46 protein-coding genes (2 of these 46 only partly in view) are annotated in these 57,268 nt (G+C 69.5%); 25 read left to right on the forward strand and 21 right to left on the reverse strand.

Annotation, left to right across the window (positions count from 1 at the left end):
* The 3 genes from ICG51_RS06410 to rpmG all read left to right on the forward strand — a co-directional run.
* Positions 1-1,663: the 3' portion of a DUF885 family protein gene (locus ICG51_RS06410; protein WP_223809569.1), read on the forward strand. It extends 110 nt beyond the left edge of the window; 1,663 of the gene's 1,773 nt are visible here — the last part of the coding sequence; its start codon lies beyond the left edge, outside the window; the stop codon is at positions 1,661-1,663.
* A gap of 168 nt (positions 1,664-1,831) precedes the next feature.
* Entirely contained in the window at positions 1,832-2,068 is a 237-nt protein-coding gene (gene rpmB / locus ICG51_RS06415) for a 50S ribosomal protein L28 (RefSeq protein WP_138346623.1), read from the forward strand.
* Positions 2,069-2,081: 13 nt separating this feature from the next.
* Positions 2,082-2,246, forward strand: coding sequence for a 50S ribosomal protein L33 (gene rpmG, locus ICG51_RS06420; protein ID WP_028840080.1), 165 nt, complete (start codon positions 2,082-2,084; stop codon positions 2,244-2,246).
* A 74-nt stretch (positions 2,247-2,320) separates the two neighbouring features.
* Here the strand turns inward: rpmG and ICG51_RS06425 are convergent, their stop codons facing one another.
* Together ICG51_RS06425 and ICG51_RS06430 are read right to left on the reverse strand one after the other, a co-directional pair.
* Positions 2,321-2,899 (reverse strand): META domain-containing protein, encoded by a 579-nt coding sequence (locus ICG51_RS06425; RefSeq protein ID WP_190282153.1) that lies wholly within the window; start codon positions 2,897-2,899, stop codon positions 2,321-2,323.
* Between the two features lie 25 nt (positions 2,900-2,924).
* On the reverse strand, positions 2,925-3,815 hold the full coding sequence (locus ICG51_RS06430; protein ID WP_190282154.1) for an undecaprenyl-diphosphate phosphatase: 891 nt from the start codon (positions 3,813-3,815) through the stop codon (positions 2,925-2,927).
* Between the two features lie 247 nt (positions 3,816-4,062).
* Between ICG51_RS06430 and glnA the strand changes: the two genes are divergently transcribed.
* The 4 genes from glnA to ICG51_RS06450 all read left to right on the forward strand — a co-directional run bounded on the left by glnA (position 4,063) and on the right by ICG51_RS06450 (position 8,196).
* Positions 4,063-5,472: a type I glutamate--ammonia ligase gene (gene glnA, locus ICG51_RS06435; RefSeq protein ID WP_190282155.1), complete on the forward strand. Its 1,410-nt coding sequence runs from the start codon at positions 4,063-4,065 to the stop codon at positions 5,470-5,472.
* Between the two features lie 274 nt (positions 5,473-5,746).
* Positions 5,747-6,466, forward strand: a complete 720-nt coding sequence (locus ICG51_RS06440; RefSeq protein WP_190282156.1) for a TorF family putative porin — start codon at positions 5,747-5,749, stop codon at positions 6,464-6,466.
* Positions 6,467-6,485: 19 nt separating this feature from the next.
* The gene (locus ICG51_RS06445; protein WP_190282157.1) at positions 6,486-6,824 is read left to right on the forward strand and encodes a P-II family nitrogen regulator; all 339 of its coding nucleotides are present in this window, start codon (positions 6,486-6,488) and stop codon (positions 6,822-6,824) included.
* A 19-nt stretch (positions 6,825-6,843) separates the two neighbouring features.
* Positions 6,844-8,196, forward strand: a complete 1,353-nt coding sequence (locus ICG51_RS06450) for an ammonium transporter (RefSeq protein WP_190282158.1) — start codon at positions 6,844-6,846, stop codon at positions 8,194-8,196.
* A gap of 21 nt (positions 8,197-8,217) precedes the next feature.
* Here ICG51_RS06450 and ICG51_RS06455 read toward each other — a convergent pair whose 3' ends face one another.
* On the reverse strand, positions 8,218-10,095 hold the full coding sequence (locus ICG51_RS06455; protein WP_190282159.1) for an EAL domain-containing protein: 1,878 nt from the start codon (positions 10,093-10,095) through the stop codon (positions 8,218-8,220).
* A gap of 107 nt (positions 10,096-10,202) precedes the next feature.
* On the opposite strand from ICG51_RS06455, the gene ICG51_RS06460 reads away from it, so the two are divergent.
* Complete coding sequence (locus tag ICG51_RS06460) at positions 10,203-10,958, forward strand: N-acetylmuramoyl-L-alanine amidase (protein ID WP_190282160.1); 756 nt, start codon at positions 10,203-10,205, stop codon at positions 10,956-10,958.
* Here ICG51_RS06460 and ICG51_RS06465 read toward each other — a convergent pair whose 3' ends face one another.
* Positions 10,959-11,633: a M23 family metallopeptidase gene (locus ICG51_RS06465; protein ID WP_190282161.1), complete on the reverse strand. Its 675-nt coding sequence runs from the start codon at positions 11,631-11,633 to the stop codon at positions 10,959-10,961.
* Positions 11,630-12,808: a L,D-transpeptidase gene (locus tag ICG51_RS06470; RefSeq protein WP_190282162.1), complete on the reverse strand. Its 1,179-nt coding sequence runs from the start codon at positions 12,806-12,808 to the stop codon at positions 11,630-11,632. The genes ICG51_RS06465 and ICG51_RS06470 overlap by 4 nt, the downstream gene beginning before the upstream one ends.
* 94 nt (positions 12,809-12,902) lie before the next feature.
* Here ICG51_RS06470 and ICG51_RS06475 point away from each other — a divergent pair, with 94 nt between their 5' ends.
* The 3 genes from ICG51_RS06475 (at position 12,903) to ICG51_RS06485 (ending at position 16,009) form a co-directional block, all read left to right on the forward strand.
* The gene (locus ICG51_RS06475) at positions 12,903-13,937 is read left to right on the forward strand and encodes an ATP-binding protein (protein WP_190282391.1); all 1,035 of its coding nucleotides are present in this window, start codon (positions 12,903-12,905) and stop codon (positions 13,935-13,937) included.
* Entirely contained in the window at positions 13,930-15,339 is a 1,410-nt protein-coding gene (ntrC, locus tag ICG51_RS06480; RefSeq protein WP_190282163.1) for a nitrogen regulation protein NR(I), read from the forward strand. Before ICG51_RS06475 ends, ntrC begins: the two co-directional genes overlap by 8 nt.
* Positions 15,340-15,424: 85 nt before the next feature.
* Positions 15,425-16,009, forward strand: coding sequence for a superoxide dismutase family protein (locus tag ICG51_RS06485; RefSeq protein WP_190282164.1), 585 nt, complete (start codon positions 15,425-15,427; stop codon positions 16,007-16,009).
* 41 nt (positions 16,010-16,050) lie between these two features.
* On the opposite strand, the gene ICG51_RS06490 is transcribed toward ICG51_RS06485, so the two are convergent.
* Positions 16,051-16,938 carry a hypothetical protein gene (locus tag ICG51_RS06490; RefSeq protein ID WP_190282165.1) on the reverse strand — a complete coding sequence of 296 codons (888 nt, stop codon included), beginning with the start codon at positions 16,936-16,938 and terminating at the stop codon, positions 16,051-16,053.
* A gap of 79 nt (positions 16,939-17,017) precedes the next feature.
* On the opposite strand from ICG51_RS06490, the gene ICG51_RS06495 reads away from it, so the two are divergent.
* Complete coding sequence (locus ICG51_RS06495; protein WP_190282166.1) at positions 17,018-18,295, forward strand: acetyl-CoA C-acetyltransferase; 1,278 nt, start codon at positions 17,018-17,020, stop codon at positions 18,293-18,295.
* Positions 18,296-18,304: 9 nt separating this feature from the next.
* Here ICG51_RS06495 and ICG51_RS06500 read toward each other — a convergent pair whose 3' ends face one another.
* Both ICG51_RS06500 and ICG51_RS06505 read right to left on the reverse strand, forming a co-directional pair.
* The gene (locus ICG51_RS06500) at positions 18,305-19,948 is read right to left on the reverse strand and encodes an FAD-dependent protein (RefSeq protein WP_190282167.1); all 1,644 of its coding nucleotides are present in this window, start codon (positions 19,946-19,948) and stop codon (positions 18,305-18,307) included.
* A 15-nt stretch (positions 19,949-19,963) separates the two neighbouring features.
* Positions 19,964-22,297 carry a S9 family peptidase gene (locus ICG51_RS06505; protein ID WP_190282168.1) on the reverse strand — a complete coding sequence of 778 codons (2,334 nt, stop codon included), beginning with the start codon at positions 22,295-22,297 and terminating at the stop codon, positions 19,964-19,966.
* A gap of 147 nt (positions 22,298-22,444) precedes the next feature.
* On the opposite strand from ICG51_RS06505, the gene ICG51_RS06510 reads away from it, so the two are divergent.
* Complete coding sequence (locus ICG51_RS06510; RefSeq protein ID WP_190282169.1) at positions 22,445-22,714, forward strand: YcgL domain-containing protein; 270 nt, start codon at positions 22,445-22,447, stop codon at positions 22,712-22,714.
* Positions 22,707-26,042 (forward strand): ankyrin repeat domain-containing protein, encoded by a 3,336-nt coding sequence (locus ICG51_RS06515; RefSeq protein WP_190282170.1) that lies wholly within the window; start codon positions 22,707-22,709, stop codon positions 26,040-26,042. Before ICG51_RS06510 ends, ICG51_RS06515 begins: the two co-directional genes overlap by 8 nt.
* Before the next feature lie 179 nt (positions 26,043-26,221).
* Here ICG51_RS06515 and ICG51_RS06520 read toward each other — a convergent pair whose 3' ends face one another.
* The 10 genes from ICG51_RS06520 to ICG51_RS06565 form a co-directional block, all read right to left on the reverse strand.
* The gene (locus ICG51_RS06520) at positions 26,222-28,021 is read right to left on the reverse strand and encodes a monovalent cation:proton antiporter-2 (CPA2) family protein (protein WP_190282171.1); all 1,800 of its coding nucleotides are present in this window, start codon (positions 28,019-28,021) and stop codon (positions 26,222-26,224) included.
* Between the two features lie 30 nt (positions 28,022-28,051).
* Positions 28,052-28,699 (reverse strand): DUF4124 domain-containing protein, encoded by a 648-nt coding sequence (locus ICG51_RS06525; protein ID WP_190282172.1) that lies wholly within the window; start codon positions 28,697-28,699, stop codon positions 28,052-28,054.
* A gap of 1 nt (position 28,700) precedes the next feature.
* Complete coding sequence (locus ICG51_RS06530) at positions 28,701-29,369, reverse strand: DUF4124 domain-containing protein (protein ID WP_190282173.1); 669 nt, start codon at positions 29,367-29,369, stop codon at positions 28,701-28,703.
* A 54-nt stretch (positions 29,370-29,423) separates the two neighbouring features.
* A complete protein-coding gene (locus tag ICG51_RS06535; protein ID WP_190282174.1) occupies positions 29,424-30,899 on the reverse strand; it encodes an FAD-dependent oxidoreductase in 1,476 nt (491 codons plus the stop codon).
* Entirely contained in the window at positions 30,899-35,356 is a 4,458-nt protein-coding gene (gene gltB, locus ICG51_RS06540; protein ID WP_190282175.1) for a glutamate synthase large subunit, read from the reverse strand. Before gltB ends, ICG51_RS06535 begins: the two co-directional genes overlap by 1 nt.
* 173 nt (positions 35,357-35,529) lie before the next feature.
* Complete coding sequence (locus ICG51_RS06545; protein WP_190282176.1) at positions 35,530-36,090, reverse strand: Sua5/YciO/YrdC/YwlC family protein; 561 nt, start codon at positions 36,088-36,090, stop codon at positions 35,530-35,532.
* A 48-nt stretch (positions 36,091-36,138) separates the two neighbouring features.
* Positions 36,139-38,703: a DNA topoisomerase I gene (locus ICG51_RS06550; protein WP_190282177.1), complete on the reverse strand. Its 2,565-nt coding sequence runs from the start codon at positions 38,701-38,703 to the stop codon at positions 36,139-36,141.
* A 199-nt stretch (positions 38,704-38,902) separates the two neighbouring features.
* The gene (locus tag ICG51_RS06555; RefSeq protein ID WP_190282178.1) at positions 38,903-39,394 is read right to left on the reverse strand and encodes a DUF494 family protein; all 492 of its coding nucleotides are present in this window, start codon (positions 39,392-39,394) and stop codon (positions 38,903-38,905) included.
* Positions 39,395-39,448: 54 nt separating this feature from the next.
* Positions 39,449-40,579 (reverse strand): DNA-processing protein DprA, encoded by a 1,131-nt coding sequence (gene dprA / locus ICG51_RS06560; RefSeq protein WP_190282179.1) that lies wholly within the window; start codon positions 40,577-40,579, stop codon positions 39,449-39,451.
* Between the two features lie 75 nt (positions 40,580-40,654).
* The gene (locus tag ICG51_RS06565; RefSeq protein WP_223809571.1) at positions 40,655-41,788 is read right to left on the reverse strand and encodes a LysM peptidoglycan-binding domain-containing protein; all 1,134 of its coding nucleotides are present in this window, start codon (positions 41,786-41,788) and stop codon (positions 40,655-40,657) included.
* Between the two features lie 218 nt (positions 41,789-42,006).
* Here ICG51_RS06565 and def point away from each other — a divergent pair, with 218 nt between their 5' ends.
* From def to ICG51_RS06595, 6 genes are read left to right on the forward strand one after another with little or no spacing between them, the layout of a single operon-like run.
* The gene (def, locus tag ICG51_RS06570) at positions 42,007-42,516 is read left to right on the forward strand and encodes a peptide deformylase (protein WP_190282181.1); all 510 of its coding nucleotides are present in this window, start codon (positions 42,007-42,009) and stop codon (positions 42,514-42,516) included.
* A gap of 4 nt (positions 42,517-42,520) precedes the next feature.
* Positions 42,521-43,438, forward strand: coding sequence for a methionyl-tRNA formyltransferase (gene fmt, locus ICG51_RS06575; protein ID WP_190282182.1), 918 nt, complete (start codon positions 42,521-42,523; stop codon positions 43,436-43,438).
* Positions 43,435-44,721 carry a 16S rRNA (cytosine(967)-C(5))-methyltransferase RsmB gene (gene rsmB / locus ICG51_RS06580; protein ID WP_223809544.1) on the forward strand — a complete coding sequence of 429 codons (1,287 nt, stop codon included), beginning with the start codon at positions 43,435-43,437 and terminating at the stop codon, positions 44,719-44,721. The genes fmt and rsmB overlap by 4 nt, the downstream gene beginning before the upstream one ends.
* 23 nt (positions 44,722-44,744) lie before the next feature.
* Positions 44,745-46,397, forward strand: coding sequence for a glycosyltransferase family 39 protein (locus ICG51_RS06585; RefSeq protein ID WP_190282183.1), 1,653 nt, complete (start codon positions 44,745-44,747; stop codon positions 46,395-46,397).
* Positions 46,384-47,418: a glycosyltransferase family 2 protein gene (locus ICG51_RS06590; RefSeq protein WP_190282184.1), complete on the forward strand. Its 1,035-nt coding sequence runs from the start codon at positions 46,384-46,386 to the stop codon at positions 47,416-47,418. Before ICG51_RS06585 ends, ICG51_RS06590 begins: the two co-directional genes overlap by 14 nt.
* Entirely contained in the window at positions 47,415-48,527 is a 1,113-nt protein-coding gene (locus ICG51_RS06595) for a glycosyltransferase (RefSeq protein WP_223809545.1), read from the forward strand. Before ICG51_RS06590 ends, ICG51_RS06595 begins: the two co-directional genes overlap by 4 nt.
* Before the next feature lie 33 nt (positions 48,528-48,560).
* Here the strand turns inward: ICG51_RS06595 and galE are convergent, their stop codons facing one another.
* Both galE and ICG51_RS06605 read right to left on the reverse strand, forming a co-directional pair.
* Positions 48,561-49,544 carry a UDP-glucose 4-epimerase GalE gene (gene galE, locus ICG51_RS06600; protein ID WP_190282186.1) on the reverse strand — a complete coding sequence of 328 codons (984 nt, stop codon included), beginning with the start codon at positions 49,542-49,544 and terminating at the stop codon, positions 48,561-48,563.
* A gap of 51 nt (positions 49,545-49,595) precedes the next feature.
* Positions 49,596-50,516, reverse strand: a complete 921-nt coding sequence (locus ICG51_RS06605; protein ID WP_223809546.1) for a lauroyl acyltransferase — start codon at positions 50,514-50,516, stop codon at positions 49,596-49,598.
* 64 nt (positions 50,517-50,580) lie between these two features.
* Between ICG51_RS06605 and dtd the strand changes: the two genes are divergently transcribed.
* The 3 genes from dtd to ICG51_RS06620 all read left to right on the forward strand — a co-directional run bounded on the left by dtd (position 50,581) and on the right by ICG51_RS06620 (position 54,926).
* A complete protein-coding gene (gene dtd / locus ICG51_RS06610; protein WP_190282188.1) occupies positions 50,581-51,021 on the forward strand; it encodes a D-aminoacyl-tRNA deacylase in 441 nt (146 codons plus the stop codon).
* Between the two features lie 101 nt (positions 51,022-51,122).
* Positions 51,123-52,979, forward strand: a complete 1,857-nt coding sequence (gene rpoD, locus ICG51_RS06615; RefSeq protein ID WP_190282189.1) for an RNA polymerase sigma factor RpoD — start codon at positions 51,123-51,125, stop codon at positions 52,977-52,979.
* 750 nt (positions 52,980-53,729) lie between these two features.
* The gene (locus ICG51_RS06620; protein ID WP_190282190.1) at positions 53,730-54,926 is read left to right on the forward strand and encodes an integrase arm-type DNA-binding domain-containing protein; all 1,197 of its coding nucleotides are present in this window, start codon (positions 53,730-53,732) and stop codon (positions 54,924-54,926) included.
* 138 nt (positions 54,927-55,064) lie between these two features.
* Here the strand turns inward: ICG51_RS06620 and ICG51_RS06625 are convergent, their stop codons facing one another.
* Positions 55,065-56,000, reverse strand: a complete 936-nt coding sequence (locus ICG51_RS06625; RefSeq protein ID WP_190282191.1) for an SOS response-associated peptidase family protein — start codon at positions 55,998-56,000, stop codon at positions 55,065-55,067.
* Between the two features lie 522 nt (positions 56,001-56,522).
* Between ICG51_RS06625 and umuD the strand changes: the two genes are divergently transcribed.
* Both umuD and ICG51_RS06635 read left to right on the forward strand, forming a co-directional pair.
* The gene (gene umuD, locus ICG51_RS06630; RefSeq protein ID WP_190282192.1) at positions 56,523-56,999 is read left to right on the forward strand and encodes a translesion error-prone DNA polymerase V autoproteolytic subunit; all 477 of its coding nucleotides are present in this window, start codon (positions 56,523-56,525) and stop codon (positions 56,997-56,999) included.
* Positions 56,996-57,268 carry the 5' portion of a hypothetical protein gene (locus ICG51_RS06635; RefSeq protein WP_190282193.1) on the forward strand. It continues 126 nt past the right edge of the window, so the window shows 273 of its 399 coding nt (coding positions 1-273); it begins with the start codon at positions 56,996-56,998; its stop codon lies off the right edge, out of view. Before umuD ends, ICG51_RS06635 begins: the two co-directional genes overlap by 4 nt.

Consider the following 57,268-nt stretch of genomic DNA (forward strand, 5'->3'; position numbering starts at 1 on the left):
CCAAGACGAATGGAAATGGCGGATGCAGCTGGCCGGGGCGTGGACCGAGGACAGCGATGAAACCGGCCGCAAGCCCTCGCGCACCCTGCCCGACGTCAGCCCGAAGGCGCTGCAGAAGGAACTGGCCCATCTCGACGGCGTGCTGCGCCAGCTCGATGGCATCGACGTGGCCGCGCTGTCGCCGGGCGAGCAGGTGAACTACGCGATCTACCGCCCGCAGATCGAACACAAGGCGGCGGAGATCCGCCTGCGCGATCACGAGATGCCGTTCAATTCCGACAGCTCGTTCTGGTCCAACCTCGACTTCATGGCCCGCGCCAACCTGCGCAGCGCCGACGACTACCGCGCCTATGCGGCGCGCCTGCGCGACGTGCCGCGCTACTTCGACCAGCAGATCGCCAACATGCGCGCGGGGCTGGCGCGCGGCTTCTCGGTGCCGCGCGCCGTGCTGCCCGGTCGCGACCTTTCGATCGCGATGACCGCGGAGCTGAAAGACCCGGAAGCCGCGTCGCTGTGGGCGCCCTACAAGTCCATGCCGGCCGGCATCCCCGCCGCCGAGCAGGACGCACTGCGCGCCGAAGGCCGCGCCGCGATCCGCGATGCAGTGATTCCCGCGTTCGCCAAGCTGCTGGGGTTCTTCCGCAGCGAGTACATGCCGAACGCGCGCGCCACGCTGGCGGCGGAAGCGATGCCGAACGGTGAAGCCTGGTACCGCGAGCAGATCCGCAAGTACACCACCCTGGACCTGACCCCGGACCAGATCCACGCCATCGGCCTGCGGGAAGTGGCCGGCATCCGCGCGGAGATGGAGGCGATCATCGAGGGGCTGGGCTTCGCTGGACAGTCGAAGGCAACCCGCTTCAACGATTTCCTGACCTTCCTGCGGACCGACCCGCAGTTCTACGCCAAGACCCCGCAGGAGCTGCTCAACCACGCCGCCTGGATCAGCAAGCGCGTGGACGGGCAGATTGGCAGGATCATCGGCACCCTGCCGCGCGGCCGCTTCACCATCGTGCCGGTGCCGCCGGCGATCGCGCCGTTCTGGACCGCCGGCCGCGGCGGTGCGGGCACCTACTGGGTGAACACCTACGACCTGCCCAGCCGCCCGCTGTACAACCTGCCGGCGCTGACCCTGCACGAATCCGCCCCCGGCCATGCGCTGCAGGGCTCGCTGGTGCAGGAACAGGGCCAAGTGCCCGGCTTCCGCCGGGAGTACATCAGCGCCTATGGCGAAGGCTGGGGCCTGTACAGCGAGTGGCTGGGCAAGGAAATGGGCATCTACGAGACGCCCTACGACGATTTCGGCCGGCTGACCTACGCGATGTGGCGCGCCTGCCGGCTGGTCATCGACACCGGCGTCCACCACAAGGGCTGGACCCGCGAACAGGCGCTGGCCTACCTGCGCGACAACACCGCGCTGTCCGAGCACGAGGTGACCACCGAGGTCGACCGCTACATCAGCTGGCCGGGCCAGGCGCTGAGCTACAAGCTGGGCGAGTTGACCATCATGCGCCTGCGCCGCGACGCGGAAGCCGCGCTGGGGCCGAAGTTCGACGTGCGCGCCTTCCACGATGCCATCCTGTCGCAGGGCTCGGTGCCCCTGCCGGTGCTGGACGCGCAGATCCGCGCGTGGGTGGCCTCGGTCCAGGCCGCCGCGCCCTGATCCACGCGGTTCACCGCCCCCCCGCGACGCCAAGTGTTTGCACGCAAAGGGAAAAGCCCGCATAATGCGCGGCTCGCTGCTTCCTGCAGCGCTTCCCGTCGTGGATTCCACGCCGGGGCCGCCGTCACCCGGGCTACGGGCGACAACCACACACCATCGAGGTGCACAGTGTCCAAAGTCTGCCAAGTCACCGGCAAGCGCACGATCTCCGGCAACAATGTTTCGCATTCGAACCGGAAGACCCGTCGTCGCTTCATGCCCAACCTCCACGAGCGTCGCTTCTGGGTCGCTTCGGAGAACCGCTGGGTCAAGCTCCGCATTTCCAATGCCGCGCTGCGCACCATCGACAAGAACGGCATCGATGCCGTCCTGGCCGACCTGCGCAAGCAGGGCGAGAAGGTCTGAGGAGGACTGAATCATGGCTACCAAGCGCGATAAAATCCGTCTGATTTCCTCGGCCGGCACCGGTCATTTCTACACGACCGACAAGAACAAGAAGAACACCCCGAACAAGATGGAGGTCAGCAAGTACGACCCCGTCGTTCGCAAGCACGTGATGTACAAGGAAGGCAAGATCAAGTAAGTCGCGGCGCATTGCGCGCCTGCCTTGCCCTTCCGGAGAACCCGCCCCACGGCGGGTTTTCTTTTGCCTGCGGCTCAGCCGCCGGCCGGCGCCACCCGCGCATCGTCGACGCCATCGAAGGTGAAGACGTCACCGGCGGCATTGACCAGCACCAGTCGCGGCCTGTCGCCGGGTTCGAAGCGCATCGCCAGCCGTCCCTGCAGCCGCTTCGCCACCTCGCCATCCAGCCGGCCCAGCGCCGGGTCCGCGCAGGGCGTCATCGCCGCACTGAACGGCTCCACCGACAGGCTGTCCGCGGTCGGCGCATGGCGCGCGCTCATCACGTTGCAGGCATTGCCCACGCTGACCAGCGAGGCATTGAAGTCCAGCTGCAGCGGCAGCTCCGGGCGCACGAACAGCGCGTCGATGCGGCTGCCGCCCACGTCGACCGCGCTGGCCAGACGCCAGTGGTGGCGGGTCAGGGCCAGCACCGCGCGCAACGCGCCGGGAGGCGCCGGCGCTGCCTGCTGCAATTCCGGCGATGGCTCAGCGCGCGCAGGCGGAACCGCCTGCGCTTCCTGCCCCGACGGCGCGGGCACCGCGGCCGGCGCCACGGCTGGCTGGCACCCGGCCAGCAGCGCCACGCCCAGCACGATCAACGGCAGTTGATGCATGTCCATCCTCCCCAGGCCGCGCCCGTCACTGGCCTGCCGGCAACCACAGCAGCAGCGCCACCCCCAGCACCAGACGATAGATGGCGAAGGAAGTGAAACGGTGACCCTGGATGTAGCGCAACAGCCACTTCACCGCCACGAACGCGGTCACCGCCGAGGCGACGAAGGCCACTCCCAGCGCATTCCAATCGACGTTGGCGAAGCCGCCGCCGCTCCACACCGACAACAGCTCGTAGCCGGTGGCGGCGAACATGGTGGGAATGCCGACCAGGAACGCGAATTCGGTGGCGGCCGCGCGGCTGGTGGTACCGGCCAGCAGGGCCACGAAGATGGTGGCGGCGCTGCGCGACGTGCCGGGAAACACCCCCGCCAGCACCTGTGCCACGCCCACCAGTACAGCCGTGCGCCAGGCGATCTCGGTGCGCTCGCCCTCGCGCGCCGCGCGCCGTGCCGCCCACTGCTCCGCCAGCAACATCCACAGCGCACCGATGATCAACGCCCAGGCGATGGGCTGCACGGTGGCCGGCAGATGGAACGGGGTCCATTGCTGGCCGAACAGCGCGCCGATGCGGTCGGCCTTCTTGAGCGCCAGTCCCAGCACCGCCGTCACCAGGAACGCGCCCGCCAGCTTGAAGGCATAGTCCCGCGATTGCGCCGGAGTCGTGGGCACGCCCAGCGGGTCGTAGTCGGCCGGGGCATCACGGCCGGCGAATGCGATCAGCATGCCCCAGAGCCGCTTCCAGTAGATCAGCACCACCGCCAGGATCGCACCGGCCTGGATCGCGATGTTGAACAGGTCGCTGCGGGGTCCGAGCCAGTGCTGGGCAATCAGCAGATGGCCGGTGCTGGAAATCGGCAGGAATTCGGTGATGCCTTCGATGATGCCCAGCAGCAGGGCGGCAAGCAGTTCATGCATGGGGGAGCAGAGGCCGGGCAAGGCGTGCGCGGGCGCACGGGCAGTCGCGCAGCATACCTGATAGACAATTTGCGCAATATTTGTGCATTTGCCGTTTAAAAAGCACCATTCTTGTGCGCTCACTCCCGCACACAAAGAGCGGAGCTAATAGAATCAACGGGTTGCGACCGCTCCACCATTGGCACGCCGCATGCTTAATGGTGACTGTCGGCACCCTCGTGCCCCATTCCCAGCCCCGGAGCCAGCCATGTCCCTCGAACACGTCGAAAAGCTCATCAAGGACCACAAGGTCGAATTCGTCGACCTGCGCTTCGCCGACATGCGCGGCGTGCAGCACCACGTGACCTTCCCCAAGTCCATCGTCGACGCCAGCCTGTTCGAGGACGGCAAGATGTTCGACGGCAGCTCGATCAACGGCTGGCGCGGCATCCAGAACTCCGACATGGTGCTGCTGCCCGATCCGTCCACCGCGTTCCTGGATCCGTTCACCGCCGATCCGACCCTGGTGCTGACCTGCGACATCCTGGACCCCACCACCATGCAGGCCTACACCCGCGATCCGCGCGGCGTGGCCAAGCGCGCCGAGGCCTTCCTGAAGGCCAGCGGCATCGCCGAGCAGGGCTTCTTCGGGCCGGAGCCCGAGTTCTTCATCTTCGACTCGGTGCGCTTCGGCAACGAGATGGGCCACACCTTCTTCCACGTCGATTCGGAAGAGGCGCACTGGAACTCCAGCCGCGACTACGACGGCCGCAACAGCGGCTATCGCCCGATGGTGAAGGGCGGCTACTTCCCGGTGGCGCCGCTGGATTCGCTGCACGACCTGCGCGCCGAGATGTGCAAGACGCTGGAGTCGGTCGGCATCGAGACCGAGGTGCACCACCACGAGGTGGCGAACGCGGGCCAGTGCGAGATCGGCACCAAGTTCAACTCGCTGACCAAGAAGGCCGACGACCTGTTGACGATGAAGTACATCATCAAGAACGTCGCCCACCGCAACGGCAAGACCGCCACCTTCATGCCCAAGCCCATCGTCGGCGACAACGGCAGCGGTATGCACGTGCACATGTCGCTGGCGAAGGACGGCAAGAACCTGTTCTCCGGCGACGGCTACGGCGGCCTGTCGCAGATGGCGCTGTGGTACATCGGCGGCATCTTCAAGCACGCCCGCGCCATCAACGCCTTCTCCAATTCCACGACCAACAGCTACAAGCGCCTGGTGCCGGGCTTCGAGGCGCCGGTGATGCTGGCGTACTCGGCATCCAACCGCTCCGCGTCGTGCCGCATCCCGTACGTGGCCAACCCGAAGGCGCGCCGCATCGAGATGCGCTTCCCGGATCCGATGAACAGTGGCTACCTGACCTTCGCCGCGCTGCTGATGGCCGGCCTGGACGGCATCCGCAACCAGATCGACCCGGGCGCGCCCAGCGACAAGGACCTGTACGACCTGCCGCCGGAAGAAGAGAAGGGCATCCCGACCGTCTGCCATTCGCTGGACCAAGCGCTGGATGCGCTGGACAAGGACCGCGAGTTCCTAAAGGCCGGCGGCGTGTTCACCGACGACTTCATCGACGCCTACATCGGCCTGAAGATGAAGGAAGTCACCGCGTTCCGCGCGGCGACGCATCCCTTGGAATACCAGATGTACTACACGATCTGACGCAGGTCGGAGCGGAGCAGGCTGATCCTCGCTTCGCTCCCCTCCCCGGCGAGGATCGGAGGGCCGGGAGGGCGTGCCGACGGGTGCGTCCCTCCCGGGCCTTTCGGATGGGGCGGGAGCGGAGCGAGCCCTGCGCGGCGGGGCCGCGCAACACGGAGACCAGGAGGAGCATCGCGATCATCGATCGCGGCAGGCAGGACACGATGCGTCCCTGCGCTGCACGAGCACGAAAGCAATGACCGGGGAGGGCTGCCGCTTATGAGGAGCCTGCGTCATGTCGTCTCAGCACCGTTCCATCCGTTGCATCCGCGGCGCCGCGATGGCGCTCGCACTGGCGGGACTTCCCGCCGCCGCGCTAGCCGGCAAGACCAGCGGCAACGTGGCCGTCACCAGCGACTATCTTTTCCGGGGCGTCAGCCAGACCCAACGCAAGCCCGCGCTGCAGGCCGGGATCACCTGGACGGCCGACAACGGCGCCTACGCGGGCGCCTGGGGCAGCAGCATCAGCTGGCTGTCGGACAGCGATCCGGCGGTGTCCAGCCAAGTCGAACTGGACGGTTACGCCGGGTTCGCCGGCACGTTCGGCGATAGCGGCGTCGGCTACGACGTCGGCGCCAACTACTACTGGTATCCAGGCCGCTATCCCGCCGGATTCAACAGCGCCGACACGCTCGAGCTCTACGCCGGGCTGAGCTACGGGATCCTCAGCGCGAAGTACTACCACGCCACCACCGACCTGTTCGGCGTGCCGGGTTCGCGCGGCAGCGGCGACCTCGACGTGGCCGCCAACTGGGAACTCACGCCGGGCTGGACGCTCAACGCCGGCCTGGGCAAGCAGTGGGTCCGCCACCACGGCGACCTCGACTACGGCTACTGGAAGCTGGGCGCCACGAAGGCCTTCGGCAACGGCGTCAGTCTGGCCGCGTCCTGGAACGACACCGACCTCCACGGCCTGGACGACACCTTCCTGGTGTCGATCTCCAAGGCGTTCTGACCATGCAACGGGGAACCCCATGAAACTGATCACCGCCATCATCCGCCCGTTCAAGCTCGACGACGTGCGCGAAGCCCTGGGCGACGCCGGCGTGTCCGGCCTGACCGTCTCCGAGGTCAAGGGCTTCGGCCGCCAGAAGGGCCATACCGAGCTTTACCGCGGCGCCGAATACCAGGTCGATTTCCTGCCCAAGCTGAAGATCGAGGTCGCGGTCACCGACGCGCTGTTCGACGCCGCCCTCGACGCGATCTCCCGTTCCGCCGGCACCGGCAAGGTCGGCGACGGCAAGATTTTCGTGATCGAACTCGATCGCGTGGTGCGCATCCGCACCGGCGAACTCGACGCCGATGCCCTCTGACCACCCCACGGAGAACCCGATGAAAACCGTTTCCGCTTCCGGGTGGAGAGCCCGGCTGTCCGCAATGCTCGCGCTCGCCACCACCCTCGCCCTGGCCGCCGCGCCGGCACTCGCACAGGACGCAGCCCCGCCTGTGGTCGACAAGGGCGACGTGGCCTGGATGCTCGTCTCCACCCTGCTGGTGCTGATGATGGTGGTGCCCGGCCTGGCGCTGTTCTACGGCGGCATGGTGCGCGCCAAGAACGTGCTGTCGGTGCTGATCCAGGTCGCCGTGGTGTTCTCGCTGCTGGTGGTGCTGTGGGTCTGCTACGGCTACAGCCTGGCGTTCTCCGGCGAGGGCGCCTGGATCGGCGACTTCGGCAAGCTGTTCCTGAGGGGTGTCACCCCGGCATCGCTGGCCGCCACCTTCAGCGAAGGCGTGGCCCTGCCGGAATACGTGTTCGCCGCCTTCCAGGCGACCTTCGCCGGGATCACCGGGGCGCTGGTGGTGGGCGCTTTCGCCGAGCGCGTGAAGTTCGGCGCGGTGCTGCTGTTCTCGGTGATCTGGTTCAGCCTCGGCTACCTGCCGCTCGCGCACATGGTGTGGGCCAGCGGCGGCTTCCTGTTCGAGAAGGGCGCACTGGACTTCGCCGGCGGCACCGTGGTCCACATCAACGCCGGCGTGGCCGGGCTGGTGGGTGCGTGGTTCGTCGGCAAGCGCCTGGGGTACGGACAGGCGGCGATCAAGCCGCACAACCTCGTCCTGACCTACGCCGGCGCTGCGCTGCTGTGGGTGGGCTGGTTCGGCTTCAACGCCGGCTCCAACCTGGAGGCGAACGCGGGCGCGGGGCTGGCCTTCCTCAACACCCTGTTGGCGCCGGCGGCTGCGGTGCTCGGCTGGGCGCTGGTGGAGAAGCTGGCGAAGGGCAAGGCCTCGGCGCTGGGCGTGGCCTCGGGCATGGTCGCCGGGCTGGTGGCGATCACCCCGGCCTGCGGGACGGTGGGGCCGTTCGGCGCGATCGCACTGGGTCTCATCGCCGGCATGGCCTGCGTGTGGGGCGTGACCGGACTGAAGCGGCTGCTGGATGCCGACGACAGCCTCGACGTGTTCGGCGTGCACGGGCTGGGCGGGATCATCGGGGCCCTGCTGACCGGCGTGTTCTCCGCCGACAGTCTGGGCGGCACCCGGTCGGTGGCGGCGGGTTACGACATCCTTGCCCAGACCGGCGTGCAGGCCCTTGGCGTGGTGGTCACCCTGGGCTGGATCGGCGTGGTATCAGCGCTGGCCTTCTGGATCGCGGGCCTTGCCTGCGGCGGCCTGCGGGTGGACGAGGAGGCCGAGCGCGAAGGCCTGGACGTCGCCTCGCACGGCGAAGCCGCCTACCCCGGCTGAAACCGGGCAGGCCGTGGCCGCTCAGCCGGCCACGGCCTGCCGATCGCGCACGAACTCGACGAAGGCGTCCCCCGGCAGCGCCGGCGACCAGTGGAAGCCCTGCGCGGATTCGCAACCGAATGCGTGCAGGCGCTCCAGGGTCTGACTGTCCTCCACGCCCTCGGCAATGGTCTGCAGGTCCAGGCAGTGCGCCATTTCGATGATCGCGCGCACCAGTCCCTCGTCATGGGCGTTGATGCACATCCGGCGCACGAACGACTGGTCGATCTTCAGCCGGTGCACCGAGAAGCGGCGCAGGTAGCCGAGGTTGGAATAGCCGGTGCCGAAGTCGTCGATGGCGATCTGCACCCCCTGCGCGCCCAGCCGCTGCAGCACGTCGCCGATGTTGCGCGCGTCGGCCACCAGCAGCGACTCGGTCAATTCCAGCTCCAGCGCGGTGGCCGGCAGGCCGCTGGCCAACAGCGCCTGCGCGACTTCGCGCTCGATGTCGTCGCGGCGGAACTGCAGCGGCGACACGTTCACCGCCACCCGCAGCTCGCCCAGGCCATCGCTGCGCCAGGCCTGGGCGTCACGGCAGGCCTGCCGCAGCACCCAGGTGCCAAGTTCGTTGATCAGGCCGCTGCGTTCGGCGATCGGGATGAACTTGCCGGGCGGGATCCAGCCCAGCTCCGGGTGATGCCAGCGCAGCAGCGCCTCGGCGCCGAGGATGCGCCCGCTGTGCAGGTCGAACTGCGGCTGGTAGTGCAGCTGCAGCTCACCCGATGCCAGCGCCGAGCGCAGGCCCGAGGCGATATGCAGGTGCTCGGTGACGCTCTCGTTCATGCTGGCGTCGAAAAAGCAGAACGTGTTGCGGCCGGCATCCTTGGCCTGGTACATGGCGGTGTCGGCGTTCTTCAGCAGCAGGTCGGCGCTGTCGCCGTCGCGCGGCGCCACCGCGATCCCGAGCGAAGCGGTGGCCAGCACCTCCACGCCCTCGACGGTGAACGCGCGGCCCAGCAGATGGGTCACCTTCGCCACCACCGCCACGATCGCGTCCTCGTCCTGCAGGTCGCCGAGCAGGATCAGGAACTCGTCGCCGGACACCCGCGCCACCGTGTCGGTCTCGCGCACGCAGGCGCGCAGCTTGTCGGCGACCTGGCAGAGCAGGTCGTCGCCGGCGGCGTGGCCCAGCGAATCGTTGATGGTCTTGAAGTTGTCGAGGTCGAGGAACATCACCGCGACCATGCCGCCGCTGCGCCGCGCCTGCTGCAGCAGGAAGCCCAGCCGTTCGCTCGCCAGCGAACGGTTGGGCAGGCCGGTCAGGCTGTCGCGCTGCGCCAGCACCTCGATCCGCGCGTGCGATGCCTCCAGCGCGCGTTTTTCCGCTTCCAGCTGGCGCATCGCCAGCATCAGGTCACTGGTGAGCAGCCACGCGAACAGACCGGTGACCAGCACGATCAGGCCGATGACGAACGGCCGCCGCCAGTCCAGCGGCATCACCGGCGCGCTATGGAACACCCCGGCCTGGTGCAGGAAGAACAACAGCGCCACCACAGCCAGCATGCCGCACACCAAGCCCCAGAACATGCGCCTGAAGCCGAACAGCCCGGCAAACAGCAGCAGCGCCGGGAACGCCATTGGCGCCTCGTCGTACAGGCCCTGGTTGTTGACCATGAGGACGCACAGCCCCAGCAGCAGCGTGGCCACCGTCAGCCCGACCGCATGCATTGTCCGGGCGCGCTGGTTCCAGTGCATCGCCAGCGCCAGCGACAAGACAATCACCATCTCCAGTCCGGCACTGCGGTAGCGCCCGAAAACAAGGTTCATCACGATCAGCAGGCCAAACACCGCCATGAGCACCCACAGCAGCTGCTGCAGGCGTCGCTGCCGCAGCCACGCGAGGCCCGCGGCATGCGACATGTCCATGGATGCGGGCAATGACTGGGGCATGCTGCCGGATGCACTTTGCGATTAGTGGCGACAGGCTAGCAGCCCCTCCGGGCCCAAGCACGGGCTAAGATCCGGGCATGCGCCGATTCCTGCTCTTGCTCCCGGCCTGCCTGCTGGCCGCTTCCTGCGCGCACGTCGAGGCGCCTTCCCGCAACCCGCTGGCCGAATGGGTGCCATCGCCCAACCTCGACCAGCGCCGGCCGGTGGTGATCGTCATCCACGCCACCGAGCAGGCTTCCGCACAGCAGAGCCTGGACACCCTGCGCACCGCCAACCGCCACGGACCGGTCAGTTCGCACTACCTCATCGGCGACGACGGCCGGCTCTATCAGCTGGTGGCCGACAGCGAGCGCGCCTGGCACGCCGGCGGCGGCCGCTGGGGCACGCTGACCGACCTCAATTCCACGTCGATCGGGATCGAGATCGACAACGAGGTGGGCGAACCGTTCACCGAAGCGCAGGTGGCCACCCTGCTGCGACTGCTGGACGATCTCACCAGCCGGCTGTCGATCCCGAAGACGCAGGTGATCGCCCATGCCGACCTCGCCCCCACGCGCAAACGCGACCCCGGCGCGCTGTTCCCGTGGCAGCGCCTGGCCGACGCCGGTTACGGGCTGTGGCCGCAGGGTGAACTGGTCGATCCGCCTGCCGGCTTCGACCCGTGGCTGGCGATGGCGGCGATCGGCTACCCGCTGGAGGACCGTGCCGCCGCGGTGCGCGCCTTCCACCGCCACTACCGCGGCCGAGACGACGGCGACGATCCGGCGGCGGCATTCGATGCGCAGGACCTGCGCATCCTGTACGCACTGTCCGCGCTCCGACTGGGGCAGTGATCAGCCCCGGGGGCGCAGCAGCGGATAGGGATTGAGCGCGACGCCCTCCCACCAGCGCCGCTCGGGACCCAGCGCGAACACGGCGAAATGCAGGTGGGGAGCCTGCGGATTCGCGTTGCCGGTGCTGCCGACGTAACCGATCACCTGCCCGCGCCGCAGCAGCTGCCGTTCGGCGATCCCGGGCGCATAGCCCTGCAGGTGCGCGTAATAGTAGGCATGCGTGCGCTCCGGGTTGAACTGGTACAGCGTCGTGCCGCCACGGCGGCTTTCGAACAGTTTTTCCACGGTGCCGTCGGCCACCGCGATCACCGGAGTTCCGGCCGGCGCCATGATGTCGATGGCGTCGTGCATGCCGCCGCTGCCGCGCGCATCGGTGAAGGTGTCGTGCAGCTGCTCCGCGCTGACGCCCTGCACGGGCACCAGCAGGCCGTCGGCAGGCCCCGACGTTGACGCCTCGCCCGGCGACGCCAGCGGGACGGTGGTCGCTGCCCGCGGCGGATCGATCGCAGCACTGGCAGGCGTGGAGGCCACCTCTGCCACGGGGCCAGGCCCGGCCACGGGCGGCGGCGGCGCTTCCCGGCGACAGGCGACGCCGATGCTCCCGAGCGCGAACGCGAGGAACATCAGTGCCCGCAGCTGCCGGCGGGTGCGACGCGCGGCGCGCACGGCGTTCATTCGCGGAAGTGGACCGGGGTGCCGACCGCCACCGCGCTCGCCACGGCCTGCGCGGCGAAGTTGGTCAGCCGCACGCAGCCGCTGGACTGTTCGCGGCTGATGTCGGCGGGCTCCGGTGTACCGTGGATGCCGTAGTGCTTCTTGTCGATCCCCATCCACACCAGCCCCACCGGCCCGTTGGGGCCTGGCGGCAACATGGCGGGCTTGGCACCCTTGGGCTGGTTGACGAGCAGGTCCGGGTCATAGCGGTAGTCGGGGTCGCGCACCACCGTGGTGATCTTCCAGTCGCCGATCGGCAATGGAAAACGGCTTGAACCGGTCGAAGCCGGGAACTGCGCGTATACCCGGTCGTCGGCGTCCAGCAGCTGCAGCACACCGTCCGACTTGTCCACGACCAGGCTCGCCGCCTTCGGCAGCTGTTCGGCCGGGCGGGTGTACGGAACCACCAGCCTGGTGCCGGCCACCATCTCCGCTTCCGGGTTGAGCGCGCGGATCAGCGCCGGCTTGCTGTTGAAACGCTCACCCAGCATTTCGCCGATGTCCTCATAGACCAGCCGCGCCATCTTCGCCTTGTCTGCCGGTTGTTCGGGCGTGGGCGCGTACGGACCGGCGACGTCCCCGGCGGTCAGCGTGTACTCGACCAGCACCGGGGCCGCGTCCTTGTTGAGCAGCGCCCAGGTCGCGGCATCCAGCTTGCCGGAGGGCTCGATCCCATGCGCCTTCTGGAAACCGCGCACCGCCTTGGCCAGGTTCCTGCCCGCCAGGGCGTCGATCTCGCCGCTGGAGTAATGCGCACGCAGCAACAACACCTGTGCGCGCAGCACGCCGGACTTGCCGGTGAGGATCGCCGGATCGTTGGCATCCTGGCCGGCGGCGGCCACCGGCGCTGGCGGGCTGGCGGGCTCGGCGGCCTGCGCCGCGTCCGGACCGGTGCCCCAGGCCCGGACGGGCTGCGGACCCAGCACCGGCGCCGCCTCGACCAGCGGGACGGCCGCGACAGCGGCGTTCGCAGGAACCGCCGCCGGTGGGGATACAGGCGCTGCGGCGGCGGCTTGCACAGCGGGGGGTGCTGTACCCTCCTTGGCCTCGCGCGCCGCCTCCTCGGCGGTTGACTGTGCGCTGCAGGCCGACAGCACAGCCAGCAGCACCGGGGTGACAGGACGCAACAGGTGCATGGGACTCTCCGGACGGAACCTGTACCGATCGTGCAGGCAGCCGGTTGGCGGACATGTGAAGCCGGCCCAATTGCACTAAATTAGTGCAATGCCCGTGCATGACCCCGCCGATCCCGTGCTCGACGCCCTGTCCACGCCGCTGCTGCAGCTGGATGCGCGGGGCGCGGTGACGTTCGCCAATGCGGCAACCGCCCGCTGGTTGGGGGTCAGCCGGCGCCGGCTGATCGGCCTGCATGCCGCCGCGCTGGAACGCGAGGGCAACCAGCTGGCCACCCGGTTGGCCCGGCCGCAGGACGCGCCAGCACGGCTGCGCCGGGTCGGGCTGGCCCTGCCGGGCAGCGACACCCTGCGCTTCGCCGACCTGTGGCTGACCCCGGCCGACGACGGCCTGTGGCTGGAGGCGCATCCGGTCGACGAATTCCCCGGCGATGATCCCGCGCAACTGCTGCCGTCGGCGCTGGCCGCCTCGCTGAAAGGCCTCGCGCACGAGCTGCGCAACCCGCTGCTGGGCATCAAGGGCGCGGCGCAGCTGCTGGCCCGGCGGGTGGATGCCGACGCACGCGAACTCACCGGCATCATCGAAAGCGAGGTGCAGCGGCTGGCCGCGCTGGTGGACGGCCTGCTCAACCCGGCCCCGCCGCAGGCGTTCACCGAGGTCAACATCCACGCCGTGCTGGAGCGCGTGCTGCGGCTGGCTGAAAGCGACGCCGGCTGGGCGGTGCAGCTGCAACGCGACTACGATCCGTCGCTGCCGGAATTCGCCGGCGACGCCGACCGCCTCTCGCAGGCGATCTGGAACCTGGTGCGCAACGCCATCGAGGCCGGGGCCGGCACGGTCACCCTGCGCACGCGCGTCGAGCACGGCGCGCGCCTGGGCGAAGCGCTGCTGCCACTCGCGCTGCGGCTGGAGGTGGTCGACGACGGCCGCGGGGTGCCCCCGGAACTGGCCGAACACCTGCTGCTGCCGCTGGTCAGCGGCCGCGCCGATGGCACCGGGCTGGGGCTGGCATTGGCCCAGCAGGTGGCGCGCGAACACCGCGGCGCGCTGACCTGGCGTTCGCGCCCCGGCCATACCGTGTTCACCCTGCTGCTGCCGCTGGCGGCCGAACCGGAGCAGACCGATGGCTGATGCGGCGCAGGTCTGGGTCGTCGACGACGATCGCTCGGTCCGCTTCGTGCTGGCCGCGGCGCTGGGCGAGGCGGGGTTCCGGGTCACCGCCTTCGCCGATGCCGCCGAAGTGCTGGATGCGCTGGCCAGTGGGCGCGTGCCGGACCTGCTGCTGACCGACGTGCGCATGCCCGGCGACAGCGGGCTGACCCTGCTCGACAAGCTCAAGGCCAGCCACCCGCGCCTGCCGGTGATCGTGATGTCGGCGCATACCGATGTCGCCAGCACCGCCGGCGCATTCCGCGGGGGCGCGCAGGAATTCCTGTCCAAGCCCTTCGACATGGACGAAGCGGTGGCGCTGGTGCGGCGCGCGCTGCCGGAACAGGCGATCGAGCGCGCCGCCCTGCCGCCTGCGGCGGTCCCCGAACCGACGCAGGCGCTGGTCGGTCAGGCACCCGCCATGCGCGCGCTGTTCCGCGCCATCGGCAGGCTGGCGCAGGTGCCGCTGTCGGTCCTGATCACCGGCGAAACCGGCACCGGCAAGGAGCTGGTGGCGCGCGCGCTGCATCGCGAATCGCCGCGCGCAGCGCGCCCGTTCGTGGCGCTGAACACCGCCGCGATCCCGGCCGAACTGCTGGAATCGGAGCTGTTCGGCCATGAGGCAGGCGCGTTCACCGGCGCTTCCAGGCGCCACATCGGCCGCTTCGAGCAGGCCGACGGCGGCACCCTGTTCCTCGACGAGATCGGCGACATGCCGGCGGCGCTGCAGACGCGGCTGCTGCGGGTGCTGGCCGAGGGTGAGTTCTTCCGGGTCGGCGGCCGCGAGCTGATCCGCGTCGACGTGCGCGTGATCGCCGCCACCCACCAGCCGCTGGAAACGCTGGTGGAACAGGGCCGCTTCCGTGCCGACCTGCTGCACCGTCTCGACGTGGTGCGGCTGCAACTGCCGCCGCTGCGCCAGCGCCGCGAGGACATCCCGCAATTGGCCGCGCGCTTCCTCGCACACGCCGCGCGCAAGCTGCAGCTGCCACCGAAGAAGCTGTCCGCAGCGGCGCTGGAACGGCTACGCACGCACGCCTGGCCTGGCAACGTGCGCGAGCTGGAGAACGTGTGCTGGCGGCTGGCCGCGCTGGCCCCCGGCGAAACCATCGGCGCGGCCGACCTGGCGCTGGCACTGCCCGCCAGTGGCGGCACCGCGGCAGCGCCGGCGGACTGGACCCTGCTGCTGGCCGACTGGGCACGCGCACAGCTGGATGCCGGCACGCCAGCGCTGCACGCGCAGGCGCGCGACCTGCTGGACCGCACCCTGCTGGACACCGCGCTGGAGCGCTGCAACGGCCACCGCAGCGACGCCGCCGCCCTGCTGGGGCTGTCGCGCAACACCGTCACCCGCAAGCTGGGCCCGTCCCGCAAGCGGCGATGACGCCCGACCGGCTTCCTGCAATATCTTCATCGCGCCTGAAGCCGCCTCCCGACACAGTAATCCCCTCCCGCAACCGGAGACTGCCATGCATCCTTTGCCCCGAGTCACCCTCGTCACCGCCCTCGCCGCAGCGCTGGCCGCCTGTGCCAGCACGCCCCAGGAAGCCGCGCCGCCCGCCGCCCCGGCCGCGACCGCACACAACGCGAGCACCGCCAGGCAGGCCATCGCCAACCTCGCCTCGGCCTCCGGCAGCCTGGTCAGCGGCCGGCTGACGCTGGTGCCGATGGGCGACGGCGTGCACATCACCGGCGAGATCGGAGGGCTGCAGGCGAACAGCAGCCACGGCTTCCATATCCACGAGAAGGGCGACTGCAGCGCGGCCGATGCCAGCAGCGCCGGCGGCCACTTCAACCCCGCTGCGAAGCCGCATGGCCGCACCGGGCACGGCGCGCACCATGCCGGCGATGGCGACAACCTGGTGGCGGATTCGCAAGGCGTGGCGCGGGTCAACGCCCACTTCTCCGGGGTCAGCCTGGGCGGCGGCAGTGCCAACGACATCGCCGGCCGCGCGCTCATCGTCCACGCCAACGCCGACGACTACAGCAGCCAGCCGGCCGGCAACGCCGGGGCACGGGTGGCCTGCGGACTGATCCGGGTGACCGCGCCCTGAGCAGGGCATGACGGCAGCGCGCGCCGAAAGGCGCGCCTGCCTCAGCGCAGGCAGTCGCTGTTGCCGTCGCCGCAGTGGACGAACTGCACCGGCACGCCATGCACTTCCAGCACCGCCGCGTACTGGCGCTGGCGCGCCTGGAAGCGGATGTAGCCGCGCTCCAGCTTGCCGCTGTCGGTTTCTTGCGGTGCATTGCGCGCACGCCAGGCCTGCGGTGACAGCATCGCGATCCGCACCTCGCCGTCCCCATAGCGGGCCAGCGGTTCCGGCGGCGCGTCGAGCAGGAACTCCGCATCCTTATCCGCCAGCATCGGCCCGAGCAGCGCGTGCTCCAGCAGCGACCAAAGCGCATCCAGGCCAACGTTCTGGTACTGCATCGCCATCATCGCCAGCAGGTCGTGCAGGCTCAGGTAGCGGATGTGTTCGATCCGCGCACCCAGCCCGTCCTGCAGCGCCAGCGCCGCGTCAGCCTGGGCCATCCCGCAGTCGAACAGCTTGGACTCCAGCTGGTCCGCGGCCGCCGCCAGGCCCGGCCCGCGCAGCACGAATGGCATCACCCGCAGCCCGCCGCCGGCCAGCGCTGGGTCGCACTGCAGCGGCTGCGGCACGTCGCCCTGCGCGTCTGCACCGAACCCGATCACCCGCGCGCCCTGTGCCTGCCCCGGCGCGCGCTGCAGCAGCTCGAGGACGCGCTGGTGCAGTGGCCAGCCGGGGCGCAGCGCCTCGGCCGGATCGAAATGCGCCGCCATCAGCGCCAGCTCGCAGTCGGCCACGTCCGGGGTGAGCTTGGCCAGGTCTCGGCCCAGCAGCACGGCCACCTCCCCGGCGACATCCGCGGGCAGCGCGGCGCGCTCAGGCAGGCCGCCGTCGCGGAGCTCGATGGCGATGACGCCGCGGAATACGGCGGGGTCTGGCGCAGTGAACGACATGTTGAGTCCCGACTCGGAAGAGCAACGCTACACTCGACCCATTATGCCCGCGTCCGCGGGCCAGACCCGAGGTGAGCCCATGCAACACGGTCGTCCCGTCGCCATCCTGGGCGGTGTCCGCATCCCGTTCTGCCGCCAGAACACGGCCTATGCCGACGTCGGCAACCTCGGCATGTCGGTGCGCACGCTGGGCGCGCTGGTCGAGAAATTCGGCCTGCACGGGCAGCAGCTGGGCGAAGTGGCGATGGGCGCGGTGATCAAGCATTCGTCCGACTGGAACCTCGGCCGCGAGGCCGCGCTGTCCTCCGGCCTGTCGCCGCTGACCCCCGGCATCACCCTGCAGCGCGCCTGCGGCACCTCGCTGGACACGATCGTGCACATCGCCGGCAAGATCGCGACCGGGCAGATCGAAGCCGGCATCGGCGGCGGTTCGGACACGACGTCTGACGTGCCGATCGTGTACGGCAAGGCGCTGCGCCAGCGCCTGCTCAAGGCCGCAGCGGCCAAGACCTTCAAGGACAAGCTGGCCGCGTTCAAGGGCTTTCGTTTCGCCGAACTGAAGCCGGACTTCCCCGGCGTGGCCGAGCCGCGCACCGGCAAGTCGATGGGCGCGCACTGCGAAGACATGGCGAAAGAGTGGAACATCTCCCGCGATTCGCAGGACGAGCTGGCCGCCGCCTCCCACCACAAGCTGGCCGCCGCCTATGCGCGCGGTTTCTTCGATGACCTGGTGGTGAGCTTCCGTGGGGTCAACCGCGACAACATCCTGCGCCCGGACAGCAGCATCGAGAAGCTGGCCACGCTCAAGCCCGCCTTCGACAAGACGTCCGGCAAGGGCACCCTGACCGCGGGCAACTCCACCCCGCTGACCGACGGCGCTTCCGCCTGCCTGCTCGCCAGCGACGAATGGGCCGCGCAGCACGGCCACGAAGTGCTCTGCCACCTGCGCGATGCGCAGGTCGCGGCGGTGGATTTCGTCCACGGCGAAGGCCTGCTGATGGCGCCGACGATTGCGGTGGCGGAGATGCTCAAGCGCAACGGACTGGCACTGCAGGATTTCGATTTCTACGAGATCCACGAAGCCTTCGCCGCACAGGTGCTGTGCACGCTACGCGCGTGGGAGAGCGAGGAGTACTGCAAGACCCGCCTCGGCCTTGACGCACCGCTGGGCCGCATCGATCCCGCGAAGATCAACCCCAACGGTTCTTCGCTGGCGGCCGGCCATCCGTTCGCCGCCACGGGCGCGCGCATCGTCGCCACCGCCGCCAAGGAGCTGAAGCAGCGCGGCGGCGGCCGCTGCCTGATCAGCATCTGCACGGCCGGCGGGATGGGCGTGGTGGCGATCCTGGAGCGTTGAAACGCGGTCTCAGGCCGCAGCCAGCAGGCTGCGCGCCACCGCTTCGGCGGTCCTGATCCCGTCCACGCCGGCCGACAGGATGCCGCCGGCGTAGCCCGCGCCTTCGCCGGCCGGGAACAGGCCGCGCGTGTTGAGGCTGTGCCCATCCTTACCGCGGGTGATCCGCACGGGTGACGAGGTGCGCGTCTCCACGCCGGTCAACACCGCATCGTGCATGGCAAAGCCGCGGATCTGCCTGTCGAAGGCTGGCAGCGCTTCGCGGATCGCCTCGATCGCGTAGCGCGGCAGCGCTGCGTCCAGCGACCCCAGCCGCACGCCGGGCTTGTACGAGGGCAAGACCTGGCCGAACGCCCGCGAGGCGCGGTTGGCGATGAAGTCGCCGACCAGTTGCCCCGGCGCCTCGTAATCGCCACCGCCCAAGGTGAACGCCTGCGACTCCCAATGGCGCTGCAGCGCGATGCCGGCCAGCGGGCCGTCACCGTACGGTGCGAAATCCTCGGGCGTGATGCTGCAGACGATCGCCGCGTTGGCGTTGCGCTCGTTGCGCGAGTACTGGCTCATGCCGTTGGTGACCACGCGGCCGGGTTCGCTGGTGGCGGCCACCACGGTGCCACCCGGACACATGCAGAAGCTGTACACCGCGCGGCCGTTGCGACAGTGATGGACCAGCTTGTAGTCGGCCGCGCCCAGCAGCGGATGCCCGGCCTGCGGGCCGAAGCGCGCGGTGTCGATCAGCGCCTGCGGATGCTCGACGCGGAAGCCGATCGAAAATGGTTTTGCCTCGACGTACACGTCGCGCGCGTGCAGCATTTCGAAGGTGTCGCGCGCGCTGTGTCCCAGCGCCAGCACCACGTGGTCGGCGCGGATCTCTTCGCCGCTGGCCAGGACCACGCCGCGCACGTTGCGGGTGCCGGCGGCATCGGTCTCGACCAGCAGGTCATCGACGCGCTGGCTGAAGCGGATCTCGCCGCCCAGCGCTTCGATGGTGGCGCGCATTTTCTCCACCATCGACACCAGCCGGAAGGTGCCGATGTGCGGCTTGCTGACGTAGAGGATTTCCTCAGGCGCGCCGGCGGCGACGAATTCGGTGAGCACCTTGCGGCCGTAGTGCTGCTTGTCGCTGATCTGGCTGTAGAGCTTGCCGTCGGAGAACGTGCCCGCGCCGCCCTCGCCGAACTGCACGTTGGATTCCGGCGTCAGCACTTTGCCGCGCCACAGGCCCCACGTGTCCCGGGTGCGTTCGCGCACGGCCTTGCCGCGTTCCAGGATGATCGGGCGGAACCCCATCTGCGCCAGCACCAGCCCGGCAAACAGGCCACACGGCCCCATCCCGATCACCAGCGGGCGCAGCGGCAGCCGCGCGGGTGCCTGGCCGACGAACCTGTAGGTCGTGTCCGGCGTTGGCAGCACCTTGCTGCCCGACGGGTGCGGCGCATCCCGCAGGCACGCCAACAGCTCCGCCGCGCGCGGGGTGTCCACGTCGATCGCGTAGATCAACACGATCGCGCCGCGCCGGCGGGCGTCGTAGCTGCGCTTGGCGACGGCGTAGCCGTTCAGTTCGTGCGGGGCGATGCCCAGCCGCGCCACGATGGCGGCGGCCAGCGCGGCTTCATCGTGGTCCAGCGGCAGCTTGAGGTCGGTGATGCGCAACATGGGGAAGATCCGGAATTACTTCAGCGTGCGCTCGAACAGTTCGTAAATGCGCCGGTATTCGTCGTACCACGCGTCCGGATGGGTGAAGCCATGCCGTTCCAGCGGATACGGCGCCAGCTCCCACTTGTCCTTGCGCAGCTCGATCAGCCGCTGCGCCAGCATCACCGAATCCTTGAAGAACACGTTGTCGTCGATCATGCCGTGGGCGATCAGCAGGTGGTCCTGCAGGCCGTCGGCGTATTCGAGCGGCGAAGACCGCTTGTAGGCCTCGGGGTCGAGTTCGGGCGTGTTGAGGATGTTGCTGGTGTATTCGTGGTTGTACTGGGACCAGTCGCTGACCGGGCGCAGCGCGGCGCCGGCCTTGAACACGCCCGGCTTCTGGAACAGCGCGGCGAAGGCCATGAAGCCGCCGTAGCTGCCACCGTAGATGCCCGCGCGGTCGCGATCGCCCTGCTTGGTCTCCACCAGCCAGTCCAGGCCGTCGAGGTAATCCTCCAGTTCCGGCTTGCCCATCCAGCGGTAGATCGCGGTGCGCCAGTCGCGGCCGTAGCCCTCGCTGGCGCGGTAGTCGAGGTCGAGCACGATGTAGCCCTGGTCCACCAGCAGGTTGTGGAACATCTGCTCGCGGAAGTAGTTGGGGTAGCGCGCCGACACGTTCTGCAGGTAGCCCGCGCCATGCACGAACATCACGATGGGATATTTCTTGCCCGGCTCCATCTTCTCCGGGGCGTAGTACTTGCCCCAGATGGTGCCGGCGCCGTGCTTGCTGGGCACCTGCACGATCTGCGGCTGGATCCAGCTGCGCGCCTTGAAGTCGGCGCTGCGGGTGTCGGTGAGGCGGCGCGCTTCGCCACCGCCGGCGTCCACCACCGACAGTTGCGGCGGCAGGTAGGCCAGCGAATGGCGGACCAGCAGTTTGGTTTCGTCCAGCGAGGGCGTGAAATCCTCCACCCCGTCCAGCGCGGTCAGCTCGCGCACCTCGCCGCCGGCGGCGGGTACCTTGCAGACCTCGTAGTCGCCGGGTGCGCTACGGTTGCACAGGAACCGGAACGTGGCGCCATCGCGCGACACGCTGACCTGCGAGGCCTCCCAGCGGCCCTGGGTGAGCTGGCGCCGACGCGCGCCGTCGAACGTATAAAGATGCGAGAACCCGCTTTCCTCGCTGAGATACCAGAGCGTGCGGCCATCCGGCAGCCAGCCGAATTCGTTGAAGCCCCAGTTGATCCATGCCGGGTCGGTGAGCCGGTGGCGCGGTTGCAGGCGCGCGCCGTCAAGCTCGACGCTGGCGATCCAGCGGTCCTTGTTGTCGATGGCGCGCAGCATCACCGCCGCGTTGCGGCCGTCGGCGCTCCACTGCACATCGCCAACCTGCAGCGCGCGATTGCCCTGCAGGGCCGGCTTGCCGGCGGCCTTGCGCATTGCCGCCAGCGGGTCGACGGCGATACCGGGCAGCGGGTCGAACGCCAGCTCGGCCAGCTTGCCGGTGGCAAGGTCGGCCAGCCACAGCCTGTGCGGCACTGGATCACCGCGACCGACGCGGGTGCGCACGTCCTCGAACTCCTCGTAACCCGATTCGGTGACGTACATCGGCATCTTGCCGGCGCGTCCGCCGTCGGCGCCCTTCTCGCGGGTGACTGCCAGCAACCAGCGGCCATCCGGCGACAGCGCGGTGTCGGCGATCTCCACGCCCTTGCCCAGGTAGACCGGCGCCGGCGCGCGGGTCGGATCCGCCTTGCGCCAGTCGTCGGCCTGCACGCGCGCGGCGTCGCGGCGGGCACGGTCGTCGTTGAGGGTGGCGATCAGGCGCAGCTGGCGATCGCGCAGGTCATCGGCCTTGGGCGGCGTGCCCGGCGCGTCCTCGGCTTTCGCCACCGCGGCCTGCACCACGCCGCGGCCGTCCCAGCGATACCAGGCCTCGCCCGCGCGCCACACCAGCGCGCCGCTGCCGCTCCACTGCAGGCGCGAAGCGGCCTGGTTGTCGCGGGTCAGCTGCTGCAGCGCGCCGCCGCGCAGGTCGCGGACGAACACGTCGCCATTGCGGATGAAGGCGCTGCGGTTGCCCGCGGCATCGACCACCGCGCCATCGGCGTCGAGGTCGGCGCGCGCGGCATCGTCCAGCCGGGCAGTCGCCCCGCCTTCGATACCCACCCGCCAGGTGTCGCGGATGCTGGCGCCGTCCCGCTTCTGCAGGAAGTAGGCGGACTTGCCGTCCCAACTCCACCAGGCGCGCTCCACCGGGTTACCGATCCAGTCGGGGTCGGCCATCGCCTGGGTCAGGCTGACGCGCTCCGCGGCGTGCGCGGCGGGCAGGGTGGACAGCAGGGCGAACGCAAGCGGGAGGAGGCGCATGAACGGGTCCGGGGCGAAACGAATCGGGCAGCGTAGCAGCCGCTTTTCCACGCGCCTGTGCCGGATGTCCCGACAGCGGTTCCGCCGCAGCGCGCTTTACCGCACAATCCGTGATTGATTCCGCAAACCCGATTCCCCCGGATCGCGATGCTTGCCTTCGTCTACAAGAGCCTGAAAAAGGCCGATACCTATCTCTACCTCGCCACGCGCGACGATTTCGGCTGCCTGCCGGAACCGCTGCGCGCGCAGCTGGGCAACCTGCAGTTCGTGCTGGAAGTGGGGCTGACGCCGGAACGCCGGCTGGCACGCGAGAATCCCGACGTGGTGCGCAGCAACCTGACCAGCCGTGGCTTCCACCTGCAGTTCCCGCCCACCGTGATCGATCCGATGAGCGACGACTGGGGCACCGATGCCTGAACGCATGCCCGTGGCTGGCGCCGCGCTGCTCGCCCTTGCGCTGCTAGCGGCCGTCGGCGCGGGGCTCGTCGTCGATGGTCCCGCCCTCGCGCTGGCCTGGCTGGCACAGGTGCCGGCGGCGCTGGCCATCGCGCTGCTGCGTGGCAGCCGCGGCCGGCGGGCGCTGGCCGCCGATGCCGGCCGGCTGGCGCTGCTTTGGGGCGGCGGCTTCCTGCTGGCCGGGGCACTGCTGGCCTGGCCGCTGCTGCGGCTGCGCGAAGCCCCGTCGCTGGGACATGCGCTGGCGCTGGCCGGGTTGGCTGGAGCATTGCTGGTAGCGCTGTGGTGGCGCTGGCCGGACTGGCACACGCTGGAGCGCAGCGGTGGCAGCGCGCAGTCGCGCTTCGCTGCCCGCCAGGCGCAGGACCCCGCCGCCTGGCGCGGCCTGCTGCTGGGCGCGCTGCCCGTGTTCCTGCTGCTGGCCGGCGGCCTGCTGCTGGGCTGGCCGGGCCTGCTGGCCGGCAACGGCCGGCTGTTCGCCGGCATTGCCTACGCGCTGCTGCTGCCGCTGGCCCACCTCGCCCTGCAATCGGCGGCACCGGCCATCGCCCTGCATGGCCTGCCGGTGGTGGAAATGGACGCCGGCCCCGATGACGCCGCGACGGCCGGGGATGTCCTCGACAGCGAGCCGGCCATCGCACCGTTGCCGGCCGCGGACGAAGCGAGCTCCGCCGCCGAGCTCGCCGGCCTGGGCCGGCAGCTGTATGCGGCGGCACGGCTGGGCCGGGTCGAACGCGCGCTGGCGCTGCTGGCGGCCGGGGCCGACCCGCATGCGCCGCTGGAACCGGATGCGCGCGACCGCCGCAGCCTGCCGGTACTGGCCGCGGTGCTGCCGGACCTGCGCCTGCTGCGCGCGCTGATCGAGCGCGGCGTCGACGTCAATGCCATCCACGACGGCATGACGCCGCTGCTGGCCGCCACCCGCGACAGCTGGCACGGCCGCCCGGAAGCGGTGATGACCCTGCTCGCCAACGGTGCCGACCCGCGCATCGCCGACGCCGACGGCAACACCCCCCTGCACCACGCCGCACGCAGCTCCGACCCCGGCGTGGCCGCGCTGCTGCGCGACGCCGCCGCAGCCATCGATGCGCTCAACGGCGCCGGCCTGTCGCCGCTGGGCAGCGCCTGCGCCTGCGGCAACTGGCGTCTCGCGCGCTTCCTGCTGGAACGCGGCGCGCGCCCGGAACCCGCAGGCGGACAACCCGCCCTGCTGGCGGCGGCCGGCAGCGACGAGGACGATCCCGCCGGGGTCCTGCTGCTGCTGCGCCACAAGGCCAAGGCCAACGCCCGCGACGGGCGCGGCCGCAGCGCCCTGCACGAAGCCGCCGTGGCTGGCCACGCCGCCATCTGCCAAGCCCTGCTGGAAGCCGGGGCCGAAGTCGACGTGCGCGACGGCGAAGGCCGGACGCCCCTGCTGGAAGCCGCCCGCTGCGGCGCGCACGCGGCGCTGGAAGTCCTGCTTGCGGCGGGCGCCGACGCCGGCGCCTGTGATGCCGCCGGCGCCAATGCGCTGCACCTGGCCTGCACCGCGGAGGCACCCGCACCGGCACTGGTGCAACTGCTGCTGGCGCAGGGCGTGGATCCGCACGCTACCGATGCGCATGGTCGCAGCGCGGTGGACCTGGCCGAAGCCGCGGGCCGCTGGACGCTGGCGGCCCTGCTCGACCCCGGCCGCAGCCCGGCGGCGGCACCCGGCGAGGACGAACTGCCGCCGGAGCGGCCACCCTCCCTGCTGCTGCGGGAGGCGCTGCTGGAGGATGCCGACGCGACGCGCCTGCAGGGACTGGCGGCGCGACTGGAGCGCGAGGACTTCGACCGCCTGCTGGCCGATGCCGAAATCACCGACAGCCCCGCACGCACCGACTGGCTGCTGCGCCAGGGCGCCAACCCGGAGTACCGCCCCCCCGGCGCTCCCACGCCCCTCCGGGCCGCGCTACTCCGCGGTGAAGCGGGCATGGCCGCCGCCCGCCGGCTGCTGGCATACGGCGCCTCGCCGGCCGGTGCGGGTGGCCTGGCCGATTATCTGGCTGCCTGTCTTGAGACGCCCGCCGCCGACCCGGGCGGCGAAGCCTTCGCGCTGGAACTGCTGGCGCGCGGCGCCGATCCCTTCGCCGTCTCGAGCGCCGGCGAGCCGCCGCTGCTGCTGGCGGTGCGGCTGGACTGGCAGGCGCTGCTGCTGCAGTTGCTGGCCCACGGCACGGATCCCGATGCCTGCGATGGCCGCGGCATGAGTCCATTGCACTACGCCGCCAGTCTGGGGCGCCCGCAGATGCTGACCGCGCTGCTGGCCGCCGGCGCCGCGCCGGATCGACGCGCCGCCGATGGGCAGACCCCCTTGGGCATCGCCTTGGCCAGCGGCCGCCGCGACCTCGCCGACTGGCTGGACTGGCGCGGCTGGCCCCTGCCGCATCGCCCGCTGCGCGCCACCGACCTGCCGGCGGCTGCCATCACCGGCGATCGCGACGCGGTGCGCCGCCTGCTCGATCTGGGCTTTCCTGTCGACACCACCGACAGCCAAGGCTGCACCGCGCTATTGCGCGCCGCGGGTGGCGGACACCTCGGGCTGGTCGAAGACCTGCTGGCACGCGGCGCCGATCCCGGCCGCACTGCCAATACCGGCGCCACCGCCCTCTCCGCCGCAGTCAGCATGCGCCAACCCGAGATCGTCGAGCGCCTGCTGCAGGCCGGCTGCAGCCTGGAGCAGCGGCTGCCGGGCGAAGTCACCGTGCTGATGCTGGCCGCAGCGCTGGGCCTGCCGGAGCTGGTGGCGCGGCTGCTGCGCGCCGGCGCCGACCTGCACGCGGTCGATGCACAGGGCCAGACGCCCCTGCACTGCGCCGCGCTCTACGGCTTCACCGCGCGCGACCGCGCCCGCCTGCTGGCACTGCTGGACGGCCTGCTGCTGGCCGGCGCCGACCCCCACTTGGCGGCCAGGAACGGCACCACCCCGCTGCTGCTGCTGCTGGGCGCGCGTGCCGAGCCCGGCACGCCGAGCAGCGAAGACGTGCTGCTGGCCGCGCTGGACCGGCTGCTGGATGAAGACGTCCGGCTGGACGCCTGCGACGCGCGCGGCTACGGCCCCCTGCATCTGGCCGCACTGCATGGCCTGCGCCGCACGGTGCAGGCGCTGCTGCGCGCCGGCGGCGACCCCGCCCAGGCGGACGCGGCCGGGCGCACGCCGCGCGACGTCGCGCTCATGCGCGGCTACGTCGACATCGCCGCGGAGCTGGTCCCGCCGGTCGCGCCGCCGCCCTCTGGCGTCTCGATGGCACGCTTCCTGCGCGAGTAACGCAGCACCAGGCCACAGGGAAAAAAGCCCGCAGGCTTGCTCCGGTGGCGCGCAGCCGGCTGCGCTGCCGGACGCCCATGGAACACGCGCATCGCGCGCTGGTCCACCGTGCCGATCCCCGCTTGCGGGAAGAACGCAGAGCGCCAGCGGCTGCGCGAACAATGCCGCCGGGTCAGGCCTCAGGCGGCGCCGGAAGCGGCATCGTCGCGGGCGACCCCGGCATCCGCCTCGAACAGTCCGTCCAGCTCACGCCGCGCGTCACGGGTGGCTTGCAGCAGCGCGTCCTCGTCGTCCTGCAGCAGCCGCTGCTGCTCCAGCAGCGACTCGTCCCATTCGCGGAAACGGCGCGCCCGGTCCTCGGCCTGCTCGCGGTCCATGCCCAGCGCCACCAGCACCTCGCGGCCGATCTCCAGGCTGCTGCAGAAGGTTTCGCGCAGCGCCTGCGCGCCCAGATCCACCAGCTGCCACGCGTGCCGACGGTCGCGCGCGCGCGCGAACACCCGCGCCTCCGGGTAGTGCTTGCGCACCAGCCGCACCATCCGCAGGCTGGCCTCGACGCCGTTGATGGCGACCACGAAGATGCGGATCCGCGCGGCACCGGCCGAGCGCAGCAGCGCCAACCGGGTCGGATCGCCGTAGTAGATCTGGTCGGTGCCGATCTGCCGCGACAGGTTGACCTGTTCGATGTCCGGGTCGATCGCGATGAAAGCGATGCCCTGCGCGCGAAGCAGGCGGGCGATGATCTGGCCGAAGCGGCCGAAGCCGGCGATCAGCACCTGCGGATGGCGATCCTGCGGGATCGCATCGTACTCGCGCGCTTCCGAGACCAGCTTGTCGGGCAGCAGCCTCGAGGCCAGCATCAGCAACAGCGGGGTGGCCGCCATCGACAGGCCGACGATGGCGGTCAGGCGGTCGTGGGTGGCGGCATCCAGCAGCCTGGCCCGCGCCGCTTCGCCGAACACCACGAAGGCGAATTCGCCGCCCAGCGCCAGCACCGCCGCCAGCAGGCAGGCGCCGCGCCCGTCCAGCCGCCCCGGACGCAGGCCGAGCGCGAACAGCAGCAGCGACTTCACCGCCAGCAGTACCGCCACGCCGCTCGCGATCAGCAGCGGCTCCGCCATGATCCGCTGCACGTCGATGCCCATGCCCACCGCCATGAAGAACAGGCCCAGCAGGAGGCCTTCGAACGGCCGGATCTGCGCCTCCAGTTCGTGCCGGTATTCCGATTCGGCCAGCAGCACGCCGGCGAGGAACGCGCCCAGGCCAGCGCTCAGGCCCGCCATCTGCATCAGCCAGGCACTGCCAAGCACCACCAGCAGCGCGGCGCCGGTGAACACCTCCGGCAGGTCGGTGCGGGCGATCGCCCGGAACAGGTGACGTAGCAGGTAGCGGCCGCCGATCACCAGCGCCGCGATCAGCGCCACCGCGCGCACCACTTCGGTCCATTCCAGGCCCACGCTCTTGGCCTTGCCCAGCAGCGGGATGGCGGCCAGCAGCGGGATCGCCGCCAGATCCTGGAACAGCAGGATCGCGAAGGCGAGCCGGCCATGCTCGGTGGCCAGCTCCTTGCGCTCGGCCAGCAACTGCAGGCCCACCGCGGTGGACGACAGCGCCAGGCCCAGCCCCACCACCAGCGCCGCCTTCCAGCCCAATCCAGCCAGCATCGCCAGCCCGCCCAGCGCCAGCCCGCACAGCAGCACCTGCAAGCCACCGACCAGGAAGATCGGCTTGCGCATCACCTTCAACCGCGGCAGCGACAGCTCCAGCCCGATCACGAACAGCAGCATGACCACGCCGATTTCGCTGGCCGCCAACACCTTGTCCGGGTCGCGCACCAGCGCCAGCTCATGCGGCCCCAGCAGCACGCCGGCGGTCAGGTAGGCGAGGATCGCGCCCAGTCCGAAACGCTTGAACAGCGGCACCGCCAGCACCGCTGCCAGCAGGAATACAAGTGCCAGTTCCAGACCGCCGCTGTCCATCCGTTCCTATCCGTGCAGTTCCGCGCCAGCTTACGGCACGGCGGGATCGGCCGGCACGCTGGTCGCGCAGCGGCTTGCCTTGATCTTCGCGTCGATGGCATCGAGGGCGGCTTGGCGCTCGCGGCGCGTGCCGTCATCGGCATAGCGCAACTTGAAGTCGGCTTCGTCCAGCCGCCGGTACCAAGTCGCGCACAACTGCGCATCCGGCACCGCGGCGCAGCTGTCCTGCTTCATCTCGCAGGCGCTGGCCATGCCGACCTGCGCGCGCCCGTCGAGCCCGGTCACCTGCAGCGGCGCGCAGCGCGGTGGCGGCTCGGCGCTCTCGCCGAAATAGGTTTCGCCGTCCCAGGTCCGGCACTGGTAGAGCGGCGGCGGCGCCGGCAGGCCGGCGGCCTCGGGCGCGGGCGTGCGCTGCATCGACGGGCCACTGACCAGCACGAAGTCACCGTACTGCGGTGGCGGTGCAGGGGCTTCCACCTGCGGCTTCCGCGCCGGCACCGGCATGGTCTTCACCGCACCGATCCGGCGGATTTCCTGCTTCATGCCGGATGCGCAGGGGGCGCCGTTCTGCATCGACACATTGCCCTTGGCATCGGTGCACTTGTAGAAGACGGTGTCCTGCGCGGGCAGCGCGAGCGGGGCGCACAGCAGCAGGACCAGGACGAGGACAAGCCGCATCTCAGCGACCACCGCAGTCGTTGTCGAGGCGGGCGTTGAGCGCGCGCTCCTCTTCGCGCAGCAGGTCGCGTTCCTTTTCCTGCGCGTTGAAGAAGCGGGTGCGCAATGTGCTGCGGCGGTCGCGCAGGCGCGCGCAGGCCTCGACCGGGGGCAGCATCGTGCAGTCGTCGCGAATCCAGCTGCCGCCGCCGGTGGCGACCGGCCAGCTGATGTCGCGATGCGGCGGGCGCATCACCCGCTCCGGGTGGCCGATGTTGTCACCCAGCACCGAGCGCGGACGCACCACCGGATAACCCAGCGTCCACAGCGGCACCCAGCGCGGATTGCCGCGGCCGTCATCGCTGGTGTAGCGCTTGCCCTCGGGCGTGACGCATTCGTACAGCGGCCGCGGCGGCGCCAGGTACACGGTGCGCGGCTCCGCCTGCGGCGCGGGCACGGCGGCGTGCGGCTTCGCCGGGGCGGTTGGCGACGCCGGCGCATCGACCGGGCGCAGCATCTCGCGCGCCTGCTGCGCCTGGCCCTTCGCGCAGGGCGCGTCCTGCAGGCTGACCTTGCCGGCGGCGTCGGTGCAGCGATAGACGGTGACGGTGGCCGCCGGTTTGGCCTGCGCGCGCGCGCTGCCGGTGAACGGCAGCAGCAGGCAGGCGGCAAGGAGGGCGGCGACGCGCATGGCCCCATCTTGGCGCGTCGGCGCGCGCGGCGGAACCCCGCGCCGCACGCGCTTTCAGGCGGCCGTCAGCGCCACCGGGATCGCCTTGGCGCCGCGCAGCATGCGCGCGATGCTGGCCGCGGCATCGCGGCCTTCCTGCACGGCGGTCACCACCAGGTCGGCGCCGCGCACGCAGTCACCGCCGGCAAACAGCGCGTCATGCGCGGTCTGGTAGGGCAGCCGGCCGTTGCCGCCCACCGCCAGCCGGCCGTTGGCCTGCGCCTGCACCCCAAGTGTTTCCAGCCACCGTGGCGCGCGCGGGCTGAAGCCGAAGGCAATGATGACGACGTCGGCATCCAGCAGCGACTCGCTGCCGGCAATGGCTTCGGCGGCGCGACGGCCATTGCCATCGGGCGCGCCCAGCCGTGTTTCCACCATCCGCACCCCGCGCACCTGACCGTCGCCGATGATTTCCAGCGGCTGGCGGTTGAACAGGAACTGCACGCCTTCCTCGCGCGCATTCGCCACCTCGCGCGCCGAGCCCGGCATGTTGGCTTCGTCGCGACGGTAGGCACAGGTCACGCTGGCCGCGCCGAGGCGGACCGCCGAGCGCACGCAGTCCATGCCCGTATCGCCGCCGCCAAGCACCACCACGCGCTTGCCGCGCAGCTCGGGCAGCACGAGCTGGTCTTCCCAGCCGGCAATCGGGCGGCCCTGCGGATCGTGGCCGGTGACGATGCGGCCGTTCTGCACCAGGAACGGCAGCGCCGGCAGCACGCCCTGCAGCTCCTGCCCCGGCAGGCCACCGTCGGTGTAACGATAGGCGCCGAGGCCGAGGAACACCGCATCGAACTCGTCCAGCAGCGCGTCGATGCCGACATCGCGGCCCACGTCCACGCCGAGCCGGAAGCGCACGCCCATCCCTTCCAGCACCTCGCGGCGGGTGGCGATCACCGCCTTGTCCAGCTTGAAGCTGGGAATGCCGAACTGCAGCAGGCCGCCGATCTGCTCGTAGCGGTCGAACACGGTGGCCTCGATGCCGCTGCGCGCCAGCCGGTCGGCGCAGGCCAGCCCCGCCGGCCCCGCGCCGATCACCGCCACCCGCTTGCCGGTAGGCTTCACCTTCGACAGGTCCGGCCGCCAGCCCTGCGCGAAGGCGGTATCGACGATGTACTTCTCCACCGCGCCGATGGTGACCGCGCCGAAGCCGTCATTGAGCGTGCACGCGCCTTCGCATAACCGGTCCTGCGGGCACACCCGCCCGCACATCTCCGGCAGCGGGTTGGTCTCGTGGCAGAGCGCGGCTGCCTCATGGATGCGGCCTTCCTGCACCAGCTGCAGCCAGTCCGGGATGTAGTTGTGGACGGGGCACTTGGCTTCGCAATACGGATTGCCGCAATCCAGGCAGCGCCCGGCCTGGTGCGCCGCCTCGGCCTGCCCGAAACGCCCGTACAGCTCGTCGAAACTGCCGGCGACGCGATCGGACAGCGGCACCTTGGCCGGCATCTCGCGCGGCGACTCCAGGAACTGGAAGAGCTGTTGCTTGCTCATCAGGCCGCCCTCTTCAATTCGTGGGCCAGCGCTTCCAGGCTCGCCGCCTTCGGCTTGACCAGCCAGAACTTGCCGACGAAGTCGCGGAAGTCGTCGCGGATGCGCGCGCTCCAGGCGCTGCCGGTCAGCCGCGCATGCGCCTCGATCAGGTCGGTGAGGTGCTGGCGGTAGCCGTCCAGCCCCTCCGGGGTGATCCGCGAGATGTCGACCAGCTCGTGGTTGTAGCGATCGACGAAATCGCGCTCCAGATCCAGCACATAGGCCAGCCCGCCGGTGAAGCCGGCGCCGAAGTTCAAGCCGGTGCGGCCCAGCACCACCACCGCGCCACCGGTCATGTATTCGCAGCAGTGGTCGCCGGCGCCCTCGATGACCGCGGTGGCGCCGGAGTTGCGCACCGCGAAGCGCTCGCCGGCGCGGCCCGCCGCGAACAGCTCGCCGCCGGTGGCGCCGTACAGGCAGGTGTTGCCGAGGATCGGCGTGTCCTGCGAGGCGAACCGGCTGCCACCCGGCGGCTGCAGCACGATGCGGCCGCCGGCCATGCCCTTGCCGACGTAGTCGTTGGCTTCGCCCTGCAGGTGCAGGTGCAGGCCGCCGGCATTGAACGCACCGAAGCTCTGGCCGGCGCTGCCGCTCAGGCGCACGTCGATGGGCGTAGCGCTCATGCCGGTATCGCCATGGACGCGGGCGATGCGCCCGGACAGGCGCGCGCCGATGCTGCGGTCGGTATTGCGGATGCTGCCGACGAAGGCGCCGCCGGCACCGCTGGCAATCGCGTCGGCCAAAGCCGCGTCAAGCTGCGCGGCCAATCCATCCGCCGGCGCCTGCAATGCGGGCGAACCGCAGTAGGCGGATGCCTGCGCCGGATCGCGCGCCAGCAGCCGCGACAGGTCCACGTCGACATCCTCGCGGGTCGCGCGCAGGTGCTGTTCCAGCAGGTCGGTGCGGCCGATCGCCTCGTCCAGCGTGCGCAGGCCCAGCAAGGCCAGCCATTCGCGCACGTCTTCGGCGACGTTGCGGAAGTAGCATTCGACACGCTCGGGCAGACCCTTGAAATGGTCGCGGCGCAACCGCTCGTCCTGCGTGGCCATGCCGGTGGCGCAGTTGTTGAGGTGGCAGATGCGCAGGTACTTGCAGCCCAGCACGATCATCGGCGCGGTGCCGAAGCCGAAACTGTCCGCGCCCAGCAGCGCCGCCTTGATCACGTCCAGCCCGGTCTTCAGGCCACCGTCGGTCTGCAGCAGCACCCGCCCGCGCAGCTCGTTGGCCTGCAATGCCTGCCGCGCTTCCGACAGGCCAAGCTCCCACGGCACGCCGGCATAGCGCACCGAGCCGAGCGGACTCGCGCCAGTGCCGCCGTCGTGGCCAGCGATGGTGATGAGGTCGGCGCCGGTCTTGGCCACACCCGCGGCAATGGTGCCCACGCCGGCGTGGCTGACCAGCTTCACCGAGATCAGCGCCTGCGGATTCACCTGGCGCAAATCGAAGATCAGCTGCGCGAGGTCTTCGATGGAATAGATGTCGTGGTGCGGCGGCGGCGAGATCAGGCCGATGCCGGGCTTGGCGTAGCGCAGCCGCGCGATCAACGGGTTGACCTTGCTGCCCGGCAACTGCCCGCCTTCGCCGGGCTTGGCGCCCTGCGCCAGCTTGATCTGCAGCACTTCGGCGTTGATCAGGTAGTCGGGGGTCACGCCGAAACGGCCGGAGGCGATCTGGCGGATCTTGCTGCGCCGCTCGGTGCCATTGCGCGCGGGGTCTTCGCCGCCTTCGCCGGAATTGCTGCGCCCGCCGAGGCGGTTCATCGCGATGGCCAGCGCCTCGTGCGCCTCCGGCGACAGCGCGCCCAGGCTCATCGCCGCGCTGTCGAAGCGGCGCACGATGCTTTCAACCGGTTCCACCTCGGACAGCGGCAGTGGCGTGGCAGCGGCTTTCAGCCGCAGCAGGTCGCGCAGCGCCGCCGGCGGGCGCGTATCAACGTGGGCGGCGTAGGTCTTCCAGTCGGCGCGGTCGCCGGTCAGCACCGCGTGCTGCAGCGACTGCACCACCTCCGGGTTGTACTGGTGGTATTCGCCGCCGTGGACGTAGTGCAGCAGGCCACCGAGTTCCGGCAGCGCATCATCGTCCCAGCCATGCGCGGCAAGTTGCCGCGCATCCGCTTCCAGCCGCGCGAAACCGGCGCCGCCGATCCGCGAGGGCGTACCGTCGAAGCAGCGCGCCACCACCTCGTCGGCCAGGCCGACGATCTCGAACAGGCCGGCGCCGCGATAGCTGGCAATGCTGCCGATGCCCATCTTCGAGAGGATCTTCAGCAGCCCCTTCTTCACCCCGCGGCGGTAGCTGCGGCCGATCTGCGCCGGCTCGCTGCCGCTCTTGCCGCCAAGCACGCCGCGCCGGCCCAGTGCATGCAGGGTCTGGTAGGCGAGGTAGGGATACACCGCGGTGGCGCCAAAACCAATGAGGCACGCGAAGTGGTGCGGGTCGCGCGCGGTGCCGGTTTCCACGATCAGGTTGGCGTCACAGCGCAGGCCGGCGCGGACCAGGTGCTGGTGGACCGCGCCGGTGGCCAGCAGCGCATGCACGGCGGCGGCGGCGCGACGCGGGCGGCGGTCGGACAGCACCAGCAGTTCGTCGCCGGCGCGCACCGCGTCCTCGGCTTCGGCGCAGATGCGGTCCAGCGCCTGCGCCAGCGTGGAGCTGTCATCGAAATACAGGTCGATGTAGCGGTAGCGGGCGGAGAACCGCGGCAGCGTCAGCAGCTGGTGCAGCTTGCGCTGCGACAGCACCGGCGAGTTCAGCAGCACGTGGTCGACGTTGTCCGCTCCGTCGTGGAACAGATTGCCCTCGCGCCCGATCTGGGTGGACAGCGTCATCACGCACGCCTCCCGCAGCGGGTCGATCGGCGGGTTGGTGACCTGTGCGAAGGCCTGCCGGAAGCAGTCGTACAGCGGCCGCACTCGCTGGCTGATCGCCGCCATCGGGATGTCGTCGCCCATCGAGCCGATGGCTTCCTGCCCGGTTTCCACCAGCGGCCGCAGCACCCGCTCCTGTTCCTCGCGGGTCAGCTGGAACAGCTTCTGGAAGCCGAGCACGGTGGCGTCGTCGAACGGCACGTCGCACAGCGCCGGATCGATCAGTTCGGTGTGCAGGTAGGTCATGCCCTGCCGGAGCCACTGCTTGTACGGCGCGCGCGCGCGGTTGAGCGCGTCGATGGCGTCGTTGTCGAGCAGCCGGTCGGCGACCAGATCGACCGCGATCATCTCGCCCGGCCCCAGCTTGCCCTTGGCCTGCACGCGCGCGGGGTCGATGTCGAGCACGCCCGCTTCGGAAGCGATGGCGAACACCCCGTCCGTGGTCAGCAGCCAGCGCGCCGGGCGCAGGCCGTTGCGGTCCAGCGTGCAGGCGGCGTGCCTGCCATCACAGGTGACCACGCCTGCCGGGCCGTCCCACGGCTCGGAGTTGATCGCGTAGTACTCGTAGAACGCCGACAGGTCGGCGTCCTTGTATTCCAGCGACTGCGTGGCCGGCGGCATCAGAATGCGCATCGCCTTGGGCAGGTCCATGCCGCCCAGCAGCAGCCACTCCAGCGCATTGTCCAGCGACTGCGAATCGGAGCCATGCATCGACACCACTTCGTCGATGCCGGCGAGGTCCAGCAGCTTTGATTTCCACACGCCTCTGCGCGCCTGCGCCCAGCGACGGTTGCCCTCGATGCTGTTGATCTCGCCGTTGTGTGCCAGCCGGCGGAACGGATGCGCCAGCGGCCAGCGCGGCTGGGTATTGGTGGAGAAGCGCTGGTGGAACAGCACCGCGCGCGCCTCCAGCAGCGGATGCGCAAGATCCGGAAACAGCTGCCGCAGATGCTTCGGCAGCACCATGCCCTTGTAGCCCAGCAGGCGCGTGGACAGGCTGACAACGTAGAAGTCGGGCGCCTCGCGCAGCACCTGCTCGGCGCGCTTGCGGGCCAGGTACAGCGCGCGCTCGAACGCATCGGCATCGTCGCCATCGCTTTCCACGAACACCTGCGCGATGCGCGGCAGCGAGGCGCGCGCGAGTTCGCCGCAGACCGACGGATCCACCGGCACGTCGCGCCAGCCGACCACGCGCAAACCGGCGTTGCCGAGCTCGTGCGCCAGCACCTCGCGGCAGCGCGATGCGAGGGCGGCGTCCCGAGGCAGGAACACGTTGCCGACGGCGATGGGCCCGGCATGCAGCGCGATGCCGGCGTCGTTCGCCAGCGCGCGCAGGAAGCCGTCGATGCCGTGCAGCAGCACGCCGCAGCCATCACCGGACAGGCCATCGGCTGCAACGCCGCCGCGATGCGCCATCCGCGACAGGGCTTCCAGCGCGCCATCGACGATCGCCCGCGACGCCCCGCCCTCGACCTGTGCGATCAGGCCGAAACCACAGCTGTCATGTTCACTGGCAGGGTCGTACAAACCCCGGGTCGGGCTGCGCCGCATGGTCGTGTCCGTGCAGGAGTTGTGGAACGCCCGCGTTCCGACTCTCCCTGTGGAACCCGATGCGCACCCCGACTAGAGCATAGTTTGTGCAGCGCAACAAGAGGGTTTTGCGAACAAATTTTCGTTGCAGGAGAAACCGCTTTTCGCCCGCAAACGCAGGGCGGACGCGGTTTTCAGCGCAGGACGGCGCCGCTGCGCGCGTCGCGGATGGTGCTGGGCTGCGCGCGCCCGAGGGTTTCGCCATCGGTGACGGCATCGACCCCGGCAACGATGCGAGGGTCGAGTTCCGCGCGCGTGCGCGGTGAAGGCTCGCTGGCGATATTGGCGCTGGTCGACACCAGCGCGCCGCCGAAGCCATCGCACAGCGCGCGCACCAGCGGATGCGCGGTGACACGCACCGCGATGCCGTCGTGCGCGCCGGTGATCCAGCTTGGCGCGTCCTTCGACGCCGGCATGATCCAGGTATTCGGCCCCGGCCAGCTTGCACGCACCTCGGCCAGCTGTGATCCGCCAAGCGATGCGGTGTCGATGAACGGCGCGAGTTGCGCCTCGCTCGACGCGATCAGGATCAACCCCTTGGCCACGTCACGCTGCTTGAGCGCTAGCAGGCGCAGCACCGCGGCTTCATCGCGCGGATCGCAACCCAGCCCCCATACGCCCTCGGTGGGGTAGGCGATGACGCCGCCCCGATGGAGGGCGGCAACGACGTTGGCGAGGCTGGCGTGCATGCTCATGCGGCAATTCTTCCGTCACCACCGTCGAAGCGGGGTGACGGCGGAGACTCAGAACGGCGCCTCGTCCCGCGACGGCTTCTTCACCACGCGCTTCTTGCCCGGCTCCACCTTGGCCGCGGTGAGCAGCGGCTTGGCGGGTTCGATGTCGGCCGAATACGGACGCGCGGCATTCTTGGCAGTGGCCTTCTTCACCGCTTTCTTGGCCACGGCCTTCTTGGCGGCCGGCTTCTTCGCCGCCTTCTCGGCGGGCGCCTTCTTCACCGCGGCCTTCTTGGCGGCGACCTTCTTCACCGCCGCCTTCTTCGCGCCGAAGCCCTTGCGCGCGGGCTTGCCGGTTTCCTCCAGCAGCTTCAGCGTTTCCTCCAACGACAGCGAAGACGGTTCGCGGTCCTTCGGGATCTTGCCGTTGAGCTTGCCGTCGCTGATGTACGGACCGAAGCGGCCGTTCAGCACCTGCACGTCATGGCCGGGCCATTCCTTGATGACGCGGTTGCGGGCGATTTCTTCCTTCTCCTCGATCAGGAAGATCGCCCGCGCCAGATCGATCACGTAGGGATCGTCTTCCTTCTTCAGCGAGGCGTAGGAACTGCCGCGCTTGGCGAACGGGCCGAAGCGGCCGATGCCCACGCTGACTTCCTCGCCGTTGGCGTCGACGCCCAGCTTGCGCGGCATCTCGAACAGCTTGAGCGCCTCGTCCAGGGTGATGCTGTAGATGCTCTGGCCGGGCTTGAGCGAGGCGAAGCGCGGCTTCTCCTCGTCTTCCACGGTGCCGATCTGCACCAGCGGACCGAAGCGGCCGATGCGCGCACTGACCGGACGCCCGCTGGCCGGGTCGCTGCCGAGCACGCGCACGCTGCCGGCATCGGCCTTGTCCAGCGTTGCCTTCTTGTCGTCCACCAGCGCCTTGAACGGCCCCCAGAACTTCTCCATCAACGGGATCCAGTCCTCCTCGCCGCGGCTCACCGCATCCAGCTCGTCCTCGAGGTTGGCGGTGAAGTCATAGTCGACGTACTTGGAGAAATGGCTGGACAGGAACTTGCCGACCGCGCGGCCGATGTCGGTGGGCTTGAACGCGCGCCCGTCGAGCACCGCGTACTGCTTGCCCAGCAGGGTCTGGATGATGGCGGCATAGGTCGATGGCCGGCCAATGCCGTACTCCTCCAGCGCCTTCACCAGCGCCGCTTCGGTGAAGCGCGGCGGCGGCTGGGTGAAGTGCTGGTCGGCGTGGATGCGGTCCAGCGGCACCATGTCGCCCAGCTTCATCAGCGGCAGCTTGCGGCCTTCGTCCTCGTCCTCCTTGCCCTTGCTGTCCTTGCCCTCTTCGTAGACCGCAAGGAAGCCGGGCACCACCACGGTGGTGCCGCTGGCGCGGAAGGCGTGCTCGCTGCCGGCGGACAGGTCCACGGTGACGGTATTGAGCGTGGCCGGGATCATCTGGCAGGCCACCGCGCGCTTCCAGATCAGCTCGTAGAGCTTGCGCTCGTCGTCGGTCAGGAAGCGCGCGACATGCGCCGGGGTGCGCAGCGCGGAGGTCGGGCGCACCGCTTCGTGCGCTTCCTGCGCGTTCTTCGACTTGGTCTGGTAGGTGTTGGGCTGGTCCGGCAGCGAGGCGGTGCCGAAGTCGCGTGCGATCACGTCACGGATCTCGGCCAGCGCGTCCTGCGACAGGTTCACCGAGTCAGTACGCATGTAGCTGATCAGGCCAACCGTACCTTCGTCGCCCAGCGCGATGCCCTCGTACAGCTTCTGCGCCACCTGCATGGTCTTGCGGGTGGTGAAGCCGAGCTTGCGCGCGGCTTCCTGCTGCAGGGTGGAGGTGGTGAACGGCGGCGCGGGGCGGCGCTTGCGCTCCTTGCTGGCCACGTCCGTCACGTGCAGCTTGCCGCTGGCGGCCTGCTGGATGCGCAGGCGCGCATCCTCGGCGGTTGCGCCGTCGGTGACGGTGAACTGCTCGAACTTCTTCCCGTCCAGCTTGACCAGCTTGGCGGTGAAGGCCTGCGACGGGTGCGCGCACTCGGCTTCGATGCTCCAGTACTCGCGGGCGATGAAGGCTTCGATCTCCTCCTCGCGCTCCACGATCATCCGCAGTGCCGGCGACTGCACCCGGCCGGCGGACAGCCCGGCCTTGATCTTGCGCCACAGCACCGGCGACAGGTTGAAGCCGACCAGGTAGTCCAGCGCGCGCCGCGCCTGCTGCGCATCCACGAGGTCGGCGGCGATGTCGCGCGGCTGCGACATCGCTTCCTTGATCGCGCGCGGGGTGATCTCGGTGAACACCACCCGCTGCAGCGATTTGTCCTTGAGAAGGTTGCGCTCCTTCAGGATCTCGGCGATGTGCCAGCTGATCGCCTCGCCCTCGCGGTCCGGGTCGGTCGCCAGATAGAGGTGGTCGGCGGCCTTGGCCGCCTTGGCGATCGCATCGACATGCTTCTCGTTCTTCTCGATGGTCTCGTAGCGCATCGCGAAGCCGTGCTCGGGGTCGACCGCGCCCTCCTTCGGCACCAGGTCGCGCACATGGCCATAGCTGGCGAGGACGGTGAAGTCCTTGCCGAGGTATTTGTTGATCGTCTTGGCCTTGGCGGGCGACTCGACGATGAGCAGGTTCTTGGCCATGGTGGCGCGGGTTCCGGTAGGGCGGCGGCGGGCCACCGTAGATGCCAACGCCCGGAGCAGATGCCCCGGGCGCTTATTTATAGTGGAATCATGGACGGGCCGGCGCTGTCAAGCACGGCGGATGCCGGCCTTGGGCGCCACGCGCCCGGACACCGCCGGCGGCGGGCACCCGGCGGCGCCCTGGATGCGGACTCGGTCCTCAGTGCACCGGCTCCGGTTCGTCCAGGTACATCTGGGTTTCCATCCAGGCGTAGGCCGCCTCCGAGCCGGGCTGGTTGAACAGCACCATCAGCACCACCCACTTCAGGTCGTCCAGGTCCAGCTCGTCCTGGTCCAGCGCCATCGCGCGGTCCAGCACGAGCTCGCGCTGGCCGGCATCCAGCACGCCGTGCTGCTCGAGGTACAGCAGGAATCCCCGCGCCTCGACGTCCAGCTTGTCCAGTTCCGCCGCGTGCAGCACCCGTACCGGGCCGCTGGCGCGGGCCTGGCCGGGCGCCGGGCGCTGCCGGGCCAGGGCGTCCAGCCAGTCGAAGGCCTTGTGGATTTCGCTGGGCGAGAACCCGGCAGCCGCCAGTTCGTTCATCAGCGAACCGTCGCGTGCGGTGAAGGCCGCGTCGGACAGCGCCGCATCGTCATTGGCGAAATAGTGCTCGAACAGGTAGAGCAGGACGTCCAGGATGCTCTCTTTCATGTCCATCTGTCCTTGGCTCGTGCCCGCAGGCACCGTGGAAGCGAATCGCTGGTCTCAGACCCCGATCCGACTGTAACGGCCATGTTCGGCCGCGACCCGTCCTTCCAGCTCCAGCGCCAGCAGCATGGACGACACCGCCGCCGCCGTCAATCCGCTACGTTCCAGCAGTTCATCCATACCGGTTGGGTCATGGCCAAGGGCTTGCCACAACCGGTTGATGTCGGGCAGGTCCGGCAGCCCGATTCCGTCCTGCCCGGCGGCGGGCGGCGGGCAAGGCGCCAACTCGCCACGCAACGACCGCACCAGGTCCCGCACCAGCGGCGCCAGCGCCTCGACCACTTCACCCGGGGTTTCCACCAGCGCCGCGCCCTCGCGGATCAGCCGATGGCAGCCGCGCACCATCGGGTTGTGGATCGACCCGGGCAGGGCGAACACCTCGCGCCCAGCGTCCCCGGCCAGGCGCGCGGTGATCAGCGCACCGGAACGGCTTGCCGCTTCGACCACCACGATGCCCAGGCTGAGCCCGACCAGGATGCGGTTGCGGCTGGGGAAATGCGTCCGCAGCGGCTGCGTGCCGGGCGGGTGCTCGCTGACCACGGCGCCGGCCTCCGCGATCCGTGCCATCAGCGGGCGGTGGCGGGCGGGATAGGCGACATCGGGGCCGGTGCCGAGCACGGCGACGGTCATGCCGCCGGCGTCCAGGGTTGCCTGGTGGGCCGCGGCATCGATCCCCGCCGCCAGCCCGCTGGTGACGCACAGGCCGGACCGCGCCAGCGCGGCGGCGAACTGACCCGCGTTGGCGCGGCCGCCGGCGGTGGCCGCACGGCTGCCGACGATGGCGACTGCCGGCCGCCACAGCAGATCGGCGTCGCCTGCGACGAACAGCATCGCCGGTGGCGAGGCGATCCGCCGCAGCAGCGGTGGATAGGCCGGATCCCGCCAACCCAGCAAATGGTGCGCCGGCGCATCCAGCCAGTGCAGGCTGCGCTCCAGCGCGGAAACGTCTGGACGCAACAGGGCCGCGCAGGTGGCGGCGTCGAAGCCATGGCTGGCCCAGTCGCGACGCCCCGCGGCAATGGCGGCGGCGGCCCCGCCATGGGTGTCCAGCAGTCGACGCAGTGCGGATGCAGGCGCGCCGCTCTGGAGCAGACGCAACAGGGATTCGTGGTCAGGGGCGACAGGCATGCGGCCAGCGTCGCCCGCAAACGGCAACGGCGCCCTCGGGCGCCGTTGCGGTCTTGCGTCAGGAAATCCTGAAAATCAGTACGGCGCGTCCGGATGCTTCAGCTCATAGCCAACCCGAACCGGCTTGACGCTGCTCATCACCAGCGCGTAGCTGACGTTATCGAACGTGCGGAACACCATGGCATGGCCGGCAAACTCGTCGGGCAGGCGCACCTTGCTCTCAAACAGGGTCACGTCCTCGTCGCGATCCAGCCCGGCCTTGACCCGGTCGCTGACCGAGTCGCCACGCCGCCACAGCGAGAACACGGTGCCATTGTCGATGCCCTCGCGGGCGCCGCCGGATATCGCGATCACGTCGCGGGTACCGCCGGAGGTCAGCTGGTCGGCCACCGACATCACAGTCAGGCGGCCGTACTTGGCCTGCTGCTTGGGCGGATGCGGGAAGAACTGCAGGTCGTAAGGCTGCGCCTCGACCGGCACCAACCGGTCGCCGACGCGCACTTCGCGGCCTTCCGCGTCCAGCAGCACGGTGCTGGCCTGGATGCCGCCGACTTCGCCACGGGTCACGGTGCCGGTGGTCTGGGTGACCAGCTCGTAGCCCATGAACTCGGTGTTCTTGCTCGGGAAGACCGCATTGCTCCACAGCGTGCCGTCGTCCGGGCCGGGGCGGCCGCGGGCGTCGAGGTCCTGGCTCTGGAACAGATCGCAGCACAGGCCGGCGCGCTCGACCATCCGGTAGCGCTTCTCCGGACGGACGACCAGGTAGCGCTGGCCCGGCGCAATGCCCTCGAGGCCGCGCACGTAGGCCACGTGGCCGCGCACGCCGCGCAGGCGGTTTTCTTCCAGCCCGACCACGTAAGGCAAGCTGTCGATGTCCGACACCATGCGGGTATCGCGCAGGAACGGCTCGATCTCTTCCAGCGGCACCGCGTTGACCGGGCTGGCCGTGCGCTCGCCGGCCTGCACCCTGGCCGCCACGCGGTCGAGGTAGGCCAGGCTGATGACATCGCCCGGATAGATCAGGTGCGGATTCTTGATCTGCGGGTTGGCCTGCCAGATTTCCGGCCACAGCCACGGCTTCTTCAGGAATCGTGCGGAAATGTCCCAGAGGGTGTCGCCACGCTTCACCACGTAGCTGTCCGGGTGGTCGCCGCGCAGCTCGACCGCCGCGGCATAGGTGGCCACCGTCAACAGCGCGGCCGCGAGCATGGTGCGCAGACCGCGCGGACGCGGCGCACCCGTGCGCACCAGGTTGGAAACCCGTTCAAGCATGATCGCTATCTCCCCGCTCCGTATGGCGAAAACCCCCTGAAGCCTGACCAATATAGCCCACAACTGACGCCTGCTGGCAAGCGGCCGTGCAGGTCGGGCGCGATACAATCGTCGCCATCGCAGCCTGCCCGGCTGCCGGTTTCCGGATTTTCGCCATGGCCCTGCTCCCGATCCTTGAATTCCCCGACCCGCGCCTGCGCACCCAGGCCGCCGCGGTCGATCCCTCCGATCTGGCCACGCCGGCCTTCCAGACCCTGATCGACGACATGTTCGAGACCATGTACGAGGCGCCCGGCATCGGCCTGGCCGCCAGCCAGGTCGACGTGCACAAGCGGTTCATGGTCATTGACGTAACCGAGGACCGCAGCCGGCCACTGGTGTTCGTCAACCCGGTCATCACCGCGCGCGACGGGGAACAGGTCTACCAGGAGGGCTGCCTGTCGGTGCCCGGGATCTATGCCGACGTGACCCGCAGCGACACCATCACGGTGGAGGCGCTGGACCGCCACGGCCAGCCGTTCTCGCTCGAGGCCGACGGCGTGCTGGCGGTGTGCATCCAGCACGAGATGGACCACCTGCTGGGCAAGCTGTTCGTTGATTACCTGAGCCCGCTGAAGCGCGAGATGGTGCGCAAGAAGCTGTTGAAGGCGAAGCGGGCCGCCTGAGCCCATGCGCATCGTCTTTGCCGGCACGCCGGAGTTCGCCGTCCCCTGCCTGCGCGCGGCCGCCAGCAAGGGCGAAGTGGTGGCGGTCTACACCCAGCCGGACCGGCCCGCCGGTCGTGGCCGTGGGTTGACGCCTTCGCCGGTGAAACTTGAAGCGGTGCAGCGGGGCATCCCCGTGCACCAGCCGGAAAACTTCCGCTCGGCGGAATCGAAGGCCGTGCTGCGCGCACTCAAGCCCGACGTCATGGTGGTGGTGGCCTATGGCCTGATCCTGCCGCAGTCGGTGCTGGACATTCCCGAACACGGCTGCTGGAACGTGCATGCCTCGCTGCTGCCGCGCTGGCGCGGCGCGGCGCCGATCCAGCGCGCGATCGAGGCGGGCGACACCCGCACCGGCGTCTGCCTGATGCAGATGGAGAAGGGCCTCGACACCGGCCCGGTGCTGCTGGCGCAGGCGCTCGACATCGGCCCGGAGGAAACCGGCGGGCAGTTGCATGACCGCCTGTCCGAGCTGGGCGCACGCGTGCTGTCCGACGCGCTGGGACTGTTGCGCGCCACCATCCAGCTGCCGCCGCACCCACAGCCAGCCGAGGGCGTGACCTACGCGCACAAGCTGGACAAGGCTGAAGCGAAACTCGACTGGTCGCAGCCGGCAACGGTGCTGGCCAACAAGGTGCGCGCCTTCAACCCGTGGCCGGTCGCGGAAGCGCAGCTGGCGGGCGAGCGCGTGCGCGTCCATGCCGCCCGCGCACTGGACGAAACCCACGATGCCGCACCCGGCAGCGTGCTGCACGCCGGGCGCGAAGGCATCGACATCGCCTGCGGCAAGGGCGTGCTGCGCCTGCAGACGCTGCAGCGCGACGGCGGCAAGCCGATCAGCGCGCAGGATTACCGCAACGCCCGCCGCGACGTGTTCGCGTGAGCGATGGCGTCGCCACCCGCGTCGCCGCGGCGCGCACCCTGGACGAGGTGCTGCACCGCGGCCGCTCGCTGAAGGCGGCGCTGGGCGCCAGCCTGCCCGGCCTCGCCGACCCGCGCGACCGCGCGCTGGTGGAAGCGATGGTGCTGGCCGCGCTGCGCCAGCGGGTGCGCTACAACGCCGCGCTGGACGGCTGGACGCCGCGTCCGCTGGGCCAGCGCGACGGCATCCTGCGTGCGCTGCTGCTGGCTGGCCTTGCCCAGCTGACGCTGGGCCTGCCGGCGCACGCCGTGCTGGCAGCCACGGTGGACGCCGCCCGCGCGCTGGGCCGCGCCCACCAGGCCGGCATGGTCAACGCGCTGCTGCGCCGCGCCCAACGCGAAGGCCTGCCGCCGGCGGATCCCGCGCAGGCATGGCCGCAATGGCTGGCGGAACAGGTGCGCGCGGACTGGCCCCGGCAAGCCGACGAGATCTTCGAAGCCAGCGCGCAGATCGCGCCGATGTGGCTGCGCGTCAATCGCCGCTGGATCGGCCGCGACGACTATCTCGCGCTGCTGCACGAAGCCGGCATCGAGGCCTCGCCGGCGCCTTCGCTGGCTGACGCGCTACGGCTGGAAACCGCGCTGCCGGTGCAACAGCTGCCCGGCTTCGACGCCGGGCTGGTGTCGGTGCAGGACGGCGCGGCGCAGGCCGTGGTCGATGCGCTGGCGCCTGCCGCCGGTGCGCGTGTCCTCGATGCCTGCGCCGCCCCCGGCGGCAAGGCCGCGCATCTGGCCGAGCGCGATGCCAGCCTGCGCATCACCGCGCTGGATGTGGACGCGCGCCGTGCGCGGCGGATGCAGGACACCTTCGCGCGGCTGCGGCTGCAAGACATCGGCGTGGTTACGGCCGACGCCATGCAGCCCGACGGCTGGTGGGACGGCACGGCCTTCGACGCCATCCTGATCGACGCCCCGTGCAGCGCCACCGGCATCGTGCGCCGCCAGCCCGACGTACTGCTGCACCGGCGCGACACCGACATCACCGCCCTGCGCGCCACCCAGGCGCAGCTGCTCGACGCGCTGTGGCCATTGCTCGCCCGCGGCGGCGCGCTGGTGTATGCCACCTGCTCGATCCTGCATGCGGAAAACGCCGCGCAGGTCGAAGCCTTCCTCGCCCGCACGCCCGACGCCACGCTGGTGCCGCTGGACGCGGGTTTCGGCCACGACACCGGCTTCGGCCGCCAGCGCCTGCCCGGTGAAGCCGGCATGGATGGCTTTTTCTGCGCGCGGCTGCAAAAGTCCTGAGCCTTCGCCACTATCATTCGGCGATGAATCAAACCCGTCGGGAAACCTGGCTGTTCTGGCTGTTTGCGCTGCTGATCCTGGCCACCGGGCTGGGCCTGCGCGATCCGTGGCCGGCCGACGAGCCGCGCTTCGCGCTGGTGGCGAAGCAGATGGTGGAGAGCGGCGACTGGCTGTTCCCGCATCGCGGCAGCGAACTGTATTCGGACAAGCCGCCGCTGTTCATGTGGATGCAGGCAGCGCTGCTGTGGCTGACCGGCAACCTGCGCATCGCTTTCCTGCTGCCCTCGCTGCTGGCCGCACTGGGCACGCTGTGGTGCGTGACCGACCTCGGCGCACGGCTGTGGACGCGGCGGATCGGCCTGTATGCCGGCTGGATCACGCTGCTGACCATCCAGTTCACTTGGCAGGCCAAGAAGGCGCAGATCGACCCGATGGTGGTGTTCTGGATCACGTTGTCCTGCTATGCGCTGCTGCGGCACGTGTTGCAGGGCCAGAACTGGCGGCTGTGGGCACTGGGCTGGGCGGCGGCGGGACTGGGCACGATCACCAAGGGCGTCGGCGTGATCGCGCTGCTGATCCTGATCCCCGCTGCCGTCGCCTCGCTGCGCGGTTGGGCCGGGGTGCGCATCCATGCGCGCGATGCGCGCTTCTGGCTCGGGCCTCTGGCCTTCGTCGCCGCCTGCGGCGTGTGGCTGGTGCCGATGCTGATCGCCGCGCTGGGCAACGGCAGCGGCGACTACCGCGCCTACGTCGACGACATCCTGCTGCGCCAGACCGTCACCCGCTACGCCAATTCCTGGCACCACGGCCAGCCGTGGTGGTACTTCATCGAAGTGTTGCTGACCGCCTGGCTGCCCACCGCGCTGGCGCTGCCGTGGGCGATCCCGGCATGGCGGCGGCGGCTGCGACGGCGCGATGCGCGCTTCCTGGTCCCGCTGGGCTGGGTGCTGCTGGTGTTCGTGTTCTTCAGCATCCCTTCCGGCAAGCGCGACATGTACATCCTGCCGGCGCTGCCGATGCTGGCGCTGGCGCTGGCGCCGCTGCTGCCCGGCATCCTGCGGCGGCCGAATGCGCAGCGCCTGCTGCTGGGCTTCGTGCTGGCGTTCTCGCTGGCCGCGCTGGGCGCGGGCCTGGCGATGCTGCTGGGCGAGCCGGGTTTCGAGCGCGGTTTCATGGAGGGCCGCGATGCGCACGTCGCCGACGGACTGGCATGGATGTTCGCGGCCATCGGCGGCTTCGGCCTGGGCAGCACGCTGTGGTGCGGCCGCCGCCGCGCGCACGCCGCGCTGGTGGCGATGCTGACCGGGCTGTGGCTGCTGTACTCGCTGGTCGGCGCGCCGCTGCTCAACGACGGCAGCTCCTCGCGCGGCCTGATGCGGGACGTGGGGGCGGCCATCGGCCCCGCAGCCGAACTGGGCCTGGTCGGCTGGCGCGAACAGCAGCTGCTGATGGCGGACCGTCCGGCCGCCGATTTCGGCTTCAAGCGCGATGCCGCCCTGCAATTCGCCGACGGCGTGCGCTGGCAGCACACGCATCCGCGAGCGCGCTGGCTGCTGGTGGAGGAAGGCCAAGGCCTGCCCGCCTGCATCGACAGCGCGCGCGCGCGCGACATGGACGTGGCCAACGGGCGGCGCTGGTGGCTGCTGGATGCGGAGGCCACCCGTGGCTGCCGCTGAGTCAACCTCCGGCGCGACCGGCGCTCCATGGTTGAGCGTGCTGGTGCCGGTCTACAACGTCTCCGCCTACGTCGAAGCCTGCCTGCATTCGATCATCGAACAGGCCGACGACGGGGTGGAAATCCTCGCGCTGGACGATGCCGGCAGCGACGACTCCTGGGCGAAGGTGGAACGTATTGCGCATCAACACCCCCGGCAGCTGCGCCTGCTGCGGCACGAGCGCAACCGCGGCCTGTCGGCGGCCCGCAACAGCCTGCTGGCGCAGGCGCGCGGACGCTACGTCTGGTTCCTGGATTCCGACGACATACTGCTGCCGGGCGCGATCACCGGCTTGCGCGCAGTCATCGCGCAGGATGCGCCGGACCTGGTGTTGTGCGACTTCGCCTACCTGCGTGAACGGCGGTCGTTGAAGCACCGGCTGCGCGGCGAACGCCATGTGCGCAGCTTCGCCGGCAGCACCGGTGGCGCATGCCGGGATCGTGGTGCGCTGATCAGGGGCCTGCTGGAAGCCGGCGAGCTGCACGCGTGGTCGAAGATCGCCAGGCGCGAGGCGTGGCTGCACGCGCCGTTTCCGGAAGGCCGTTACTTCGAGGACATCGCGGTGATCGCGCCGCTGGTCATCGCAGCCGGGAGCTTCGCCCACATTGCCGCCCCATGGGTCGGCTACCGCCAGCACGGTGCCAGCATCCTGGCCTCGCTGACGCCACAGCGCATCCGCGATGGATTGACGTCGATCATGGAGCTGCAACGCGGCCTGTCCACACCAGCCCATGCCTCCAGCCGTAGCGTGCAGCGGGCGGTGGAGTACTTCGCGCTGCGCAGCTTCGTCTCGATGCTGCGGCGCGCTGAAGCGGGGCCGCTCGACCAGGAGCCCTCGTTGCGCGATGCGTTCGCCCACGCGCACGCAGTACTGTTCCCGCAGGGAACCGCTTCCATCCTGCGCGACTGGCGAAGCCGCGGCTGGTGGTTGCGGGCGCGCCGCTCCGGACGCGCGCTGGCTCGCCACGGATGGCAGCCATGAGCAACCTGCCGCGCGTCCTCCACTTCGTCACCGGCGGCTTCTCCGGTGGGGCGACACAGGTTGCGCTGCAGCTGGTCAACGCGGCACGCGACAGCGCGCGCATCGAACCGCTGCTGGTGCTGCGGCGCAAGCGCCGCACGCCGCCGGCACGCATCGCCGAGCTGCGGGAACAGGGCGTGCCGCTGCGGCTGGTGCCGGGCTGGTCGCACCTGGCGACCATCGTCGCGCTGGTCAGGCTGTGCCGGGAATTCCGCCCCGACGTGCTGGTGGCGCACGGCTTCTCCGAACACCTGTGGGGCCGCTACGCCGGCCTGCTGGCGCAGGTGCCGCACCTGGTCCACGTCGAGCACAACACCCGCGAGCGCTACACCGGCTGGCGGCTGGCGCAGACGCGCTGGCTGGCGCGGCGTACCGATCGCATCGTCGGCTGCTCCGACGGCGTGCGCGAAGCACTGCTGGCGCTGGGCATGCCTCCCGAGCGCACCATCGCCATCCCCAACGGCATCCGGCTGGAGCCGTTCGCCGGGGCCGGTGCGCATCCCTTCGCGGGACGCACGCCCGGCATCGTGATGGTGGCGCGGTTCTCCAGGCAGAAGGACCACGCCACCCTGCTGCGCGCGGTGGCGCTGCTGGGCCAACGCGGCCTGCACGTGCCGCTGCAGCTGCCCGGCGGCGGCAAGGCACTGCACCGCAAGCCACTGGAAACACTGGCCGCCCAGCTGGGCATCGCCGATCGGGTGCAGTTCCCGGGCGTGGTGCGCGACGTGCCGCAGCGGTTGATGGCACACCAGATCTGTGTGCTCAGCACCCATTACGAAGGCATGCCGCTGGCGCTGCTGGAGGGCATGGCCGCAGGCTGCGCGGTGGTGGGCAGCGCGGTGCCGGGCGTGCGCGAAGTCCTCCGCGATGGGGAGGACGGTTTGCTGGTGCCAGAATCGGATCCGGTTGCGCTGGCCGATGCGCTGGAGCGCCTGCTGCGCGATCCTGACGATGCCGCGCGGATGGCGTCGAACGCCCGCGCGGCGGCGCTGGACCGGCATGGCCGCGCGCTGATGAACCAACGCTACGAAGACCTGTTCCTGCAGCTGGCGGGGCAAGGCACGTCCTGATCCCCGCGGGCCGGGCATCCGCGCCTGCGGCGTTTATCCGCCGGCGCGCCGCTGCTCCCATGCCCAGGCATGCGCGACGATGGCATCGAGGTCGGCATGGGCCGGCCGCCAGCCCAGGGCGTCGCGCGCGGCGCGCGCATCCGCCACCAGCACCGGCGGGTCGCCTTCGCGGCGCGCCCCCGCGACCACCGGGATGGGATGGCCGGTAACGCGGCGCGCCGCCTCGATCACCTCGCGCACCGAATAGCCATTGCCGTTGCCGAGGTTGTAGCGCGCGCTGTCGCCGCCGGCGAGCAGCTGCCGCAGCGACAGCAGGTGGGCATCGGCCAGGTCCTCGACGTGGATGTAGTCGCGGATGCAGGTGCCGTCGGCGGTGGCGTAGTCCTCGCCATGGACGGTGATGTGCGGGCGGCGCCCCGAGGCGACCTGCAGGATCAGCGGGATCAGGTGCGTCTCCGGCTCGTGGCATTCGCCCAGCTCGCCTTCGGCATCGGCGCCGGCGGCGTTGAAATAGCGCAGGCAGACCGACTTCAGCCCGTAGGCGCGGTCGAAATCCTCGAGCATCTGCTCGACGAACCACTTGCTGCGGCCGTAGGGATTGATCGGCGCCTTCGGGTGCGCCTCGTCGATCGGCACGTAGTCCGGGTCGCCGAAGATCGCCGCGGTGGAGGAGAAGATGAAGCGCGCCACGCCGTGCGCGCGCATCCGGTCCAGCAGCACCTGCGTGGCGGTCACGTTGTTGCGGTAGTACTTGGCCGGATCGACGACGGACTCGCCGACCTGGATGCAGCTGGCGAAGTGCATGACCGCCGCCGGCCGGACCTCACCCAGCACGGCATCGACGAATGCGCAGTCGCCGATGTCGCCCACGTGCAGCGGCGCGTCCAGTACGGCTTCGCGATGGCCGGAGGACAGATCGTCGGCCACCACCGGATGGAAACCGGCGCGGCGCAGCCGCTTGACCATGTGCGAGCCGATGTAGCCGGCGCCGCCGACGACGAGGATGGTGTCGGGCATGTCGATGCGGGTTCCTTTGCGAGGTGCGGATTGTCGCCGGCGCGGCCCGGATCAGCGGTACAGATCCCAGTACGGGTTTTCCTCGCCGCTGCCGGGCGGGCGCAGCGTGTAGCGCTTGTAGGTCCACTGGTACTGGGCGAAATCGCGCCGCGCCACCGCCTCCACCCCGGCGTTCAGCGCGGCCACCGCCTGCGCCGGATCGGCCGCGTCCACGCCGGCCGGTGCGGCCTGCACGTGCAGGGCGAAGCGTGGCGCGCTGGTCCCCGGCAGCCGCTCGCACCAGCACAGCAGCACCCGTGCGCCGCTGCGGTTGGCCAAGCGTCCCAGCAGGGTCATGGTCAGCGCCTGCTTGCCGAAGAATGGCGCGAATTCGCCCTCGCCGGCCTTGGGCTGCTGATCGGGCAGGATGCCGACCACGCCGCCCTTCTGCAGGCGCTTGAGCAGGGTGCGCACGCCTGCCGCCTCGGCGCGCACCTGTTCGACGTCGCCGCCTGCATTGGCGCGCACGCGGCGCAGGAAAGCCTCGCCCACCGCGGACTCCGGCGGGCGGTACAGGATCGCCAGCGGGGTCTTGCTGGCCAGCCACTGGTTCAGCAGCTCCCAGTTACCCATGTGCGGGGCGGCCACGATCAGGCCTTCGCCGCTGCGCACGGCTTCGTCGAACAGCGCCTCGCCGTGGACTTCCGCGATGTCGGCCAGGTTGCGCGCAGCCGGCCTGGTCCACAGCCGCAGCGTCTCGAAGGCTTGCCGGACGGTGGTCCGGATGATCTCGCCCAGCAGACTTTCCCGCGCGTTGACGTCCAGATCGGCGCGGATCAGCTCCAGATTGCGCCGCGTGACCCGCGCCTCGCGTGCATCCAGCGCGATCCACAGGCGCGCCACACCATCCGCCAGCGCCCGCAGCAGCGGCCACGGCAGGCGCGCGACGGCCCAGGCCAGGGCATACAGCAGGGCGGCGGCAAGGTTGGTCATCGGCCTATTGTAGGAGGCACGCACGATGGCCATGAAACCACGGCGCCGACCCTACAATGTGCCGATGCTTGCCCTGATCCAGCGCGTGACCGAAGCCCGGGTGACCGTCGACGATGCGGTTGTGGGTGCTATCGGCCCTGGCCTGCTGGCGCTGGTCGCGGTGGAGCCGGGCGATACAGAAGCACAATTCCGCCGGATGGCCCAGCGCCTGCTGGGTTACCGCATTTTCGGCGACGATGCCGGCAAGATGAATCGCTCTTTGACGGACATCGGCGGCGGCCTGTTGCTGGTGAGTCAATTCACCTTGGCTGCCGACACCCGCAGCGGGATGCGCCCCAGCTTCACCACCGCGGCCCCGCCCGCGGAAGCTGAACGCGGGTTCGACCGGCTGGTGGCGATCTGCCGAGAACTGCACGCCCCGGGGGTGGAAACCGGGCGCTTCGGTGCCCATATGGTGGTCAGCCTGGTCAACGACGGGCCGGTGACGTTCCTGCTTCGCCCCTGAACCACGCAAAGCCCGGCGGCCGTCACCCACGCACGCACGGTATAATGCTTGGTTCTCTTTCTGCGTCGTCCGCAGATCCCCTCGACACGGTAGCACCCCACATGGCCAACGAACGGCAGACAGCCCCGCAATCCGACATCAAGCTCCTGATCTCCAAGGGTCTAGAGCAAGGCTATCTGACGTACGCCGAGGTGAACGACCACCTGCCCGACGACATGGTCGATCCGGAGCAGCTGGAAGACATCATCGGCATGATCAACGGCATGGGCATCGAGGTGCACGAGGTTGCGCCCGATGTGGAAACCCTGCTGCTGGCCGGCCAGCAGGCCGGCGGCCGCGAGGTCGACGAAACCGCGGCCGAGGAAGCCGCTGCGGCGCTGACCTCGGTCGACACCGAGGGCGGCCGCACCACCGACCCGGTGCGCATGTACATGCGCGAGATGGGCACGGTGGACCTGCTGACCCGCGAGGGCGAAATCGCCATCGCCAAGCGCATCGAAGAAGGCCTGGCGCAGATGAACGCCGCGCTGGCCAGCTTCCCCTGGTCCGCCCAGATGCTGCTGGAGGACTGGGAGCTGCACAAGGCCGGCAAGAAGCGCCTCGCCGAGATCGTGGTCGGCTTCAACGACGAGGAGCCGGAACCGGAACCCGCGCCCGTGGTCGCCGAGGTGGATGCCGACGCGGACGTCGAGGAGGACGAGGACGAGGACACCGGCGGCGACGCCGACGAGCCGGCACCGACCGGCCCGGATCCGGCCGAGGTCGCCGCCCGCATGGAGGCGATGGCCGCCGCCTTCGCCCGCTTCGAGAAGGCTTACGCCAAGGGTGGCCCGGACGCCAAGGGCGCGCTGAAGGCGCGCGAGGAGATCGCCGCGATCTTCGTCACCCTGAAGCTGCCGCTGCCGCTGACCGACGCGCTGGTGAAGAAGCTGCGCGAGGCGGTCAACCAGGCGAAGGATCACGAGCGCCGCATCCTCGACCTGTCCACCCGCGTGGCCAAGATGCCGCGCAAGGACTTCATCAAGGCTTGGGAAGGCAACCAGACCAACCTCGAGTGGGTCGACGAACTGCTCAAGCGCAAGCAGAAGTGGGGCAGCGCCCTGCGCGACGTGCGCGAGCAGATCATCGCCGAGCAGGAAGCCACCATCGCGCTGGAGAAGGCGATGCAGGTGACCTTGGCCGACCTCAAGGAAATCAACCGCGCGATGGCCTACGGCGAAGCCAAGGCACGCAAGGCCAAGAAGGAAATGGTCGAGGCCAACCTGCGCCTGGTCATCTCCATCGCCAAGAAGTACACCAACCGCGGCCTGCAGTTCCTCGACCTGATCCAGGAAGGCAACATCGGCCTGATGAAGGCGGTGGACAAGTTCGAGCACCGCCGCGGCTTCAAGTTTTCGACCTACGCGACGTGGTGGATCCGCCAGGCGATCACCCGCTCGATCGCCGACCAGGCGCGCACCATTCGCATCCCGGTGCACATGATCGAGACGATCAACAAGCTCAACCGCATTTCCCGCCAGATGCTCCAGCAGTACGGCCGCGAGGCCACGCCGGAGGAGCTGGCCAAGGAAATGGACATGCCCGAGGACAAGATCCGCAAGGTCATGAAGATCGCCAAGGAGCCGATCTCGATGGAGACGCCGATCGGCGACGACGAGGATTCGCACCTCGGCGACTTCATCGAGGACACCAACGTGATGTCCCCGATCGACGCCACCACCGACATCAACCTGATCGAGACCGTGCGCAACGTGCTGGCCGGGCTGACCCCGCGCGAAGCCAAGGTGCTGCGCATGCGCTTCGGCATCGACATGAACACCGACCACACCCTGGAAGAAGTCGGCAAGCAGTTCGACGTGACCCGCGAGCGCATCCGCCAGATCGAAGCCAAGGCGCTGCGCAAGCTGCGCCACCCCAGCCGTTCGGAGACGCTGCGCAGCTTCCTCGACGTGGAGTGATCGCTCCCGACCCGCAGTATCGAAGCCCCGCAATCGCGGGGCTTCGCTTTTCTGACCACGACTTTAAGGGCGAACCGGGCCGGCATGGCGCCGCGCCATCCCGTGCCACACGGCAAGTTGCAATGGGCCAGCGGCAAGCGCGAAGACCCCGATTCGATGCTGCCGTCGACAGCTGGACCGCGCATCCATCGAAAGCGGTCTGCAACCGGGCGAGTGACCGACCTCGGCTGCATTGCTACGATAGGCATACGGGCCTATAGCTCAATGGTTAGAGCAGAGGACTCATCGAAAGGTGACGCCGCACAGGAATGCGCGGATGAAAACGGGAAGAATTCAGGGGAACCGCATCGCGGCCGGGCAACCGGCTGGCCGGCGGCAATCCTGAGCCGAGCCGGCGGTACACCGCCGGAAGGTGCAGAGACTACCTGAGGGCTGAAGCGCCCTTAATGACAGGCCAGAGCCTCCCGCACCCCACCAGCGCAGGCTGAGGGTGATGAGATAGTCCACGCCGGTGCGAAAGCATCGGGCAGCGTGAATCCTTTGGTTCCAGGTTCGAGTCCTGGTGGGCCCACCAAATAGCCATCCATTGACGTCCAGAGCAGTCCACTCGACCACGTCAGAGCAAGCATTTTACTTGGCTTATCGTTCATCGCTGTCCATGGTCGTCCAGTTGAATCCGCCCAGGAAGTGAGTCACGCTGTGAGTCAATCAGCCCTCTTCCATGGGCTGACTCACACATCGCTGACTCACATGCTCACTGACACCAAGATCCGAGCCCAGAAGCCGCGTGAGCGCGCGTATCGCGTCGCTGATGCTCAGGGCCTATGCCTCGAGGTACGCCCGAGTAGCGCCAAAGTCTGGCGGTACCGCTACCGGCACGCCGGCCAGGCGAGCATGATCACCCTTGGCGAATTCCCAACCATGGGGCTGGCCGACGCTCGTGCAGAGCGAGACCGACTTCGGGCCCTGGTCCGATCTGGCGCGAATCCTGCGCACGTGGCTCGCGTAGAGCGCATCACAAAGGCCGGGCAGGCTGCGACCACCTTCGGCGCCGTTGGCTTGGAGTTGCTGGAGAAGCGCGCCAAGGAGGGGTTGAGCCCTCAGTCTGTAAAGCGCGAGCGCCGACTGATCGAGAAGGACATGGCCAGCATCCGAGACTTGCCGATCACAGAAGTGACTGCGCCGCTGCTTCTGGATGCGTTGCGAAAGCTTGAGCGTCGCGGAGTGATAGAGACCGCCCACCGCGCCCGAGCGCACGCGGGCCAGGTGTTCCGCTACGCCATCGCCACCGGCCGCGCTGAGCGGAACCCCGCGGCCGACCTGACGGGCGCTCTGGAGCAACCGAAGACAACCCATCTTGCCGCACTGACGGAGCCCGCAAAGATCGGGAAGCTGCTTAGGGCCATCGATGCCTACCAGGGCTCGCCAGTCACCACAGCCGCCCTCAAGCTCGCTCCGCTCTTCTTCGTTCGCCCAGGCGAGCTGCGAAGCGCCCGATGGGCTGACATCGACTTGGAGGGCGCTGAGTGGCGTTATACGGCCTCGAAGACCAAGACGCCCCATATCGTCCCCTTGGCAACCCAAGCAATTGCGATCCTCCGGGAGCTCCACCCTCTGACACAGCGGAGCGAGTACGTCTTTCCAAGTGTCCGCGGCGCGTCCAGGCCTATGAGCGAGAACACAATCAACGTGGCCCTACGGACAATGGGCTACGACGGGAGCGTGATGACTGGGCACGGCTTCCGCGCAATGGCTCGTACCGTGCTGGACGAGGTGCTTGGGTTCCGACCGGACTTCATCGAGCACCAGCTTGCCCATGCAGTCCGGGATCCGCTTGGGCGGGCCTATAACCGCACCGCGCACTTGGCGGAGCGGAAAAAAATGATGCAGGCGTGGGCGGACTACTTGTATCAACTCGCTAGTGAGACGACCTGCGCCAGGAAGTAGCAACTACCGCGGCTCAACAGCTACTACAACCACGTGCTCAAGCAGACAGGCTCATTACCCCTATCCGACGACACCTTTGATCGAAGCGGGAGTTGACCCAACCAAATTACCTCACACCTTCTCGCGGCATTTCGGCGGCTATGCAGCTTCCCGATACTCGTAATACGGGTGCTGGCGGTCATCGAAGATGGCGTAGAGCTCCTGCAGGTTGGCGTAATCGGGGTTCAGCCAAGCGTCGATGTGCTCGGGCTTGATGTTGATGATCGTCCGGTCGTGGCCGGCGGCTGCGACCTCCGGCTCCGGGTCGTCCGTGATGGCGGCGAATGACCACAGTTCCGGCTCGAGGCCCTTCGGGTCGGTCCAGTGGGAAAACAGGCAGGGCACGTACATCGGCCCTCCGTCCCGAGGCGTGAACTGCAGCACCTGATTCTTGCCGTCCTTGCCCTCGACGTTCTCGTAGAAGGTCTCGACCACGATTAGGGCATGAGTGTGCCCGAACTGCCCCTTCCAGAAGCCCTCCAGATTGTCCCGGCGGGCGTTGTAGGTGCCGGGATAGCGGGTGTCGTAGAAGGCCGGCTTGCCGGCCGGGCGGCAACCGTAGCGCATGGGATAGACGACGCGCTTGCCCTCTTCGGCCACCATGACCGTCGCGTAGTTGCCCGGAAAAAAACGGGCGTCACGCGGCAGGGGGCTTGTGCGGTGCAGGTCTCTGAGCCGCTGGGAGGCCTTGCCGATCTTGTCGGTGGCAATCCGCTGGTCGTTCTGGGCCTTCTTGGTGATCTTGGTCTGCAAGGCGCGCTCGGCGTCCGCCAAGCGCTTCTTCAGGGCGAACAGCCCCTGCTCCACGGCTGCGATCTGGCCAGCTTCCAAAGCTTCGATCATGTGGCGGATTCGGGCCTCATCGCCACTGCTGGCGTCCGCGAACGCATCCAGGAGCGCCTTGGGGAACTTTGGAGTCTCCGCGCCTGATTGCCATTGCCGGAACAGGCGCACGTACTCGGCGATGCCAAGGGTCGCACCGAACTCCCGCTTGTACTTGCGGTAGTCCTGCCAAGCTTGGGCGGAATAGCACATGACGCCTCCATCATCAGAATTTTCTGTCCTTACGACAAGTGTTTCCCTGATGGGGTGACGAGGTATCCGACACCAGCATGGCGGGTCTCAAAGCACGAGTCGTGCGCCTGGTGCCATCGGGGTCATGGCGAGGCGCTTTCTGTGCTGAGGGAAAAACAGTCGCAGTGGACGGGTCACTGCATGGAGAGACGCCCAGCAGGGCTGAGCGGATCAGTCGACGCGAACCGGACTTTTCTGACCCCTCGACTGGGACTTGGCTGATGTCCTCCCATCGCTTGACCAACAACACTGTGCTCGTTGGCAACGCACGGGACCGGCCCACCGGCTAGGACATCCACCCGTCGCGCGCCCCGCCAGGGATGACGGGGCGGCCAACCGCGCCAAGACCCGGGTTTCGCCTCAGGAAGTCCTTGAGCTGTCGGGTGGAAGTGTGCGCCGCAAAAGCCAGTTAGTAGTATTACTACTAACAGACTATCATGGCCCGTCTCAAACGGTGAGCCCGCCGTCCCCGAGACTGCCGCCATGTTCGATCCCCCCTCGCCCCTCCTCCCGCCTGGCGTCATCGGACCTGCCGATGCTGACGCGCCAGAGCTTGCGCTCCCCCTGCTGTCGAACCGGGTGACCTGCGGCTTCCCGTCGCCGGCCGAGGACTTCTATGGCGAGAACGACGCGCTGGACCTCAACCGGCACTGCATCCTCAATCCCGTCTCGACCTTCTTCATGCGGGCCGACACCGGGATCTCGATGATCAACTTCGGCATCTACCCCGACGACACGCTGATCGTGGATCGCAGCATCACGCCGCGACACGGCCACATCGTGATCGCCATCTGGGACAGTGGCTTCACCTGCAAGCAGCTGCAGCGGCGCGGCAGGCGTTTCGAGCTGCATTCCGGGCATCCGGACTATCCCCCGATCTTGGTTCCCCCCGACATGGAGCTGGAGATCTGGGGTGTCGTGACTTGGAACTTCCGTCAACTCCTGGGGCGCAAGCGATGAGCGACATCCCGCAGAGCTGGAAGTACAAGCTGAAGCCGATGGAAGGCCCGCGCTGGCCGCTGCGGTGCCGCCACGTGTTTGCCGCCGACGATGTCCTGCGGCTGCAGGCAGGCCTGTGGCCGCGCGACATGGACGACCGCTGGGCGATCTGGCTGGACGGCGATGTGTTGCGGTGCTGGCGTTCCTGGACCGGTGCCTGCGTCTATGAGGCCCATCTGGCCTTGCACAACGATGGATCGGCCACCGCGGTGATGCTGGACGTGCTGGAT

The organism is Thermomonas sp. XSG (assembly GCF_014678725.1).
Taxonomy (GTDB): domain Bacteria; phylum Pseudomonadota; class Gammaproteobacteria; order Xanthomonadales; family Xanthomonadaceae; genus Thermomonas.

Coding starts and splice junctions, on each gene's coding strand:
- rpmG (WP_028840080.1), top strand. CDS start 2,082: ATGGCTACCAAGCGCGATAAAATCCGTCTGATTTCCTCGGCCGGCACC.
- ICG51_RS06425 (WP_190282153.1), bottom strand. CDS start 2,899: ATGCATCAACTGCCGTTGATCGTGCTGGGCGTGGCGCTGCTGGCCGGG.
- ICG51_RS06430 (WP_190282154.1), bottom strand. CDS start 3,815: ATGCATGAACTGCTTGCCGCCCTGCTGCTGGGCATCATCGAAGGCATC.
- glnA (WP_190282155.1), top strand. CDS start 4,063: ATGTCCCTCGAACACGTCGAAAAGCTCATCAAGGACCACAAGGTCGAA.
- ICG51_RS06440 (WP_190282156.1), top strand. CDS start 5,747: ATGTCGTCTCAGCACCGTTCCATCCGTTGCATCCGCGGCGCCGCGATG.
- ICG51_RS06445 (WP_190282157.1), top strand. CDS start 6,486: ATGAAACTGATCACCGCCATCATCCGCCCGTTCAAGCTCGACGACGTG.
- ICG51_RS06450 (WP_190282158.1), top strand. CDS start 6,844: ATGAAAACCGTTTCCGCTTCCGGGTGGAGAGCCCGGCTGTCCGCAATG.
- ICG51_RS06455 (WP_190282159.1), bottom strand. CDS start 10,095: ATGTCGCATGCCGCGGGCCTCGCGTGGCTGCGGCAGCGACGCCTGCAG.
- ICG51_RS06460 (WP_190282160.1), top strand. CDS start 10,203: ATGCGCCGATTCCTGCTCTTGCTCCCGGCCTGCCTGCTGGCCGCTTCC.
- ICG51_RS06465 (WP_190282161.1), bottom strand. CDS start 11,633: ATGAACGCCGTGCGCGCCGCGCGTCGCACCCGCCGGCAGCTGCGGGCA.
- ICG51_RS06470 (WP_190282162.1), bottom strand. CDS start 12,808: ATGCACCTGTTGCGTCCTGTCACCCCGGTGCTGCTGGCTGTGCTGTCG.
- ntrC (WP_190282163.1), top strand. CDS start 13,930: ATGGCTGATGCGGCGCAGGTCTGGGTCGTCGACGACGATCGCTCGGTC.
- ICG51_RS06485 (WP_190282164.1), top strand. CDS start 15,425: ATGCATCCTTTGCCCCGAGTCACCCTCGTCACCGCCCTCGCCGCAGCG.
- ICG51_RS06490 (WP_190282165.1), bottom strand. CDS start 16,938: ATGTCGTTCACTGCGCCAGACCCCGCCGTATTCCGCGGCGTCATCGCC.
- ICG51_RS06495 (WP_190282166.1), top strand. CDS start 17,018: ATGCAACACGGTCGTCCCGTCGCCATCCTGGGCGGTGTCCGCATCCCG.
- ICG51_RS06500 (WP_190282167.1), bottom strand. CDS start 19,948: ATGTTGCGCATCACCGACCTCAAGCTGCCGCTGGACCACGATGAAGCC.
- ICG51_RS06505 (WP_190282168.1), bottom strand. CDS start 22,297: ATGCGCCTCCTCCCGCTTGCGTTCGCCCTGCTGTCCACCCTGCCCGCC.
- ICG51_RS06510 (WP_190282169.1), top strand. CDS start 22,445: ATGCTTGCCTTCGTCTACAAGAGCCTGAAAAAGGCCGATACCTATCTC.
- ICG51_RS06515 (WP_190282170.1), top strand. CDS start 22,707: ATGCCTGAACGCATGCCCGTGGCTGGCGCCGCGCTGCTCGCCCTTGCG.
- ICG51_RS06520 (WP_190282171.1), bottom strand. CDS start 28,021: ATGGACAGCGGCGGTCTGGAACTGGCACTTGTATTCCTGCTGGCAGCG.
- ICG51_RS06525 (WP_190282172.1), bottom strand. CDS start 28,699: ATGCGGCTTGTCCTCGTCCTGGTCCTGCTGCTGTGCGCCCCGCTCGCG.
- ICG51_RS06530 (WP_190282173.1), bottom strand. CDS start 29,369: ATGCGCGTCGCCGCCCTCCTTGCCGCCTGCCTGCTGCTGCCGTTCACC.
- ICG51_RS06535 (WP_190282174.1), bottom strand. CDS start 30,899: ATGAGCAAGCAACAGCTCTTCCAGTTCCTGGAGTCGCCGCGCGAGATG.
- gltB (WP_190282175.1), bottom strand. CDS start 35,356: ATGCGGCGCAGCCCGACCCGGGGTTTGTACGACCCTGCCAGTGAACAT.
- ICG51_RS06545 (WP_190282176.1), bottom strand. CDS start 36,090: ATGAGCATGCACGCCAGCCTCGCCAACGTCGTTGCCGCCCTCCATCGG.
- ICG51_RS06550 (WP_190282177.1), bottom strand. CDS start 38,703: ATGGCCAAGAACCTGCTCATCGTCGAGTCGCCCGCCAAGGCCAAGACG.
- ICG51_RS06555 (WP_190282178.1), bottom strand. CDS start 39,394: ATGAAAGAGAGCATCCTGGACGTCCTGCTCTACCTGTTCGAGCACTAT.
- dprA (WP_190282179.1), bottom strand. CDS start 40,579: ATGCCTGTCGCCCCTGACCACGAATCCCTGTTGCGTCTGCTCCAGAGC.
- ICG51_RS06565 (WP_223809571.1), bottom strand. CDS start 41,788: ATGCTCGCGGCCGCGCTGTTGACGGTGGCCACCTATGCCGCGGCGGTC.
- def (WP_190282181.1), top strand. CDS start 42,007: ATGGCCCTGCTCCCGATCCTTGAATTCCCCGACCCGCGCCTGCGCACC.
- fmt (WP_190282182.1), top strand. CDS start 42,521: ATGCGCATCGTCTTTGCCGGCACGCCGGAGTTCGCCGTCCCCTGCCTG.
- ICG51_RS06585 (WP_190282183.1), top strand. CDS start 44,745: ATGAATCAAACCCGTCGGGAAACCTGGCTGTTCTGGCTGTTTGCGCTG.
- ICG51_RS06595 (WP_223809545.1), top strand. CDS start 47,415: ATGAGCAACCTGCCGCGCGTCCTCCACTTCGTCACCGGCGGCTTCTCC.
- galE (WP_190282186.1), bottom strand. CDS start 49,544: ATGCCCGACACCATCCTCGTCGTCGGCGGCGCCGGCTACATCGGCTCG.
- ICG51_RS06605 (WP_223809546.1), bottom strand. CDS start 50,516: ATGACCAACCTTGCCGCCGCCCTGCTGTATGCCCTGGCCTGGGCCGTC.
- dtd (WP_190282188.1), top strand. CDS start 50,581: ATGCTTGCCCTGATCCAGCGCGTGACCGAAGCCCGGGTGACCGTCGAC.
- rpoD (WP_190282189.1), top strand. CDS start 51,123: ATGGCCAACGAACGGCAGACAGCCCCGCAATCCGACATCAAGCTCCTG.
- ICG51_RS06620 (WP_190282190.1), top strand. CDS start 53,730: ATGCTCACTGACACCAAGATCCGAGCCCAGAAGCCGCGTGAGCGCGCG.
- ICG51_RS06625 (WP_190282191.1), bottom strand. CDS start 56,000: ATGTGCTATTCCGCCCAAGCTTGGCAGGACTACCGCAAGTACAAGCGG.
- umuD (WP_190282192.1), top strand. CDS start 56,523: ATGTTCGATCCCCCCTCGCCCCTCCTCCCGCCTGGCGTCATCGGACCT.